General features: G+C 60.3%; 49 protein-coding genes (1 of these 49 running past the window's edge). 20 read left to right on the top strand and 29 right to left on the bottom strand.

The features are described 5' to 3' along the window. The 4 genes in view from BUA15_RS10470 to BUA15_RS10455 are tightly spaced (at most 4 nt apart) and all read left to right on the top strand, a layout consistent with a single transcriptional unit that may run on beyond the window. Positions 1–877 carry the final stretch of a TonB-dependent receptor gene (locus tag BUA15_RS10470; RefSeq protein WP_072715947.1) on the top strand. The gene continues 2,042 nt to the left of window position 1, outside the view, so the window shows 877 of its 2,919 coding nt (coding positions 2,043–2,919); its start codon lies beyond the left edge, outside the window; its stop codon occupies positions 875–877. A gap of 4 nt (positions 878–881) precedes the next feature. Beyond that, complete coding sequence (locus BUA15_RS10465) at positions 882–1,949, top strand: PorV/PorQ family protein (RefSeq protein ID WP_072715946.1); 1,068 nt, start codon at positions 882–884, stop codon at positions 1,947–1,949. Next, entirely contained in the window at positions 1,946–3,214 is a 1,269-nt protein-coding gene (locus BUA15_RS10460; protein ID WP_084660580.1) for an NHL repeat-containing protein, read from the top strand. The genes BUA15_RS10465 and BUA15_RS10460 overlap by 4 nt, the downstream gene beginning before the upstream one ends. Further along, complete coding sequence (locus BUA15_RS10455; RefSeq protein ID WP_072715944.1) at positions 3,211–4,392, top strand: endonuclease/exonuclease/phosphatase family protein; 1,182 nt, start codon at positions 3,211–3,213, stop codon at positions 4,390–4,392. Before BUA15_RS10460 ends, BUA15_RS10455 begins: the two co-directional genes overlap by 4 nt. On the opposite strand, the gene BUA15_RS10450 is transcribed toward BUA15_RS10455, so the two are convergent. The 5 genes from BUA15_RS10450 to BUA15_RS10430 all read right to left on the bottom strand — a co-directional run bounded on the left by BUA15_RS10450 (position 4,364) and on the right by BUA15_RS10430 (position 10,682). Beyond that, a complete protein-coding gene (locus tag BUA15_RS10450) occupies positions 4,364–5,650 on the bottom strand; it encodes a dipeptidase (protein ID WP_072715943.1) in 1,287 nt (428 codons plus the stop codon). The genes BUA15_RS10455 and BUA15_RS10450 overlap by 29 nt on opposite strands. A 182-nt stretch (positions 5,651–5,832) precedes the next feature. Further along, positions 5,833–6,264 carry a DoxX family protein gene (locus BUA15_RS10445; protein ID WP_072715942.1) on the bottom strand — a complete coding sequence of 144 codons (432 nt, stop codon included), beginning with the start codon at positions 6,262–6,264 and terminating at the stop codon, positions 5,833–5,835. 216 nt (positions 6,265–6,480) lie between these two features. Continuing rightward, a complete protein-coding gene (locus BUA15_RS10440) occupies positions 6,481–7,623 on the bottom strand; it encodes a PA0069 family radical SAM protein (protein ID WP_072715941.1) in 1,143 nt (380 codons plus the stop codon). Further along, positions 7,620–8,678 carry a 2-oxoacid:ferredoxin oxidoreductase subunit beta gene (locus BUA15_RS10435; protein WP_072716049.1) on the bottom strand — a complete coding sequence of 353 codons (1,059 nt, stop codon included), beginning with the start codon at positions 8,676–8,678 and terminating at the stop codon, positions 7,620–7,622. The genes BUA15_RS10440 and BUA15_RS10435 overlap by 4 nt, the downstream gene beginning before the upstream one ends. Positions 8,679–8,819: 141 nt before the next feature. Next, complete coding sequence (locus tag BUA15_RS10430) at positions 8,820–10,682, bottom strand: 2-oxoacid:acceptor oxidoreductase subunit alpha (protein WP_072715940.1); 1,863 nt, start codon at positions 10,680–10,682, stop codon at positions 8,820–8,822. A gap of 144 nt (positions 10,683–10,826) precedes the next feature. Between BUA15_RS10430 and apaG the strand changes: the two genes are divergently transcribed. Continuing rightward, positions 10,827–11,210 (top strand): Co2+/Mg2+ efflux protein ApaG, encoded by a 384-nt coding sequence (gene apaG, locus BUA15_RS10425; protein WP_072715939.1) that lies wholly within the window; start codon positions 10,827–10,829, stop codon positions 11,208–11,210. Positions 11,211–11,213: 3 nt separating this feature from the next. On the opposite strand, the gene BUA15_RS10420 is transcribed toward apaG, so the two are convergent. After that, entirely contained in the window at positions 11,214–11,474 is a 261-nt protein-coding gene (locus BUA15_RS10420; RefSeq protein WP_072715938.1) for a hypothetical protein, read from the bottom strand. An 81-nt stretch (positions 11,475–11,555) separates the two neighbouring features. Here BUA15_RS10420 and BUA15_RS10415 point away from each other — a divergent pair, with 81 nt between their 5' ends. The 3 genes from BUA15_RS10415 (at position 11,556) to BUA15_RS10405 (ending at position 15,118) form a co-directional block, all read left to right on the top strand. Then, on the top strand, positions 11,556–12,389 hold the full coding sequence (locus BUA15_RS10415; protein WP_072715937.1) for a thymidylate synthase: 834 nt from the start codon (positions 11,556–11,558) through the stop codon (positions 12,387–12,389). Positions 12,390–12,603: 214 nt separating this feature from the next. Then, complete coding sequence (locus BUA15_RS10410; RefSeq protein WP_072715936.1) at positions 12,604–13,149, top strand: dihydrofolate reductase; 546 nt, start codon at positions 12,604–12,606, stop codon at positions 13,147–13,149. A gap of 112 nt (positions 13,150–13,261) precedes the next feature. Beyond that, entirely contained in the window at positions 13,262–15,118 is a 1,857-nt protein-coding gene (locus tag BUA15_RS10405) for an adenosylcobalamin-dependent ribonucleoside-diphosphate reductase (RefSeq protein ID WP_072715935.1), read from the top strand. A gap of 65 nt (positions 15,119–15,183) precedes the next feature. On the opposite strand, the gene clpB is transcribed toward BUA15_RS10405, so the two are convergent. The 3 genes from clpB to BUA15_RS10390 all read right to left on the bottom strand — a co-directional run bounded on the left by clpB (position 15,184) and on the right by BUA15_RS10390 (position 20,342). Then, positions 15,184–17,826, bottom strand: coding sequence for an ATP-dependent chaperone ClpB (clpB, locus tag BUA15_RS10400; protein WP_072715934.1), 2,643 nt, complete (start codon positions 17,824–17,826; stop codon positions 15,184–15,186). A 120-nt stretch (positions 17,827–17,946) separates the two neighbouring features. Further along, on the bottom strand, positions 17,947–20,016 hold the full coding sequence (locus BUA15_RS10395; RefSeq protein WP_072715933.1) for a heavy metal translocating P-type ATPase: 2,070 nt from the start codon (positions 20,014–20,016) through the stop codon (positions 17,947–17,949). Then, the gene (locus BUA15_RS10390) at positions 20,013–20,342 is read right to left on the bottom strand and encodes an ArsR/SmtB family transcription factor (protein ID WP_072715932.1); all 330 of its coding nucleotides are present in this window, start codon (positions 20,340–20,342) and stop codon (positions 20,013–20,015) included. Before BUA15_RS10390 ends, BUA15_RS10395 begins: the two co-directional genes overlap by 4 nt. Positions 20,343–20,572: 230 nt before the next feature. On the opposite strand from BUA15_RS10390, the gene BUA15_RS10385 reads away from it, so the two are divergent. Next, positions 20,573–21,847: an MFS transporter gene (locus tag BUA15_RS10385; RefSeq protein ID WP_072715931.1), complete on the top strand. Its 1,275-nt coding sequence runs from the start codon at positions 20,573–20,575 to the stop codon at positions 21,845–21,847. Here BUA15_RS10385 and BUA15_RS10380 read toward each other — a convergent pair. From BUA15_RS10380 to BUA15_RS13930, 9 genes are all read right to left on the bottom strand, one after another. Further along, positions 21,774–22,550: a PepSY domain-containing protein gene (locus tag BUA15_RS10380; RefSeq protein ID WP_072715930.1), complete on the bottom strand. Its 777-nt coding sequence runs from the start codon at positions 22,548–22,550 to the stop codon at positions 21,774–21,776. The two genes, BUA15_RS10385 and BUA15_RS10380, sit on opposite strands and share 74 nt — an antisense overlap. A gap of 5 nt (positions 22,551–22,555) precedes the next feature. Then, entirely contained in the window at positions 22,556–24,055 is a 1,500-nt protein-coding gene (locus BUA15_RS10375) for a hypothetical protein (RefSeq protein WP_072715929.1), read from the bottom strand. A gap of 70 nt (positions 24,056–24,125) precedes the next feature. Further along, positions 24,126–27,356, bottom strand: a complete 3,231-nt coding sequence (locus BUA15_RS10370; RefSeq protein ID WP_072715928.1) for an efflux RND transporter permease subunit — start codon at positions 27,354–27,356, stop codon at positions 24,126–24,128. Between the two features lie 35 nt (positions 27,357–27,391). After that, on the bottom strand, positions 27,392–28,735 hold the full coding sequence (locus BUA15_RS10365; RefSeq protein WP_072715927.1) for an efflux RND transporter periplasmic adaptor subunit: 1,344 nt from the start codon (positions 28,733–28,735) through the stop codon (positions 27,392–27,394). A 26-nt stretch (positions 28,736–28,761) separates the two neighbouring features. Then, positions 28,762–30,015 carry a TolC family protein gene (locus tag BUA15_RS10360; RefSeq protein ID WP_084660579.1) on the bottom strand — a complete coding sequence of 418 codons (1,254 nt, stop codon included), beginning with the start codon at positions 30,013–30,015 and terminating at the stop codon, positions 28,762–28,764. A gap of 133 nt (positions 30,016–30,148) precedes the next feature. Further along, complete coding sequence (locus tag BUA15_RS13655) at positions 30,149–30,565, bottom strand: hypothetical protein (RefSeq protein WP_143149604.1); 417 nt, start codon at positions 30,563–30,565, stop codon at positions 30,149–30,151. 114 nt (positions 30,566–30,679) lie between these two features. Continuing rightward, positions 30,680–31,006, bottom strand: coding sequence for a cation transporter (locus BUA15_RS10355; protein WP_072715926.1), 327 nt, complete (start codon positions 31,004–31,006; stop codon positions 30,680–30,682). Positions 31,007–31,008: 2 nt separating this feature from the next. Further along, positions 31,009–33,480 carry a heavy metal translocating P-type ATPase gene (locus BUA15_RS10350; RefSeq protein WP_072715925.1) on the bottom strand — a complete coding sequence of 824 codons (2,472 nt, stop codon included), beginning with the start codon at positions 33,478–33,480 and terminating at the stop codon, positions 31,009–31,011. Continuing rightward, complete coding sequence (locus tag BUA15_RS13930) at positions 33,440–33,883, bottom strand: heavy metal-responsive transcriptional regulator (RefSeq protein ID WP_072715924.1); 444 nt, start codon at positions 33,881–33,883, stop codon at positions 33,440–33,442. Before BUA15_RS13930 ends, BUA15_RS10350 begins: the two co-directional genes overlap by 41 nt. A gap of 161 nt (positions 33,884–34,044) precedes the next feature. Here BUA15_RS13930 and BUA15_RS10340 point away from each other — a divergent pair, with 161 nt between their 5' ends. The 7 genes from BUA15_RS10340 (at position 34,045) to BUA15_RS10310 (ending at position 42,731) form a co-directional block, all read left to right on the top strand. Then, on the top strand, positions 34,045–34,551 hold the full coding sequence (locus BUA15_RS10340; RefSeq protein WP_072715923.1) for a GbsR/MarR family transcriptional regulator: 507 nt from the start codon (positions 34,045–34,047) through the stop codon (positions 34,549–34,551). A 95-nt stretch (positions 34,552–34,646) separates the two neighbouring features. After that, on the top strand, positions 34,647–37,082 hold the full coding sequence (locus tag BUA15_RS10335) for a TonB-dependent receptor (RefSeq protein WP_072715922.1): 2,436 nt from the start codon (positions 34,647–34,649) through the stop codon (positions 37,080–37,082). Between the two features lie 3 nt (positions 37,083–37,085). Continuing rightward, positions 37,086–37,829: a 3-oxoacyl-ACP reductase FabG gene (gene fabG / locus BUA15_RS10330; RefSeq protein ID WP_072715921.1), complete on the top strand. Its 744-nt coding sequence runs from the start codon at positions 37,086–37,088 to the stop codon at positions 37,827–37,829. Between the two features lie 4 nt (positions 37,830–37,833). Continuing rightward, positions 37,834–38,808, top strand: a complete 975-nt coding sequence (locus BUA15_RS10325; protein ID WP_072715920.1) for a 3-oxoacyl-ACP synthase III family protein — start codon at positions 37,834–37,836, stop codon at positions 38,806–38,808. A 10-nt stretch (positions 38,809–38,818) separates the two neighbouring features. Next, the gene (locus BUA15_RS10320) at positions 38,819–40,294 is read left to right on the top strand and encodes a sodium:solute symporter family transporter (protein ID WP_072715919.1); all 1,476 of its coding nucleotides are present in this window, start codon (positions 38,819–38,821) and stop codon (positions 40,292–40,294) included. Continuing rightward, positions 40,291–41,811, top strand: a complete 1,521-nt coding sequence (locus BUA15_RS10315) for a class I adenylate-forming enzyme family protein (RefSeq protein ID WP_245772013.1) — start codon at positions 40,291–40,293, stop codon at positions 41,809–41,811. Before BUA15_RS10320 ends, BUA15_RS10315 begins: the two co-directional genes overlap by 4 nt. Next, complete coding sequence (locus BUA15_RS10310) at positions 41,808–42,731, top strand: alpha/beta fold hydrolase (RefSeq protein WP_072715917.1); 924 nt, start codon at positions 41,808–41,810, stop codon at positions 42,729–42,731. Before BUA15_RS10315 ends, BUA15_RS10310 begins: the two co-directional genes overlap by 4 nt. On the opposite strand, the gene BUA15_RS10305 is transcribed toward BUA15_RS10310, so the two are convergent. Continuing rightward, positions 42,728–43,981, bottom strand: coding sequence for an ROK family transcriptional regulator (locus BUA15_RS10305; RefSeq protein ID WP_072715916.1), 1,254 nt, complete (start codon positions 43,979–43,981; stop codon positions 42,728–42,730). The two genes, BUA15_RS10310 and BUA15_RS10305, sit on opposite strands and share 4 nt — an antisense overlap. A gap of 250 nt (positions 43,982–44,231) precedes the next feature. Between BUA15_RS10305 and BUA15_RS10300 the strand changes: the two genes are divergently transcribed. Continuing rightward, positions 44,232–44,507 carry a DUF493 domain-containing protein gene (locus tag BUA15_RS10300; RefSeq protein ID WP_072715915.1) on the top strand — a complete coding sequence of 92 codons (276 nt, stop codon included), beginning with the start codon at positions 44,232–44,234 and terminating at the stop codon, positions 44,505–44,507. A 1-nt stretch (position 44,508) separates the two neighbouring features. Here BUA15_RS10300 and BUA15_RS10295 read toward each other — a convergent pair whose 3' ends face one another. Then, on the bottom strand, positions 44,509–44,946 hold the full coding sequence (locus tag BUA15_RS10295; protein ID WP_072715914.1) for a response regulator: 438 nt from the start codon (positions 44,944–44,946) through the stop codon (positions 44,509–44,511). A 221-nt stretch (positions 44,947–45,167) separates the two neighbouring features. Between BUA15_RS10295 and BUA15_RS10290 the strand changes: the two genes are divergently transcribed. Continuing rightward, the gene (locus BUA15_RS10290) at positions 45,168–45,545 is read left to right on the top strand and encodes a hypothetical protein (protein WP_072715913.1); all 378 of its coding nucleotides are present in this window, start codon (positions 45,168–45,170) and stop codon (positions 45,543–45,545) included. Here the strand turns inward: BUA15_RS10290 and BUA15_RS10285 are convergent. The 7 genes from BUA15_RS10285 to BUA15_RS10255 all read right to left on the bottom strand — a co-directional run bounded on the left by BUA15_RS10285 (position 45,525) and on the right by BUA15_RS10255 (position 52,366). Then, positions 45,525–46,244 (bottom strand): HAD-IA family hydrolase, encoded by a 720-nt coding sequence (locus BUA15_RS10285; protein WP_072715912.1) that lies wholly within the window; start codon positions 46,242–46,244, stop codon positions 45,525–45,527. The two genes, BUA15_RS10290 and BUA15_RS10285, sit on opposite strands and share 21 nt — an antisense overlap. Continuing rightward, positions 46,219–47,388 carry a hypothetical protein gene (locus BUA15_RS10280; protein WP_072715911.1) on the bottom strand — a complete coding sequence of 390 codons (1,170 nt, stop codon included), beginning with the start codon at positions 47,386–47,388 and terminating at the stop codon, positions 46,219–46,221. Before BUA15_RS10280 ends, BUA15_RS10285 begins: the two co-directional genes overlap by 26 nt. Continuing rightward, positions 47,375–48,661, bottom strand: a complete 1,287-nt coding sequence (locus BUA15_RS10275; protein WP_084660578.1) for an aminotransferase class I/II-fold pyridoxal phosphate-dependent enzyme — start codon at positions 48,659–48,661, stop codon at positions 47,375–47,377. Before BUA15_RS10275 ends, BUA15_RS10280 begins: the two co-directional genes overlap by 14 nt. Before the next feature lie 98 nt (positions 48,662–48,759). After that, positions 48,760–49,893 (bottom strand): glycosyltransferase family protein, encoded by a 1,134-nt coding sequence (locus BUA15_RS10270; protein WP_072715909.1) that lies wholly within the window; start codon positions 49,891–49,893, stop codon positions 48,760–48,762. An 86-nt stretch (positions 49,894–49,979) separates the two neighbouring features. Beyond that, positions 49,980–50,501: a DUF5683 domain-containing protein gene (locus BUA15_RS10265; RefSeq protein WP_072715908.1), complete on the bottom strand. Its 522-nt coding sequence runs from the start codon at positions 50,499–50,501 to the stop codon at positions 49,980–49,982. Continuing rightward, positions 50,498–51,454: a ParB/RepB/Spo0J family partition protein gene (locus BUA15_RS10260; protein ID WP_072715907.1), complete on the bottom strand. Its 957-nt coding sequence runs from the start codon at positions 51,452–51,454 to the stop codon at positions 50,498–50,500. Before BUA15_RS10260 ends, BUA15_RS10265 begins: the two co-directional genes overlap by 4 nt. A gap of 18 nt (positions 51,455–51,472) precedes the next feature. After that, positions 51,473–52,366, bottom strand: a complete 894-nt coding sequence (locus BUA15_RS10255; RefSeq protein WP_072715906.1) for a ParA family protein — start codon at positions 52,364–52,366, stop codon at positions 51,473–51,475. A 219-nt stretch (positions 52,367–52,585) separates the two neighbouring features. Between BUA15_RS10255 and BUA15_RS10250 the strand changes: the two genes are divergently transcribed. Both BUA15_RS10250 and BUA15_RS10245 read left to right on the top strand, forming a co-directional pair. After that, on the top strand, positions 52,586–54,631 hold the full coding sequence (locus BUA15_RS10250; protein ID WP_072715905.1) for an ATP-dependent helicase: 2,046 nt from the start codon (positions 52,586–52,588) through the stop codon (positions 54,629–54,631). Positions 54,632–54,633: 2 nt separating this feature from the next. After that, the gene (locus BUA15_RS10245; RefSeq protein WP_072715904.1) at positions 54,634–55,095 is read left to right on the top strand and encodes a GNAT family N-acetyltransferase; all 462 of its coding nucleotides are present in this window, start codon (positions 54,634–54,636) and stop codon (positions 55,093–55,095) included. A 313-nt stretch (positions 55,096–55,408) separates the two neighbouring features. Here the strand turns inward: BUA15_RS10245 and BUA15_RS10235 are convergent, their stop codons facing one another. Further along, a complete protein-coding gene (locus BUA15_RS10235; RefSeq protein ID WP_072715458.1) occupies positions 55,409–56,533 on the bottom strand; it encodes an NHL repeat-containing protein in 1,125 nt (374 codons plus the stop codon). Positions 56,534–56,704: 171 nt separating this feature from the next. After that, a partial coding sequence (locus BUA15_RS13750) for a hypothetical protein (RefSeq protein WP_178139411.1) occupies positions 56,705–57,248 on the bottom strand: 544 nt, incomplete at its 5' end.

Genomic DNA, 57,248 nt, shown 5'->3' with positions numbered 1-57,248 from the left:
GGTCACCAGCAACGATGTGCTGAGCGTAACGGCCTTCTGGCGAGACAAATTCGATTTTATCACCATTGAAAATGTAATCATTCGAGATCCGACCGGCCGCGAAACCGTGCGGGCCTTCCGCATCAACGGGGATTTTGCCCGCGTGCGCGGCCTGGAGCTCAGCTATCTAAAGCGCATCGGCAACTGGTTCCTGGGACAACTGGCCGGCTCGTTTTCCCGCGCTACCGGGCTGAGCTCGACCAACAACGATGCGCTGGTCCAATTCCTGGCCCGGGGCGACATCGAAAATACCTTTGAAACACCACTGGCCTGGGACCGACCGCTCGACCTGAAAGCAAGCGTTACGCTTACGTACGACCGCCCCAGACCGCTGCTGGGGCTCCCCGGACTGAACCGGCTGCAACTGTTTCTTTCTACCACCTTCCGCAGTGGCCAGCGCTACACCCCGGCCGAATTCAAAGGCTACCAGACGAATCCGTTTACGGGCGAGCCAAACTGGCGCCCGATCTATGAGATCGTCTCGGATCCGGCCGCTCGCTACAGCCGCATCGGAGCGCCCTGGTGGTGGTTCGATCTGGTGCTGCGACGCCGCATCCAACTGGGCGGCAATGACCTGGAGCTTTCGGTCGAAATTACTAATCTGTTTAACCAGAAAAATAGCGTGATTATCAATCCGGTAACCGGAAAGGCCTACCCTGACGTCGATCCCCGAAAAACCGACTTTACGAAGTTACGGGGCAACCGAGACTTCGATGTCCCCATCAATGTGCGGGACCCTCGGTACGAGGACCCGACCACGAGCGGGTTGCCTCCGTTCAATCCGGCGCGTTTCCTGCCGCCGCGTCATGTGATGTTTGGTATTTCGTATGTGTTCTGAGCCGATGACACGGATTTATCTGGTGCTGGCCCTGTTGTTTGGCGGGCTCGGAGAAGCCCGAGCCCAACTCATGCCCTCCTATGGACGGGATCGGGCCGGCACGTCAGGCTTCCAGTTTTTGAAGATTGCCGTGGACGCCCGCTCGGCTGCGCTGGGCGAGACCGTGGCGGCCGGGGCATTCGATGCGTCTGCACTGTTCTGGAACCCGGCGCTGGCGGCTCAGCTCGAAAACGTGCAGGTAGGTGTTGGGCACACAGCCTACTTTGTAGACATTCGGCTCGACTACCTGTCATTAATCTACCCGCTCGGTTGGGGAGGGGTAACCCTGGGACTGAGCCTGCAAACGCTCGACTCGGGCGAGATGCCGGTAACAACTGAATTTGAGCCGTATGGTACCGGCGAGACGTTTCGTTTCCGCGACCTGGCGCTGGGAGTGAGCGTGGCGCAGCCGCTCACCGATCTGTTCAGCTATGGCATAACGGCCCGCTACGTGCGCGAGAGTGTGGCCGAACTGGTAACCCAGACCCTGGTGTTTGACCTGGGCATTTTCTATCGGGTGGGCGATACAGGCGTGCAGATGGCGGTCGCGATCCGACACTTTGGGTTTGATGGACGTCCCCGAGGGCGGCTGGCGCGGCCGGTAATCGACCGAACCAGCGCTGTTGCCAAAGCCCCTGCGGATGCAAAGACCATTGCCACCACGCCTAAACGGGGAGTGTTGATCGAAACGGAGTTCGAAACGATTACGCCGCCCACCACCTTTTTACTGGGCGTCAGCTACACCTTGCTGCGGAATCATCCACAACATCGATTGGTGCTGCTGGGCCAGCTTACCAATCCGAACGACAACGCCGAAAGCTTCAACGTGGGCGCTGAGTATGCCTGGAATCACACTTTGATGGTACGAATAGGCTATCGATTTGGTGTTGAAGAATTTCGCACGCCATCGCTGGGGGTGGGGTTCTGGCTGCCCGAACTGGTGACGGGTCTGCGGGCGCGCTTCGATTATGGCTTTCAACATCTGGAACGGCTCGGTACAGTGCACCGCGTGGGGCTTAACCTGGAGTTATGAGCATGCCGGGATACCGCACGTTGTTCGCTAACGTAGCGCCACTCCTTCTCGGGGTGGGATTGCTGCTTGTCGGGTGCGATGCGTTGCTAGGGAGCAAACAGGATCCAACCACGGAGGAAATTTTTCGCGTGGGCCGCACCGAGCCCGGCCTGCTGCGCGAAGTGGAGTACGTGCCGCTCTTCCCGTTTTACACGCTGGGCGGGGACGGCGCGCCACTGGAAGCCCCGCGCGACGTGTACGTGGGCTTCGACACGTTTATTTACGTGGTGGACGCCCGGGGCCTCCACGTGCTGGACCAGGCCGGCCGACCCGCTGCGTTCATTCCGATTCCGGGAGGCGCAACCTCGGTCATTCAGGACCGGCGCCTGCACGTGTACGTGACCGCCCGGCGCGACACCACCATCGGCGGCCGCACCTGGAACCTGCCGGTCGTGCTGCACTACGCAGGCATCCCAACCGGGAACCCCCGGCTGGTAGACATCATCTGGCATCCGTTTGATGACCGCTCCCGGAAGCTGAACCGACCGGATCCCATTCCTACGGATGAACAGGTCGAATTTACTGGGGTAGCCGTGCTGGCCGACAATTCGATCTACGTGGCCCGGCGCGGACCGGTCAACGATCCGGCGTCGGTGATTCTGCCGCACAACACGATCCTGGAATTCACGCCAGACGGCATCAACACGCAGGCCCTCGTGACGCTCAATCCGCGTCAGCCCAGTCTGCGGAGCGCCATCAATCCTTCCGACGTGCTGACGTTCGTCCATCCTCCCCAGCGCACCACGTTCCCGTTCACCCGGGACTTTTACATCGCGCAGACGCCCCCTGAGGGAGAACGGCTGCGCTACGCCGTGCTCTCAATCCGCGCCGTCGAAACACCGGATGGCATCGAATACCGGCCCGATGCCGACAAAATCCAGGTGGTGGGCGACACCACCCGGGGCGACGGCTTTCTGTATGAGGACTTCAAGTTTGCCTGCCCATCGGACCTGGCCTTTGCGGCCGATGGCACCAACTACCTGTTTGTGCTGGATGCCTGTAAGGACAGCCTGTTTGTGTTCACCGCCGCAGGCGTCGAAGGGGTCGCCCCGCCGGCCGGGGCAGCCAGCACGAAGCCGGTAGTCGTATCGTTCGGAGGACGGGGCGATGGCTCCCGTCAGTTCAACAATCCCCAGGGCGTGGCCTACGATCGACGCATCGTATACGTGGCCGATACCGGCAACAACCGCATCGCTCGCTTTCGGCTCAACACCGACTTCGAATGAAACGCTGCGCATGCGTCCTGCTGCTCGGCTGGGCTGTTTCGGCATGGGCGCAAATTCCATCGGTCGGGACGGCCACGACGCTGGAGGTGGCCACCTGGAACGTCGAATGGTTCGGGGATCCTGATCATGGCCCAGCAGATGAGGCGCGCCAGCAGGCGAACGTTTGCGCCGTCATTGCGCAGAGCGGTATTGACCTGTGGGCCCTGCAGGAGGTAAGTGATCCGGCCGCCTTTCAGGCGCTACTCGACAGCCTGGGCAGCGACTACGAGGGCGTGCTGGCTGAAACCGCGGCGCCAGGTGTAACGCAACGGATCGCATTTGTTTACCACCGCAACGTAGTGCAGCTCCGCCGCGTCCGGCAGATCCTGACGGATTTTGCCAAGGCGTTTGCCTACCGGCCGCCGCTGCTCCTGGAAGCCACGGTGCAGTTGCCCGACACGGCCGTCATCATCACCTTCATCACGCTGCACATGAAGGCAGGACGCGATCTGTCGGACTACAACCGACGCCGGGATGCCGCACAACGGCTTAAAAGCCAGCTCGACCTGCTCTATGGAAACCGTCCCATTGTGGTGCTGGGCGACTGGAACGATGAATTGCACGGCTCTATTATCACCGGCCTTCCCTCACCCTACGAAGCGTTCCGCGCCGACGCCGACCATTATCGCTTCCTCACCGAAACGCTCGATGCAGCCGACGTGCCCACCTGGTGTGGCAACAACCTGACCTGTTGGACGGGCTCCACCATCGACCACATCCTGATCACCGACGAGCTGTTCGATGCCTATGAGGAAGGTTCGGCGGCGCGCTTTTCGGCCTTGCTGGAGGCCATTCCCGGATTTGTGTTTTCCACCTCCGATCATCTGCCGGTCTACGCACGCTTTCGCTTTGGTGGAACGACAGCGGTGGAAGTCCGAAGCGCACAGCCGGCTGCGCTCCAGCTCTATCCCCATCCGGTGCGAGACCGGGCTACGCTGATCTGGAACGGACGCGGCGCACCGGCCACGATCCGGATATGGGACGTGCTTGGACGGCTGGTGCGCCGGTGGAAGCGACCCGCGGGCACCGGGCCGCAGCGATTCGAGATGGAGCTGAGCGGACTGGCGGCCGGGATGTACTGGGTTGAAGTGGAGACGGCGGGGCAGCGCGTCAGTCGGCGCCTGATCCGGCTTCCATAGCTTGCAGGCGCGCGGCAACGCGTTCGACTTCGGCCAGCACGCGCAGCAGGTTGCCGCCCAGGATTTTCTGGATCTCCGCTTCCGTATAGCCGCGGCGGTAAAGGCCGTACGTGATCCAGGGCAGGCGCGTTACGTCTTCCAGTCCGTCAGGCAGGTCGAATACCCCATCGAAGTCTGAGCCCAGGCCCACGTGGTCGATGCCGGCCACCTGCACCGCGTGGTCGATGTGGTCGAGTACGTCTTCGAGTGTGGCGCCCGGCAGGCCTCGCTCGCGTCGGATCGCATAGACGGCATTCCAGAGCTGGCGCAGATTGCCTCCGGTGCGGCGCTCGGCTTCGGCATAGACGTCGGCCGTCAGGTGGGGGTTGACCAGGGCGTCGAAGAAATTGATGAGCACGACGCCGCCGTTGCGGGCCAGCGCCCGAAGCATTTCATCGCTGACGTTCCGCACGGCAGGTACCAGGGCCCGCATGGAAGAATGGGAAAGGATGACCGGCGCTTCCGTAAGGTCCAGCACGTCGAAAAACGTGGCGTCGGAAGTGTGGGACAGGTCAATGAGCAGGCCCAGGCGGTTCATTTCGCGGACGATCTGGCGTCCCTTTTCGCTCAGGCCGTTCCACTTTGGGCGATCCTGCGAGGCGTCGGCCAGGCTGTTCGTGTTGACATGGGTGAGCGTGACGTAGCGGATGCCGGCTTCATAGAGGGCGCGGAGCGTATCTACAGAGCCTGCCAGGGCGTGGCCACCTTCAAGGCCCAGCAGGATGGCTTTGCGACCGCTTCGCGTAAGACGCAGCACGTCGGCGGCAGTATAGGCGAGGGCGACGCGGTCGGCATGCGCGGCCACCTGGCGGCGCACTTCGGCAATCAGGCGACGGGCATAGCGGACGGCGGCGGCACCTTCCCCATAGGCAGCGGGCACGTAAATCGAAAAGAAGGCCGCATCCAGGCCACCCTCAAACATGCGAGGCAGGTCCACGTGCCCATCGGCGCGGCGGTGGCGGCGGCCAAAGTCGAAGCCCTGCCGCATGCGCGTCGGCGTGTCGACGTGGCCATCGAAAATCAACGTGCGGTAATGAAGAGGAAGCACCCGGGCCCACAGGGAGTCCAGACGTACCAGGGCGTGGTAGCGAGCAGGGGGCAGAGCCACCGCACCGCCGTCTTCAGCTCGCAGCGTGTCGGCGGGGAGCCGGGGCAAGGCAGGCGTTTGCGCCCGGCAGGCCAGCACGAGGAGCATCAGCAGGGATGCGCAGCGCATCATCAGCGGCAGGTTCCTACGCTGCAGCCTGTACGTCGGGTGCCTGCCCGTCGATCCGGCCGTCGAGGAAGCATAAGCAGGCTACGGCCCGCCACCGGGCTGTGTCCGCTGGTCCCTTTCGAGAGAAGCAGCAAGGAAGAAACACGTTTCAGAGAGCGTTCAGCATCATCCGGTAAGCTGCAGCGCTATGGTGCCGTTTCCGTTGATCGTCGAAGGCGTGCGTCGAGGCTGTAGCGGCCTGGGCCGGTCAGCATCAGTCCAACGAACACGACCAACATTTCCAGGGCATACCAGGGAGTGCCAGAGATCAGTCCGGTCATGTGCCCCAGAGCGGCAACCAGTAGCGTGAGCGCCGGAGGCACCAGCGCCCAGGGGAAGAACAGCCCCAGCATGAGCAACAGTCCGCCTCCCACGAACTCCGAGAGGGCAGCGATCAGGCCCCAGAACGTCGGGGCAAAGTCGATCCCGAATACTTCCATGGCGCGGCCCACGCGGGCCCATCGCTCTGGTCCTCCTATCAGCTTAGGCCCTCCGTGGATGAACACGAACGTCAGGCCCAGTCCGATTCGCAGGATTAGCAGGCCTAGGTCACGACGCTGTGCCGGATCTTGCAGCATAGATCTCTTCCTTAGATACAACAGCGGCGGAAAAAATAGAAGAAGGTTTGCTAAAAGACAAGCAAATCCAGGTCAGAAGGCATGAACAGCACGGGCTATAAAACAGATGGCATCGCTACGTTCTGGTGTGCTGGTAAGGATCAGATGAGGCAGACGGGCAGGGCGCTCGGGAAGGGGCAGGAGCGAAAATCCAGAGGGGGTTGCAGCGCGGCTACGTCAAAGCGAATCAGGATGGTACGGAGCAGAAGGTCGTCCGTCTGTTTGTTCAAAAAGCGAGCGTTGGTTTCCCGGGCGGCAGAAGTGGTCGGTGCGTAAGACAGGAGGCGTGTGATTAAGGCCCAGGCGCCGACAGCTCAGCATAAAGAGCTGCGCCAGCAGTTCCGCTTCTTTGCCGGCTCCATGCAGGCGACGACCTGGCGCTGTGTCGTTAAGCGAGGGGCCTCGTATGGCCTTAAGGCGCCGGATAACCCGGTTGTACCGATTCGGGAAGTGGCGCTGAAGCGCATCCAGAAAGATGGTGCGTACGGCACCGGGAAGACGGAGCACGGTGTAGCCTGCCCATCGGGCACCTGCGTGCGTAGCTGCTTTCAAGATCGCAGGCAGTTCCTCATCGGTCAAGCCCGGAATTACAGGGGCTGCCAGCACGCCGACAGGTATGCCTGCCTGGCTCAGCGTTTCGATGGTGCGCAGGCGAAGCGCAGGACGGGCTGTCCGAGGCTCTAAGCAGGCAGTGATCTCTTCTTGCAGGCTGGTGACCGAGATCCATACGAACACCAGTTCCCGGCGGGCCATCTCGGTAAGCAGGTCCAGGTCGCGCCGGATGAGCGCGTTTTTGGTCACGATGACCACCGGATTGCGGTAGCGCAGCAGAACTTCCAGGCAGGCACGGGTTAGCTGCAACTGACGCTCCAGAGGCTGATAGGGATCGGTCGCGCCAGAAAGCGCAATAGGCTGCGGTTTCCAGGAAGGGCGCCGGAGCGTTTGTTCCAGCAGGTGGGCGATGTTGCGTTTGACCACAATTTTTGTTTCAAAGTCCAGTCCGGCCGAGAATCCCAGGTATTCATGGTAGGGGCGGGCGTAGCAGTAGGCGCAGCCATGTTCGCAGCCCCGATAGGGATTCAGGCTAAACGTGAAGGGAATGTCCGGGCTGTTGTTGCGGGCCAGTGCCGAGCGCGCGTGTTCTTCTACGATGGTAGTGGGCAGTCGGTAAGGAGCCGGTTCCCGGGCAAGCGCCTCCGGATCGGGGATCAGATGGCGCGGCTCAAAGCGACCGGACGGATTAAAGGCGGCGCCCCGTCCCCGGGGAGCTAGACGCGGCGCTTCCGGCTCATTTTGCTGAGAGACCTGTGGCTGTTTCACGCAGATTCTTCAGCCGGTTCAGGCTCAATGACCCAGGTGTCGCCGCTTTGAAGCAGGGCCTGAAGGTCGCCTTTCCCTTTGCGCGCAGTAACCTCCTTGATCTGCTGGTGAAGCAGGTCTTCGTAGGTAGGACGCTCCTCTCGGTAAAAGACGCCGAAAGGTTGGGGCAGATCGGGCCGGAAGAAGATTCGGGCCATGATGTGGGCCAGTTCGCGGTTGGTTTCGTCATAGACGAGACAATCATTCACCGACCAGCGATCGTCGGTCAGGTCGATCACCTCTGGCTGAAAGCCATCGAGCCGGATGCCCTTGCGACCTTCGTCGAAGATGAGTGGCTGGCCATGCTCCAGAAACAGAGCGCGATGGGGTTTGGTGTCGCGCTCGGTAAACTGGAAGAAGGCCCCGTCATTGAAGATATTGCAGTTCTGGTAGATTTCGACAAAGGCGGCCCCGCGATGATCATGGGCGCGGCGCAGGATGGCCTGAAGGTGTTTGGTGTCGCGGTCCATGGAGCGGGCCACAAACGTGGCATCCGCGCCTAGCGCCAGGGCTACGGGATTGAAGGGATGATCGATAGAACCATAAGGCGAGCTTTTGGTAACTTTGCCCTCCTCTGAAGTAGGGCTGTATTGACCTTTCGTCAGGCCATAAATCTGATTGTTGAACAGCAGAATTTGCACGTTCAGGTTGCGTCGGAGGATGTGAATCAGATGGTTTCCTCCGATGGAGAGGGCATCGCCGTCGCCTGTGATGATCCATACGTCCAGCTCAGGCCGGCTGGCTTTCAGGCCAGTGGCGATGGCCGGTGCTCGGCCGTGAATGGAATGCATACCGTAGGTGTTCATGTAGTAGGGGAAGCGGCTGGAACAGCCGATGCCACTAATGAACACGATGTTTTCGCGTGGCACGTTTAGATCAGGTAGCAGGCGTTGGACAGTAGCCAGAATAGCGTAGTCGCCGCATCCCGGGCACCAGCGCACGTCCTGGTCTGAAGCGAAGTCCTTGCGCGTCAGGCGTGGCTTGCCGTCGCCTGTCGGGCGGGCAGTCGGCGGCATGGCTGGTCGAGCTGAGGCCGGACGTGCCCGAGGCGGCATGGCCGGCTTTGCACTTGGCGGCATCGCTGGACGCGTTCCCCGCGGGGTATTTTCTTCCGGACGCTTGTGGTCGGACATAGCAGCAATATCAGGGCTTATTGTTTAGGCCTGCACCAGGTCGGTGACGAACGCTTCAATTTCCCGGGCCTGGAAAGGAAGACCCTGGATTTTGTTAAGCGGCACGAAGGGGCGCAGATGCACGTCGCGTAGCACGCGCACCAGTTGCCCATTATTTAGCTCCGGCACCACCAGATGGTGGTAGCGGTCGAAAATTTCGGGCAGGTCAGGGGGAAGCGGGTTCAGGTAGCGCAAGTGCACGCTTCCGACGCGCAGTCCGCGACGGCGCAGGTGTTCGACAGCCGCTTCAATGGCGCCGCGCGTCGAACCCCACCCGATAAGCAGCACATCCCCTTCTGGATCGCCAAAGATTTCTGTGGGGGGGATTTCGCGAGCAACGCGAGCTACCTTGGCGGCCCGCAGCTTTACCATGCGTTGATGATTGAGGGGATCGTAAGAGACATTGCCTGTTTCATCCTCTTTTTCAAGACCGCCGATGCGGTGTTCCAGCCCGGGCGTGCCCGGACGCGCCCATGACCGCGCCAGCGTCTCAGGGTCTCGCAGATAGGGCAGAAAGCGTGCGTCGCCGTTCTGGTGGAAGTTAGGCTCCGTAGCAAAGCGCACTTCAAAGGAGGGCAGCGAGGCCACGTCAGGCACGCGCCAGGGTTCCGCTCCGTTGGCCAGGTAGCCGTCGGCCAGCAGAATTACCGGGGTCATGTAGCGAACGGCGATGCGGCAGGCTTCGTAGGCGGCGTAGAAGCAATCGCCCGGTGAGCTGGCCGCCAGCACAGGTAGTGGAGCTTCGCCATGGCGACCGTAGAGGGCAAAAAGCAGATCGCTCTGCTCGGTCTTGGTTGGCAGGCCTGTGGAAGGACCCCCGCGTTGCAGGTCGATTACGACCAGCGGCAGCTCTGTCATTACTGCCAGGCCAAGCGTTTCTGCCTTGAGCGCCAGTCCCGGGCCACTGGTGGCCGTTACCCCTAAGGCTCCTCCGAAGCTAGCTCCCAGAGCGGCGCCCACAGCAGCAATCTCATCTTCGGCCTGGAAGGTCATTACCCCGAAGTTCTTGTGACGGCTCAGCTCATGCAGCAGGTCCGACGCAGGCGTGATCGGATAGGAGCCGTAAAACAATGGCAGGCCACTCTGGTGGCTGGCAGCGATCAGGCCCAGCGCCAACGCTTCGACGCCACGGATGGCCCGGTACAGACCGGGGGGCAGGCGCGCTGGCCGCACTTCGTAGCGGACGGCAAACAGCTCGTGCGTTTCGCCGTAGTGGTAGCCTTTGTGCAGCACTTTCAGGTTGGCATCCCGAATAGCCGGTCGGTTGGCAAACTTCTGGGCCAGCCATTGCTCGACCGGCCCCAGCGGGCGGGAGTAAAGCCAGAGCACCAGCCCCAGCGCAAACATGTTCTTGCAGCGGTCGATCTCCTTTTTATCCAACCCGCTGTCGGCCAGCGCTTCACGCGTCAGGCGCGTCAGTTCGATGGGAATCACCTGGTACCCTTCCAGCGAGCCATCTTCCAGCGGATTGGTCTCATACCGGGCCAGCTCCAGCCCACGTCGATCAAAGGCGTTTACGTTGATGAGCAGGGTCCCGCCCCGGCGCACGCGCGGCAGATGAACTTTCAGTGCCGCCGGGTTCATGGCCACCAGCATGTCAACAGCGTCTCCCGGCGTGCGTATGGGAACCGAACCAAAGTGGAGCTGATAGCCACTGACTCCGTACGTGGTACCGGCCGGTGCACGGATTTCGGCAGGGAAGTCGGGAAGCGTAGCCAGATCGTTACGGGCCAGGGCCGTAGCCCGGGCAAACTGCATCCCGGTTAGCTGCATGCCGTCTCCTGAGTCGCCGGCAAAGAGCACGGTCGCCTCAGGGAGGACCTCCACGGGTTTTTCAAAGACGGCCATAATCAGAGAAACGAGCGCGAATCAATGAGGTCTATCTTCTGAAGAACGTCCGATATTTCGCAAAAAGATGCAACGCAAAAAGATGCGGGGAGTTCAACGGCTAACCTTGCTTTACATGATTCAAATAGGGTGCGGGGGGAAGACATGGTTCCTTACGCAGCAACGACGCGGGGGGTAACGGTCACCGTACGGCCGGTCTATCTGGACGAACCATCCGATTTCTTTGAGAAGCGGTTCGTTTTTGCCTATTTCATCAGCATTGAGAACCATACAGACGAGCCCGTACAGCTTTTGCGGCGCTACTGGCGCATTGAAGAAGCGGGCGGCCTGGTGCGCGAAGTGGAAGGGGCAGGGGTAATCGGCCAGCAGCCTGTCATCAAGCCTGGCCACGCGCACATCTACAGCAGCTACTGCATTCTCTCGTCACTCAGTGGCACTATGGAGGGGCATTACCTGATGCGGTGGCCCGACGGACGCCGCTTCCGGGTTACGATCCCGCGCTTTGATCTGCGTGTGGCGGCCAACTGAGCCTCAGAACATTTCCACTTCGATTACCAGATCCGGCGTAACCAGCTCAATCGTGCGGTTTTCGTTCGTAAGCCGGTATTCCTGAATCTCCGGCGGCAACATTTCCTTTGGGGTATGCATCCGGAAGAGCGTATCGGCCACCACAAACCAGTCTTCCTGCGTCAGATGCACCTGCGCGCGACCGTTTTCGGCCACCATAGGCGCGTAGGCCAGCACACGCTTCAGGTGGTTGATCCCCTGTTTTTGATGAAGCGTCGGATCCATATTTCCAGAATGTCAAACCTTTCGTAGATTGCAACAGTCTGTCTGAAAAACGAGCGCCCGTTTGCTACGTTCCAACGCGCCATGCGACCGTATCACGAATTTCTGCGCCATATCCTGCAGCACGGTATTCGACGGGAAGACCGCACCGGCGTCGGCACGATCAGCGTGTTTGGCTACCAGATGCGGTTCGACCTGCAGGCGGGTTTTCCGCTGGTCACGACGAAAAAGATCCATCTCAAGAGCGTGGTGCACGAACTGCTGTGGTTTCTCCGAGGGGAGACAAACCTGGCGTATTTGCACGCGCACGGCGTGACAATCTGGGACGAGTGGGCAACGGAAGAGGGCGAACTGGGACCCATCTACGGCAAGCAGTGGCGTCGGTGGCGCGCACCGGATGGACGTGAGATTGATCAGATCGCCGAAGTCGTGCGCGCAATCCGAGAACGACCCTGGTCGCGGCGGCACGTGGTGAGCGCCTGGAACGTGGCAGATTTGCCTGACGAGCGATGCTCCCCCCAGGAAAACGTACGCCAGGGACGAATGGCCCTGGCACCCTGCCACGTACTCTTTCAATTTTACGTGGCAGAAGGGAAGCTTTCCTGCCTGGTTTTTCAGCGCTCAGCCGATGCGTTCCTGGGCGTACCCTTTAACATTGCTTCCTACAGCCTGCTCACCCACATGATAGCGCAGCAGACCGACCTGGAGGTAGGGGAGCTGATCTGGACAGGAGGCGACTGTCATATTTATCTGAATCATCTGGAGCAGGTAAATGAGCTGCTTTCTCGCGAGCCCTATCCGTTGCCTCAGTTAGTAATCCGGCGAAAGCCTCCGTCGATCTTCGACTATCGCATGGAAGACTTCGAATTTGTGAACTACCGGTATCATCCGCCGATCAAGGCGCCGATTGCTGTGTGATGCGGCCAGAAACGGTCCGGTTAAAACAATGCCGGCAGCGTCTTTCGCAGCGGTCCTCTGGGAAGGAAACGTCAGGTGGCACGAGGCGGGTCGGGCCTGGAGGACGAACATGAAAGTACCTCGGCATGCGTAACCATTCCCCACACCAGGCCTTTGAAGAGGCAGGGTCTCTGGCTCCCCTATTTCAGCAGAAGAACGCATAAGAACAGGACCAATGCATCGGTCGGATAAAGCGACAGCACTCAGACGACCAGAAATTGTGCTCATTGCCGCCCTGGCCGAAAAGAATCGGGTCATTGGACGAGAGGGGCGGCTGCCCTGGCATCTGCCGGAAGACCTGCGGCGCTTCAAGCAACTGACCATGGGGCATCCACTGCTCATGGGACGGAAGACCTTTGAGTCGCTGCTGGAACAGTTCGGGGGACCGCTGCCTGGCCGGCGCCATCTGGTGCTTTCCCGAACCCGTACCTATCCGGATCTGGCAGGTGTAGAGGTCTATCCCAGCGTGGAGGCAGCGCTGGCTGCGGCCGGTGCAGTGCCCCGTCTGTTCATCGCTGGTGGGGCCAACGTATATGCCCAGTTTCTGCCGCGTGCAGACCGACTGGAGCTGACGCTGGTGGAAGGAGACTACGAGGGCGACACTTTCTTTCCTCCCTATGAATCGCTCATCGGTCCTATCTTCGAAGAAGTGGCCGTTGAGCAGCATCCAGGCTTTCGGTTTGTGACCTATCGGCGTCGGCCCGACGTGCCGGTACCGTAACGAATTGGCCATTTTTCGCCGGGATCCCTCAGGTCGCGGCACCGCAGCAAATCTCAAACGCAGCCGCTGCGTTATCATTAGAACAGGTATCAGTGTATCGAACGTAGCGGCTATGGCGGTGGAAGGGCTACCAGACCTGGGAACGCATTTTCATGAACCGGTCTCCTGGCACGTCTGGAATGCAAAGTACCGCTACCGCGAAGGAGCCGTCGTGCGGGATCAAACCATTGAAGATACCTGGCGCCGGGTAGCCCGGGCCCTGGCTGCGGCTGAACCCGAACGAGAACGCTGGGCGCAGCGCTTCTATCAGGTGCTCTATGGCTTCAAGTTGTTGCCGGGCGGACGTATTCTGGCGGGCGCCGGCACCCGCCACCGCGTGACGCTTTTCAACTGCTTTGTTATGGGGCTTATTGAAGACTCGCTCGACGGCATCTTCGATAGCCTGAAAGAAGGCGCCCTGACCATGCAACAGGGCGGAGGAGTTGGCTACGACTTCTCAACGTTGCGGCCAGCCGGAACGCGCGCGCGCACCACGGGCACTATTGCCTCGGGTCCCGTTTCGTTCATGCATATCTGGGACGCTATGTGCGCCACGCTACTATCGACAGGGGCCCGCCGGGGCGCTATGATGGCGACGCTGCGATGCGATCATCCCGACATCGAGACGTTTATCACTGCAAAACACCAGCCGGGCGCGCTCACGCACTTTAATCTGTCGGTGCAGGTCTTCGATGCCTTCATGGAAGCCGTGCAGCGCGACGCCGACTGGCCGCTGGTTTTTCCGGCTGCTACGCTGGAAGACGAAGGCATGGGAGACCGACCGATCCTTTACCGACGCTGGACCGGCGCCGCCCGGCCCGTTCCCTGCCGCGTGCTCCGCCTTGTGAAGGCACGGGCGCTCTGGGAGCAGATGCTGCGCGCCACGTACGACTACGCTGAGCCTGGCGTGCTTTTTATCGATACGATCAATCGGATGAACAATCTTGCCTATCGCGAACATATTACCGCCACGAATCCCTGCGGCGAGCAGCCGTTGCCCCCCTATGGCGCTTGCGATCTGGGTTCGATCAACCTGACGCGCTTTGTGCGGGCGCCGTTTACACCGGAAGCCGATCTTGACTGGGAAGGGATCCGGGAGACTGTCGCTGTGGCCGTGCGCCTGCTCGACAACGTGATTGATGTGTCGGGTTTTCCGCTGCCGGCGCAGGCCGAGCAGGCCCGGGGCACGCGACGTATCGGCCTGGGCATCACAGGACTGGCCGACACGCTGATCATGCTGGGCCTGCACTACGCCTCGGACGAAGCCCGGCGGCTGGCTGCCCGCATTATGCGGACGATCTGCTACACGGCCTATCGCACTTCCATTGCCCTGGCTCGCGAAAAGGGGCCGTTTCCCTTTTTTGAGCGGGCGCGCTATCTGGAAAGTCCCTTCATCCAGTCGCTGCCGGAAGACATTCGCAAAGGCATTGCTACCTACGGCATTCGAAACAGCCATCTACTTTCCATTGCGCCCACGGGCACGATCAGTTTGCTGGCCAATAATGTGTCCAGTGGCATTGAACCCGTTTTCGCCTATCGCTACACGCGCTACATTCTGGATATGAATGGCCGCCGACAGGCGTACACCCTGACCGACTACGCACTGCGGCTATGGCAACGACTGCACGGCAACAGCGAGATGCTGCCTGAAGCGTTTGTCGACGCGCAGCATCTGGACCCGTACGATCATCTAAAAATGCAGGCTGCCCTGCAGCCGTATGTGGACGGAGCCATTTCAAAAACCGTGAATGTGCCGGCCGACACGCCGTTTCAGGCGTTTCGTCAGCTCTACGACTGGGCCTATGCGCATGGCCTGAAAGGGTGCACGACCTACCGGCCCAGTCCGGTGCGCGGTGCTGTACTGGAGGCCATCAATGCCGGCGTGGCTGAAAGCACACACTGCTGCAGCATTGAGCGAGAAGCTGACTGACCCAACAAAAAACCCGGGTCCGTTATGGACCCGGGCCTGGAGGACAGAGCCACCGGCGCCGGCGCTTAGGCCGTACCGGCCGGCTCGGCCTCGACCTGGGCGATCTTCTCGAAGATCAACCCCGATCTGTCCGGCGCCACGTCAATCCGAATCGTGTCACCGTCGGAGAAGAACCCGGACAGGATTTCTTCCGCCAGCTTGTTTGTAATTTCGCGCTGGATGACCCGCTTGAGCGGCCGCGCACCGAAGACAGGATCAAAGCCGCGCTCGGCCAACCAGTCTTTCGCCGCGTCGGTCAGTTCCAGCTTGAGCTTATGACTGCGAGCTGCCAGTTGCTGGATACGGGCAAACTGGATCTCGACAATCTTCCGGATCTCTTCGTGGCCCAGCGGCCGGAAGACGATAATTTCATCGATCCGGTTGAGGAATTCGGGCCGCAGCCGCTGCCGCAACAACTGGAGAATCTCTTCGCGCATCCGCTCATAGACCTCCGGAGGCACCTCGCCGCCGTGCGCGTCGATGCGTTCACGGATAAGCTCAGAGCCCAGGTTACTGGTCATGATGATGATAGTATTGCGGAAGTCGGCCGTCCGGCCCTTGTTATCGGTGAGCCGGCCGTCGTCCAGCACCTGGAGCAGGATGTTGAAGACTTCCGGATGCGCCTTTTCAATCTCGTCGAGCAGAACCACCGAGTAAGGACGCCGCCGCACGGCTTCGGTGAGCTGGCCCCCTTCTTCATAGCCAACGTAACCGGGCGGCGCGCCAATGAGGCGGCTGACCGAGTGGCGCTCCTGATACTCACTCATGTCAATCCGAATCATGGCGTTCTCGTCATTAAAGAGGGCCTCGGCCAGTGCCTTGGCCAGCTCGGTCTTCCCGACGCCCGTTGATCCGAGGAAAATGAAGGAGCCAATGGGCCGATTGGGCTCCTGAAGTCCAGCGCGGCCGCGCCGCACAGCGTTGGCCACAGCCGAGATGGCTTCAGGCTGCCCGACGACGCGTTTGGACAACTCCTCCTCCAGCCGCAACAGCTTTTCGCGCTCGCTTTCCAGCAGCTTGGCAACGGGAATGCCCGTCCAGCGCGCAACAATTTCGGCAATGTCTTCGGCCGTAACTTCTTCCTTCAGCAGGGCTCCATCCTTCTGGACCTCATCCAGCTTTTGCTGAGCTTCTTTGAGCTGTTTTTCCAGCTCTGGAATGCGGCCGTAGCGGATTTCTGCCACGCGGCCGTATTCTCCCTGCCGTTCCAGTTGTTCGGATTCGATCCGAAGCTGCTCAATTTCCTCCTTGATTTGCCGGATGCGCTGGATCAACTCTTTTTCTTGCTGCCAGCGCGCCCGGAGCGCCCGCCGCTGCTCCTCAAGGTTCGCAAGCTGCTCGTTGATGGCTTTCAGCTTTTCCTGGTCGTTGTCGCGTTTGACCGCCTCCCGTTCGATCTCGAGCTGGCGGATCTGGCGCTCCAACTGGTCCAGCTCTTCCGGCATTGAATCAATTTCAATCCGCAGGCGCGCGGCCGCCTCGTCGATCAGGTCGATGGCCTTGTCCGGCAGATGCCGATCGGTGATGTAGCGGTGGGAGAGTTCGGCTGCTGCAATCAACGCGCTGTCGGTGATGCGCACGCCATGATGCACCTCGTAGCGGTCTTTGATGCCCCGCAAGATGGAGATGGTATCCTCTACCGAGGGCTCTTCGACGAGCACAGGCTGGAAGCGCCGTTCCAGGGCCTTATCCTTTTCAATGTACTTCCGGTATTCGTCGAGCGTCGTGGCCCCGATTACGCGAATTTCACCGCGCGCCAGGGCTGGTTTCAGAATGTTGGCTGCGTCCACAGCTCCTTCTGCTGCTCCGGCGCCTACCACGGTGTGCAGCTCGTCGATGAAGAGAATGACCTGCCCTTCCGAGGCAGCCGCTTCGCGAACGACCGCTTTCAGCCGCTCCTCAAATTCTCCTCGGTACTTGGCACCCGCCAGCAGGGCGCCCATGTCGAGCGCTACAATGCGCCGATCTTTCAAGCTTTCGGGCACGTCACCCTGCACAATGCGCAAGGCCAGTCCTTCGACAATCGCCGTTTTACCCACACCGGCCTCTCCTACCAGGACCGGGTTGTTCTTCATCCGACGCGAAAGGATCTGCAGCACCCGCCGGATTTCCTCGTCGCGGCCGATAACAGGGTCCAGCTTACCCTTGCGGGCCAGCTCTGTCAAATCACGGCCATAGCGCTGCAGGGCTTCGTACCGCTCTTCGGCATGCGGATCGGTAACGCGCTGCGCTCCCCGCACATCCTTGAGCACGTTCAGGATCTTTTCCTTGGTGACGCCCTGTTCTCGGAGTGCTTGCCCCACATCTGTCTGGCTTTCGGCCAGCGCAATCAGCAGATGCTCACTGGAGACGTATTCGTCCTTGAGCAGCTCGGCCTCGGCCAGCGCCCGGTCGAAGACTTTCTTCAATTCATTGCCTACGTACTGCCCGGATACCGAGGCGCCGTGCACGACCGGCAGTTTTGCCAGCGCCTGGTCGGTCTTCGTGTGCAGCAACTCGAGACTGGCGCCAAGCCGTTTCAAAATGGAAACCGCTGTACCCTGGGGCTCGCTTAGCAGAGCCTTGAGCAGGTGCGGCGGTTCAATTGCCTGGTGGTTTTTCTGCGCGGCAATTTCCAGCGCGCGTTGCACCGCCTCCTGCGCCTTAACGGTAAATTTCTGCAGATTCATTGTTTTTCTCGGGTTAATTGGTTTGCGCTCCCTGACACGTTGCCAGTAAACAGGTGCACGCTGACCGGGCACGAAAAGCGTACCGGTTGAAGGACAGGTGACAGGATGGCAGCCTGCCGGTCAGGAAGTCGACAGACGGACACGAAGCAGGCGGGCCGAATTGCCCAGGATACCCAGATCGGGCAACGATTGCGCCGCAGCGGCCAGAACAGGCGGTAGATAGCCCAGCGCGGCCAGTGCGAGGCCGATCAGGTTATAGAGGGCTGTAAAACCGAGATTAAGGGCAATGACGCGGCGCGTGCGGCGGGCCAGACGAAACAGAGCGGGAAGTTGCCGCCAGTCGTCTCGCAGAAGGACGATGGCGGCCGTGTCGAGCGCCACATCGGTTCCTGAACCCATCGCAATGCCAACGTCGGCCTGCATCAGCGCTGGGGCATCGTTGATGCCATCACCGATCATCACAACCGTATGGCCCCGGGCCTGGTATGCCTGCACGATCTGGATTTTGTCGGCAGGCAACAGACCGGCCCGATAGGTCAGGCCCAGCCGGCGAGCCAGTGGTTCGGCAGTACGGGGATGATCTCCGGTGAGGAGTTCCAGATGGCGAATGCCCAGCCGACGCAGCGCCTCCAGCGCCTCGCGGAGGCCCGGGCGTTCGGTATCGGCCGCAGCCAGCAAAGCGGCCGGCTGCCCGTCAATCTCCAGCAGCATGAGCGTCTTACCCGCTGCAGCCAGCGCGTCTGCTTTCGGAAAGGTCTGGCCTGCGGGTAGGCGGCCTAACCGCACGAAGTGTCCGTTGACCCGGGCTTCAATTCCTATGCCGGGCAACGGTCGGGTGTTTTCCGGGCGACGTATCGGGAGACCACGCTGCCGGGCTGCTTCGCGAATGGCTTCGGCTAACGGATGCTCTGAGGCATATTCCGCTGAGGCAGCCAGGGCCAGCAGGGCGTCGGGCGAGCGATCCTGCAATGGAATCACATCGGTCAGTTGCGGGCGTCCCAGCGTGAGCGTACCGGTTTTATCGAGCAGCACGACGTCGGTCCGAGCCAGTGCTTCCAGGTAGCGACCGCCTTTGATAACAATGCCCTGACGAGCGGCAGCTCCAATAGCGGCAAGCACCGCAACAGGAGTCGCCAGCGCAAACGCGCAGCTACAGGCCACTACGAGCACGGCTACGGTAGCCATCAGGTCGCCTCGCACCAGATAGGTGAGCAGAGCCACGCCCCCTACTACCGGCAGGTAGTAGGCGGAAAAGCGGTCGGCCAGCCGCTCGGTAGCGCTCCGGTTCGCCTCGGCCGTTTCAACCAGATGCAGGATGCGGCCAAATGTAGTGGCAGTGCCAGTGCGCGTTGCTTTCAGACGCAAGTAGCCCTGACGGACGAGCGAGGTGGCCAGCACGACACTTCCCGGACCTACCTCGGCGGGCATGGATTCGCCAGTGAGGGCCGACGTGTCGAGCGTAGCAGTGCCTTCCAGCACTTCCCCGTCTACCGGCACGCGCTCCCCTGGCCGAACCAGCACTACCTCACCAGGCTGCACCGACTCAGCAGCTACCTCGATCAGCGCTCCATCACGCTCTACGCGAGCCTGCCGGGGCATCAGCCGACTCAACCCTCGCAGCGCGCTCCGCGCCTGCTCCGTCGTGAAGCGTTCGACATACTCCCCGATACGCATGAAAAAAACCACCACTACCGCAGTTGGCCAGGCCCCAGCCAGCAGCGCAGCCAACGCCCCAATGCTCATAAGCGTGTGGGCCAGAATGCGTCCCTGAAGCAGCGCCTGCGCTACCTGGCGAAAGATGGGATAGCCCAGCAGCCCGACCAGTCCGATGCCCACCGGCAGGGGCACGTGTGCCGTAAGCTGCTCGAAAAGCCCCAACCACTCGCCCAGCACCACAACCGTCAACACCGCCCCGAACACAAAGGCCAGCAGCGTAACGATACGCCGCGTGGGAGATGCGCTCGGCAGGGGCGTAGCGGGAGGCGAGACGCGATAGCCGGCTGACTCGACAGCCCGGCACAACGCCTCCAGTGCAGGCGGCCGAACGGGATCTACTTCCACGACCGCTTTCTGGGCAGCCAGCAACACCTCAACGCGGCAGACGCCGGGCACCCGCTCCAGGGCCTGTGCCACATGGCGGGCGCAATCGGCGCAATCCATGCCCTCGACAGGCAACTCGATGGTCTTCATGGGGCGTCGTAGCGCGTGCAATGGTAAATGCCCGCCGCAATGTCGGCCAGCACCTGCTCGGCCAACTGGAGCAATTCGGCAATGCGAGGATCGCTGAGCTGGTAAATGGTAAAACGACCCTGCCGGCTGCGATGCACCAGGCCACAGTCCAGCAGGCAGCGCAGGTGGTTAGAAACGTTGGGCTGGCTCAGGCCAGTTGCCTGCACCAGCGCCGTAACTGTCTGGGGACCCGCGCGCAGCGCCTCTAAAAGGCTTAGCCGGGCCGGATCGGCCAACCCGCGAAAAAGCTTTGCCTTGAGGGCTAGACGATCTGGTATTGCAGACATTGAATATAATTATTAATTTTAATATCATAATATTCTGATGTTAGAATATAAGAATTCTCCCTCTGCAGGATCAAGAGCCAGAAACCGACAAGAGGGACGTGCCTCAATAGTTCGGAGAGGTGTGTAATCCGAAGGGATTGCCTTCGCGTGTTGCTTCGAGGAGAGAAGGAGCACGCTGTCTGAAGCGCACGCGTCTTGGCTGCGTAGCAATCTGAACGGAAGCATGCGCTATGGATTCGCCGGTTCGTCTGGGATTGCGGGCCAACTGGGTGCAGTTTAGCCTGCTGGTCGTCGTCAACGCTTTTGTAGGGGCTATGGTAGGGATGGAGCGGGCGATTCTTCCCCTGTTGGCCGAGCAGGAGTTCGGGTTGGCGTCGCGGGTGGCGACGCTTTCCTTTGTGGCAAGTTTTGGGTTGACCAAGGCGCTGGCCAACCTTCTGGCAGGTCGACTGGGCGATCAGATCGGACGGCGGCGGGTGCTGCTGGCCGGTTGGCTGGTAGGTCTGCCAGTGCCCTGGCTGCTCATGTGGGCCCCCTCATGGGACTGGGTGGTCGTGGCCAATGTGTTGCTCGGGCTGAATCAGGGGTTGGCCTGGTCGATGACAGTCATTATGAAGATTGACCTGGTGGGGCCCCGGCAGCGCGGCCTGGCGATGGGGCTAAACGAGGCGGCCGGCTACCTGGCCGTATCATTGGCCGCGCTGGCGACCGGTTATGTAGCGGCCGCTTATGCGCTGCGACCGCAGCCGTTTTATCTGGGGGTAGGGTTTTCGCTGGCCGGTCTCGGACTTTCGTTGCTGTTTGTGCGGGAGACGCGGCACCACGCTGCGCTCGAAGCGCAGCAGCACGCTGATTCTCAGGAGCCGACTCCGTCGTTTCGCGAGGTATTTCTGCGCACTTCCTGGCGCGACCGGCGGCTGTTTGCTGTGTGCCAGGCCGGTCTGGTGAATAACTTGAACGATGGCATGGCCTGGGGGCTGTTTCCGCTTTTTTTCGCGGCGCTGGGCTATAGCCTGACGCAGATTGGCTGGCTGGCCGCGCTCTATCCGGCCGTCTGGGGGCTGGGGCAACTAATCACAGGAGCTCTCTCCGACCGCCTAGGTCGGCGACCGTTGATCGTCGGGGGAATGGTGCTGCAGGGCGTAAGCATTGGGGGCATGCTGCTTTCTCCTGCGTTTGCCGGGCAGGCTGCGGCCATGGTAGGCCTGGGCGTAGGCACAGCCATGGTGTACCCGACGCTTTTAGCCGTCATCGGCGATGTAGCGCATCCCGCCTGGCGCTCTACTTCCGTAGGGGTTTATCGGCTCTGGCGTGATGGGGGGTATGTGATCGGTGCGTTGCTGGCTGGCGTGCTGGCTGACGTGCTGAGCATTTCCTGGGCGATTGGTACCATCGCGGGGCTAACGCTGCTTTCCGGGGGGATTGCTGCCGCTACGCTTGAGGAGACCCGACCACCTGACGAATGCGCTTCCGCTTCCGGCGTCCCCGAAGCGTCGGCGAGGTAACAGCCCAGAGCACAAAGCCGCTGAGCACCGTAAGCAATCCAAACAGGGAAAAGCCCTGAAGAAGCAGGTGATTGAAATTGTCCCGATCCCGGTAGTCCATGATGTGGAACATCCAGAAAAAGTCGAACCAGCGCCAGGTATCATTGCGACGAGCCGTAATCTGGCCATTTTCGGCGGCCACGTAGATGCGCGTTCCCGTAGGATGGTCAAAAACCACCCGATAGACAGGCAGCGGGCTGTTTCGAAATTCAGAACCACGCGGAGCTTCGGTCAGGTATTCGACGGCGGCAACAGGGGCTTCCGGCGTGAAGTCGGCCTGAGCGATAGCTATAGCTTCAGCTTCTGTGATAGGGGGGCGCAGTTGGCCAGTGCGGGCGTCGGCCAGCGCGAAACGCAGGGTTTCGTTTGTGCGCAGCGTAATCTCATAGACCGGCCGGTCCAGGAGCGGACGCAGGGTAATCTGAAGCACCTCAGCGCCTGGAAATCGCTGCTCAACAGCCTGGAGCACCCGGGCTGGTGAGGCCAGCAGGGTGTCGTCGAGGGAAAGCGTGGGTGGCGGAGCCATCAGATGCTCTCCACGCACCTTTTCAATGGGGTTCAGACTGAAAAACAGGCCGCTGACGGTCCAGAGCAAAAGCTGGATGCCGATAATGAGCCCCAGGTAGCGGTGGATTTTGCGGATGGTGCGAACGGGTACGCGCATCGTAATTACGGCCAGGTTAGTTGTAGGCGAAAGAAGCCTCCGTCAAAACGGGCAGGTCTGTCGCGCCACTGACTGGGAATGCCCCAGCCGCTGTACAGGTCACCGTCCTGATCAAAGGAGACGCCGACGGTCAGTTCCAGCGTGGGGCGCTGATAGCCCAGCAGTAGGGTAACCCGCCGGTTGAACGGGACTACTTGGTCGGGAAAGTTACGACGAAACGAAAGATTAATGGTACCGGCCTGTCGAGGACCTCGTACGTTACGGTCTTCGAGGTTGAGCTCCAGCGCCGCCCAGAAGCCTCCTGGCGACAGGTAGGTCAGACGCGTTTTGCCGGTCAGGCGGCGCTCGCGAAAGTCATAGGGAACCACAAAGGCTTCCGGTAAGGCGGGACCCTGCATTCGATCGCCATTGATGGCGCGAATCCACTCGGTTTGCACGGCCAGGCGGCGCCAGCGCAGCGCACCGTGCAGGCCTAAAGCGCTGGAGAATTCCCGGCTTTGAAAGTGGGCGGGATAGGGTACCCAGCAGCGGCTCAGTCCGCGGGCGGCTTCCCAGCAGCCGGTGCTGTCGGCGGACGGGGTGCGGTTGACCGAAGCGTAGCGGCCGCGATAGGTAACGCCCAGGGTAAAGAAGGGATGAGCGTATTCAAGCAGCAATCCCAGATATCCAACTGACTCTTGGTTTTCAAAGGCGCGCAACTGTTCGGTTACATAGCCAGCGCGACCTGGAGTGCGGGCGACCGTCTGGTCAACGCGAGCCCGGGCGCGGGTTTGCAGGCCGGCGGCCAGTTCGGCTCGGAGCGGCGAAGCGACCGGGGTGGTCGCTGTGATCGAAAGTAAATAAGGACGGTGCTGGTAGCGCTGGCGGGTTTCAAAGCTGCGATTGCTCCGGGCTATCAATCGGTAAACAAAATTGCTGGCCCAGTCCAGCAGGCCCAGTTCCAGGCGCACGCCACCGCGGGCAAGCGAACGCCACTGATAATGCAGGGAAAAATCCAGGTCGGCTTTGTCCATCCCCAGGGTATGACGCAGGCCAATCTGGTGCTGGGCGGCCAGTTGATAGGTATAGCCTATTTCGACAAAGAAGCGCCGAGCCCGAAGGTTTTCTTCCTGAAGGCCCCATAGCTGAAAGCGACTGCGGCGATTCAGGGCAACGGTGTGCTTGAACTGACTCTCAGTTACAAAGACCCCGTAGTCGATGCTGCCGGTATAGACCCGGTACCCTCCGGGACGCTGCACCCAGCGGGCGTCATCAAATAGCGAGAAGCGATAGGTAAGCAGGTCCAGCTCGTACTCGTAGTCCATTTTGCGGGTGAACGTGCGGAAAAGGCCGCCCTCGTAGTAGCGGCCGCCGTAGCCATGCGTGCGATCCAGCACCAGGCGGCGCATATGGGCTGCCCATTCTAAGAGGGTGCCCCGTGGAGGCGACGGCTGGGCCGCCGCCCCCACGGCTGCGCTCCAGAAAACAAGGCACCACACAACGCTCGGCCACCGGTAGCGACGCATGATGGGCCCTTTTGGATGGTGTGCGGCAAATTAGCACTTTTACCGCACACAAGAAACGGGCCGAGGAAGCTTACGAAGCCGGGGAGGAAGCCGGCGCAGGTTCCGGCTGATGGTCGGTGGTGCGGGTTGACAGTTCTTTCCGAAGCCGAATGCGGTGGATAATCATGTTCAGGGCAGGGATAACCACCAGCGTCAGGGCGGCCGCGCTGAACAGGCCGCCTACCATGGGAGCGGCCAGGCGCTTCATGACCTCGGCTCCGGTTTCAGAGCCGAACATAACAGGCAGGAGGCCGATCAACGAGGTCGACACCGTCATTAGCAGCGGGCGCACGCGACGCGAGGCTCCCTCTTCCAGAGCAGCCTGTAGGGCTGCTAGCGAGGTCAGGCGACCTTCTCGGCGGTAACGGGCGATGGTGTCGGACAGAAAGGCCTGCATGACCACGCCGGTTTCGGCTGCCAGTCCGGCCACGGCAATGTAGCCCACCGCAGCGGCAACGCTCATGTTGAAGCCCAGTATGCTCATAAGCCAGACGGCTCCAATAGCCGCCATAGGTAGCGTGGCCATGAGCAGCAAGGTCTCGCGCAGGCTGCGAAAGTGAATGAGCAGCAGCAAGAACACGATCCCGATGGTCAGCGGCACCAGAAACCGCAGCCGCCGCGATGCTCGCTCCATGTATTCATACTGCCCGCTCCAGACCAGGGAGTAACCAGGCGGCAGGGATACCTCTTGCGCCACAATTTCCTGGGCTTGCTGGACGTATGAGCCGATATCGATACCCTGCTCCAGGTCGATGTAGACCCAGGCGTTGGGGCGAGCATTTTCACTTTTGATCATGGGCGGGCCCTCGACCAGCTCGAAGCGGGCCAGTTGCCCCAGCGGAACCTGGGCACCTGAAGGAGTGGGCACCAGCACCTGGCGTAAAGCCGGAAGGTTGTCGCGCAGGTCGCGGGGGTAGCGGACCAGCACCGGGTACCGTTCAAGCCCCTCAATGGTGGTGGTAACGTTCATGCCGCCAATAGCCGTCTGCACAATTTCCAGCACGTCGCCTACGGTCAGGCCATAGCGGGCTGCTTCGGCGCGGTCAACCACCACGTCCAGGTAGCTGCCTCCCATGGCCCGTTCGGCGTACACCGAGCGGGTGCCCGGTACCTGGCGCAGCACCTGTTCCAGATGGGCCCCGATCTGCTCCAGCGTCGGGAGATCCGGTCCAATAATCTTGATGCCAACCGGTGTCTTGATGCCCGTGGCCAGCATATCGACCCGGGTTTTGATGGGCATCGTCCAGGCATTTGTCAATCCAGGAATGCGCAGGGCCCGGTCCATTTCTTCAATGAGCCGGTCCAACGTCATCCCGGGCCGCCACTCGCTCCGATCTTTCAGGATGATGATCGTTTCAAACATGGACAGGGGAGCTGGGTCGGTAGCCGTTTCGGCGCGGCCCGCTTTGCCAAAGACCGACTTAACCTCGGGAAAGCTCTTGATAATCCGGTCCGTTTGTTGAAGCAGTTCTTTGGCCTTCTGAGGAGAGATGCCGGGCAGGGTGGTCGGCATGTAGAGCAGATCGCCCTCGTTCAGCGGCGGCATAAACTCGGAGCCGATCTGGGGAAAGTCGATGTAAACGCGGCCCAGCATCAACCGCTGAATGGGCAGCAGCGTCAACCCCAGCAGCAACACGCTGCCCAGCACGATGCGCCACGGATGGCGGAGCGTGTAGCGGATCACTGGCCGGTAAGCCCAGGCAAAGAAGCGCGTCAGGGGATTCTGATGTTCGGTGCGGATGCGGCCCCGTACGAAGAGGACCATCAGGGCAGGAATCAAGGTAACGGCCAGCACCGATGCCGCGGCCATGGAAAACGTGGTCGTCATGGCCAGGGGGCGGAACAGGCGGCCTTCTACCTGCTGCAGTGCAAATACCGGCAGGTAGCTGATCGTCACGATCAGGAGCGAGAAGAACATGCTGGGGCCGACCTCGCGGGCAGATGCCAGCAGCACGCGCAGGCGTTCGCTGGCGGTAAGCTGCGTGGTGCCCGCTTTCAGGCGGGCCTGCTCCAGATGCTTAAAAGCGTTTTCCACCATCACGAGGGAAGCGTCCACCATCACCCCAATTGCCACCGCAATGCCCCCCAGGCTCATAATGTTGGCGTTGACGCCCAGCAGGTACATGATGAGCAGCGCGGTCAGCGCGCCCAGCGGCACCGAGACCAGCGCCACAAAGGCACTGCGCACGTGCAGCAGAAACACAAAGACAATTAGCGCGACAACGGCCAACTGCTGCCAGAGCTTCAGCGTGACCGTCCGAACTGCATCCCGGATTAGCCGGGAACGATCGTATTCGATGTTAATGGTAACGCCTTCGGGCAAACTGGCCTCCAGCTCGGCCAGGCGTGCCTTGACCCGTTCGATCACGCGCAGGGCATTTTCGCCATAGCGCATGATTACAATCCCTCCGACCACTTCGCCTTCGCCGTTGCGCTCGGCAATGCCGCGCCGAATTTCCGGGCCATGCCGAATGATGGCGACGTCGTCCAGCGTGATGACCGTCCCATCTTTCGCTTTCAGGGGAATCTGGCGCAGGTCGTCCAGACTCTGGATATAGCCGCGCCCCCGCACGATAAACTCCCGTTCACCCAGTTCCAGCAGACGAGCGCCTACTTCCCGGTTAGACCGCTGGATAGCCATGCGGACATGGCTCAGCGGGATGCCATAGGCCAGCAGCTTTTGCGGATCAACGACAATCTGATACTGCTTGACGAACCCACCGACCGTGGCGACTTCCGAGACCCCGGGAATGGACTGTAGCTCGTATTTCAGGAAAAAGTCCTGCAGGGTGCGCAGGTCGGCCAGGTCGTGGCGTCCGGTCGTATCGACCAGGCTGTATTCGAAGATCCAGCCGACGCTGGTGGCGTCCGGTCCGATGGCCGGCTTGGCGCCTTCAGGCAGGGTGCCGGCCACCTGGTTCAGATATTCCAGGACCCGACTTCGGGCCCAGTACATGTCGGTTCCATCTTCGAAGATGATGTAGACGAAGGAGGTCCCGAACATGGAGTAGCCCCGGACCGTCCGGGCGCCCGGCACGGCCAGCATGGCCGTAGCCAGCGGATACGTAACCTGGTCTTCGACAATTTGCGGAGCCTGCCCGGGGTATTCGGTGCGGATGACCACCTGCACATCGGAGATGTCCGGTATCGCATCAATCGGAATGTTCAGGGTGGCCCACACGCCCAGGGCGGCCAGCAGAATCGCCAGCATGAGCACGAGCTGGCGGTTCCGCATGCTTCCTTCTATGATCCGCTCTAACATGGCTGTTTTTCAGGTTTAGGTGGAAGAAATCTGATTCAGGAGTGGGCGTCAGGCTCGTCCGCCTCCATCGCGCTGCCATGTTGATGACCGCTCATCAGCGCGCCCAGGGCACTTTTCAGGCGGGCTTCTGAGTCGATAAGAAACTGGGCGCGGGCAACGATTTGCTCGCCTCCCTGCAGGCCGTCCAGAATCTGGGCATATCCGTTAGCCTCATGACCGACCTGAACCCTGGTAGGAAGGAAGCGGCCTTCCCCAAGGGCTACGATGACAAAGGCTTCGTTGCCGTAGCGTACAATGGCTTCGTCTGGTACCAGCGGTCGAGGTGGCGTAGGCCGCCCGTGCAGTGTGGCCACCGCATACATACCGGGCTTGAGTCGCAGGCCGGGGTTGGGCACCACAATGCGAGCCTGGGCGGTCCGGGTGGTCGGGTCCAGCGTGTCGTAGACGTAGTCCACATAGCCTTCCAGGCGAACGGTCGGATCATAGGGCAGGGTGATTTCTGCCCGAATGCCAGGGACAACCCAGCTCAGGTCGTGCTCATAAACGTCCACCTGTAGCCAGAGCGTCGAGAGGTCGGCCAGCACGAACAGCGTCTGACCGGCCTGGATCTTCTGGCCTTCCACCACTTTCTTTTCCAGCACCGTCCCGGAGGCAGGGGCATACAGGGTCAGCGTTTTGCGCGGCTGGCCCGTTTCTTCGAGCTGCTGAATCTGCTGGTCGGTAATATCCCAGAAAAGCAGCCGACGACGGGCGGCCTCCAGCAGCCGACGCGCGTCAGCTTCAGCCGGTGTGCCAGCGAGCTGGCGGACGTTTCGCAGGGCCAGCAGGTATTCTTCCTGGGTAGAGACTAACTCCGGGCTATAGATTTCCAGAAGCGGCTCCCCTTTGCGAACGCGGGCGCCCTCGTAGTCCACATAGAGTACTTCGACCCAGCCGCTGATCTTGGGCGATACGGCAACGAGTTGCTGCTCGTTGACCTCCAGGCGGGCCGTTGCGCGCACCGTGGGCGCCAGTGGCGCTACCTCGACAGTGGTCAGGCGGACTCCCGTGTTCTGGAGCACCACGGGGTCGATCCGGACCGATCCATCCGTTTCCATGTCCATGCCTTCATGGATGGAAACCGGGACGAGGTCCATGCCGCAGTCTGGCGCTTTCCCGGGAGCGTCCAGGACGATCCAGGGATGCATGGGGTCCTGGTAGACGATTCCGTCGCCGTTTTTGTCAAAGGCGGCCAGTCCACCCGAGGGTGGGGCCATGGCGGTCGTGGTGTCGACCGAAGCGACGGGTACCTCCGCGTTGCTCCGCCACAGACTGTGGGCCACGTAGGCGATGAGCAACAGGCCCAGCAGGCTTGAAAACAGGACAATGCGCGTACGCATGGCTATCCTCCAACAGTTTGGTTTTTTCACGGGGATGGCAACAGACCCAGCAATTGCTCGGCTTCGGCCTGCGTGAGGAGCAGGCGCGTGAGGGTGTTGACCCACTGGCGTTCAAGCTCAAAGAGCGCGCGCTCTGCATCCAGCAGATCCAGGTACGATGCCTGGCCGGTTGTATAGGCGCTCAGCAGAGCTTCCCGCGTGGTTCGGGCTTCTGGAATCAGCGTCTGTTCGAGGAGGGCCAGATTGGCCCGGTCGGCAGCAAAGCGTTCTTCGAGTGCCTGCCAGCGGCTGAGAAAGCGGTTGTAGAGATCGATGTAGCGGGCTTCCAGGCGCCGCGCTTCCAGGCGGGTCTCTTCGACCCGAGCCGATCGGCGCGCCCGCTGCAATGGTAAAATGACGCCAAAACGCACGGCCAGCCGATCATCCAGCGAGGAAAGGGGAGCGACCGGCTGGTTCATGCGCATCATATCGGTCAGTCCGACCCCGATTACGAAGTCCGGCCAGTATTCTCGACGAGCACGCCGGATAAGCGTGCGGGCGCGGTGTTCGCGCAGGCGAAGCGCCAGCGCTTCGGGATGGCGCTCGAACGCCTCCGCTATGGACTGCTGAGGAAGAGCGGCCGGTGGCGTGAGCGGCTCCAGACGCACCGTGTCGGGCAGATCGGTGCGTCCAGTAAGCTGAATCAGTCGGGCATACAGGGCCTGCCAGGCACCCTGGAGGTCCAGCAATTGTCGTGAGAGCCGATGCTGCTCCAGTTGCACGCGCAGCACGGCTGCCTGGGAGCCCTGCCCGACTTCGTAACGGACGGCGGCTGCTTCGGCAAAGGCGCGCAGTCGCTCCTGGAAGTCCTCAATCAGCCGACGCGTCTCCTGCAGGCGGTATAGTTCAAAGTAGGTAGCGCGCAGGGCAAACACCAGCCGTAGGGCCAGGGCATCGGCATCCTGAGCCGCGGCTTCGGCTTCAAGCTGAGCGGCCTCGGCATCCAGGCGGAGCTTTCCAGGAAAAGGCAGCCGCTGCATGAGCATGAAAGTAGCCGGCGCGGCACCTTCGAAGCTCCCGATAGCCAGGGGCCGGTAACCCGCTTCGAAGGAAGGGTCTGGCAGCGACCCGACCTGAACCGGACGGGTGCCGCGCGCTGCAGCAGCCAGCCGGGCAGCCTGCAACGCCGGATTGGCCTGCAAGGCCTCCTGAACCAGCGCACTCAGCGATAGCTGGGGGATAGACGCGTTCGGCTGTGCATAGAGCGTCAGAGGAAAGATCAAAAAAGTAAGAATACGCATTAATCCTAAATAGCTTACATGGCTACGCATAAGCCCTTTCTTTGCTAAGGTTAGAGGAAACCAGATGCTGTGCGCAGGTAGGGATCGGTTGACCTTCTGCCTGAAAGGCATTCAGGCAGGATGCGGGTTGGGCTCAGAGGCGTAGCACGGCGAATTGCAGGTAGCGTGCTACCGTTGAAGCACGTCGTTGTTGCGTGGTGGGTAGGGCAGCCGGCTGCAGGGGCGTTTGCTTTGCCGTATGGGTGGGGGACAGTGCCTTGAACGTGGGCGAGGCGTGGCAACAGGTGCCTGTTGCCGGACGAGACGTCCACGAGACCCGGTGGGCTTCCAGGCAGCAGGAGGCGGGATCAGAAAGGATGCAGAAGGTGCTTGATGAAGCCTCTGGTGTGCCGCCGGAGAGACAACCTACCGGTAGGGAAGCATCGGTTGTTGCGCGGGTCGGGGTCGGGATCAGGCAGGCAGGCTCCAGCAGATGCAGCAGTCCGGTCAACATCAGGGCTGCCAGCCCGATCCCCAGACCCTGAACTCCTCTGTACACGACGCCGCGCATAGGTGTTGGGCACGTATCTTCAATCCTTTTAAAGGATACAGATCCAATGCTTAAAGCGGTCTCAGCGTTACCTTAAAAAGCGCTCAGCCAGGACAGGCGCCGCCAGAAAGCGCTTCAGGTAGCTACCGTGTAGCCTTCCGCTTCAATGGCGGCCTTGATCTGATCCCGGCTGACCTGTTCCGGATCGTAGGCAACCGTAGCGCGACCAATTTCGACCGACTGCACTTCGACACCGGGTAGCTGTTTCAGGGCGTTGGTTACGGCATGCACGCAGTGCTGGCAGCTCATGCCTTCGATCTGAAGCGTTTCCTGCGTTTTCATGGCAGATATTCTGGGTTGGTTGGGTGTTGTCGCGCGGGGCTCAGAGAGCCAGAAATACCAGACGACCCAGGCCATAGCGGCCAGGCCAATCAGCGTCACGATCCAGGCGGTCGTATCCATGATCAGGACAGCAGTTCAGGTTGAAAACGTCGCAGCCGAAGACTGTTCGTGACGACCGAGACGCTTGAAAGCGCCATGGCGGCTGCTGCAATCATGGGACTGAGCAACAGGCCCGTAAATGGATACAACACTCCCGCCGCGATGGGAATGCCCAGCACGTTATATATAAAGGCAAAGAATAGATTCTGCTTGATGGTGCGGAGCGTGCGAGTAGACAGCCGGAACGCGTCTACCACAGCGCGCAGATCGGGCCGCATGAGCGTGACGTCGCCGGCCTCAATAGCCACATCCGTGCCTGTGCCCATTGCAATGCCTACGTCGGCCTGTGCCAGGGCAGGGGCATCATTGATGCCATCGCCTACCATAGCCACCACATAGCCTTCCGCTTGAAAAGCAGCCACAGCCGCTGTTTTATCCTGAGGAAGCACGTTGGCGCGTACTTCGTCGATTCCCAGTCGCCGGGCAACCGTCCGGGCTGCGGTTTCGCTGTCGCCCGTAATCATCGCGACGCGACGACCCATGCGATGCAGGGCCCGGATAGCCGATTCGGCTGAAGGGCGAATCGTGTCGGCAATGGCCAGCAGGCCGGCTGGCCGATGATCCACGGCCACGGCCACAACCGTATGCCCCTCGCCAGCCAGCCTGGCTACCATCTCTTCCGGCACCGGAATGCCCTGTTCCGCCAGAAAAGCCGGACGTGCGATCTGCACCAGGCGCCCATCCACCCGGGCGGCAACGCCCAGACCGGTCAGCACCTCGAAGTCCTGGACGGACGGAAGCTTCAGGCCGCGCGTTTCGGCCGCCTCCACAATAGCGCGGGCTAGCGGGTGCTCTGAACGCTGCTCAACAGCCGCCGCCAGGGTCAGCAATTGGTCGGCGTCATACCCGTTCAGCGATACGACACGCTCCAGACGCGGACGCCCTTCGGTGAGCGTGCCGGTTTTGTCGAACACAATCAGATCGACCTGGCGCAAACGTTCCAGCGCATCGCCTCCTTTAATCAGCACGCCAATCTGAGCAGCCCGGCCTGTAGCGACCAGAATGGCGGTGGGGGTAGCCAGCCCCAGCGCACAGGGGCAGGCAATAATGAGCACGGACACAAAGGTGAGCAAGGCGTGCGTCAGTCGCGGCTCTGGCCCAAAGTCGAACCAGAGCACAAACGTGGCAATAGCTACTAGGAGCACTGCAGGGACAAAGATGCCCGCCACGCGGTCGGCCAGCCGTTGAATGGGCGCTTTACGGGCCTGAGCTTCTTCAACAAGACGGACAATCTGCTGAAGCACCGTGTCACGCCCGATACGGGTAACGCGGATGACCAGCGCTCCGCTTCGATTTACGGTGCCCCCTATTACCGAGTCGCCGGGCTTTTTATCGACCGGAATCGACTCGCCCGTGATCATGCTTTCATCAATAGCCGCCACCCCTTCTTCGATGACGCCGTCCACGGGAATTTTTTCTCCAGGGCGAACGATCACCCGGTCTCCTACCCGGACCGCTTCGACAGAGATTTCTTCCAGATGCCCGTTGCGTTCAACGCGAGCGCGAGGCGGTTGCAGATCAAGCAGCTTTTCGATGGCTGCACTGGTTCGAGCGCGCGCCCGTGCTTCGAGCATGCGACCCAGCAGGATCAGCGTGACGATCACCGCGGCTGCCTCAAAATAGACATCTGGCGCGCGTCCGGCCGCTTCAAAAAAGCGCGGGAAGACAGTGGCAACCGTGCTGTAAACATAGGCAGCGCCCACGCCAATGGCTACAAGAGTGTTCATGTCGGCCGCGTGATGACGGAAAGCCCGCCAGGCTCCCGTGAAGAATGGGCGGCCCGACCAGAAGACAACGGGCGTGGTCAGCAACCACTGGATCCAGACAGCGCCGGCCAGTTCATGGGCGCCCGGCCACATGGCCAGCACAACGACCGGAATGCTCAGCGCGGCGGCAATCCAGAAACGCCGTCGAGCGTCTCGGTAGTGGGCTTCGCGTTCGCGGCGCAGCGCCTCACGGCCGGTCGGTACAGCCTGGCGTTCATGTTCGGCCAGCAAGCCGGCCGCGGCGAGCTGCTGCTGCAACGCGGCCGGATCGGCCACCACCGGTACGTAGCGCACCTGAAGCACCGGCGTTTCGCCTTCAGAAACAACTTCCCAGGCTAGCACGCCATTCGTGCGCGCAAAAAGCTGCGCCAGCTCGCCATCGGAAGGCGCGCGCGTCAGCGGGCACCGCAGGGTTTCGGTGCGGACGCCATAGCCTGCGGCTTCAATGGTCGCTACGAGCTGATCCAGACCAACCGCGTTGGGATCGATGGCCACCGCCGCTTCGCCGGTGGCGTAGTTGACCGCCGCTTCCCGCACGCCCGGCACATTGCGCAGGCGTCGTTCGATGCGAACGGCGCAAGCTGCGCATTCCATGCCCTCAACGGGCAGGCGCAGCGCCGCGCTGGTCTCAGGCGTGGGATTTTCCGTCAGCGGCTCCGTCATCGACATACGCTCCGTGCTTGTCGTGCAAGGCGTGCAAGATGGGGCAGTGCTCAATTGGAGCCTGACCGTCGCAGGCCGCTACCAGACGGCGCAGCGTATCGCGAATGCGGGTCAGGTCCCGAATTCGCGCTTCGATTTCGGCGATTTTGGCCAGTGCTCGCTGGCGAACCAGTCCACTGCTGGCGCCCGGCGTGGCTTCCAGCGTTAGCAGTTCTTCGATTTCTCGCAGCGAAAAGCCCAGTTCCTGGGCCCGCTTGATAAAGCGCAGCCGCTCGACGTCTGTCTCGGTATAGGTGCGGTATCCAGCGGCTGTCCGCTGCGGCGGAGGCAACAGGCCGCGCTGTTCATAGTAGCGGATCGTTTCAGCATGCACGCCGGTCCGCCGGGCCAGTTCGCCACGGGTCATCATGGATCCCTTTCTTCTAAAGATGGCGAGGCTCTGTACGCCCTGTAGTTAACTACAGGGTTTCACGGAAGGTCGAGGCGGTCCTGTTTTATTCATGAGCCCTTGACAATCGAGGTTGTCCATTTTATTTTTATTTGAAAAGTTTCAAATGAATCAAAAGAGATATGGGACGAGGGCTGACGCCACTGCAGCGTGATCTGGTGGAGGAGTTCGGCAACATTTACGAAGGGTATGGCCTGTCGCGGCTGAAGGGATTGATCGTCGGGTTGTTGTTGACGCAAGCGGAGCCGCTTTCATTGGATGACATTGCTACCCTGCTCAATCGTTCGAAAGGGCCGATTTCGAGCACGATTCGGGAGCTGGCCAGCATTGGGCTGGTGCGGAAGGTGAACGGGCCGGAAAACCGGCGGGACTATTACGTGGCGCATCCTGATCTTTTCCTGAACAACTTCAAGTTTAATCTGGCCACGGTTCGAAAGAACCGGCGTACGGCCGAGCAATTTCTACGGGAGATGGAGGCGTCGGGAGATCCTGCCCACCAGGCAGCAATCGAACGGTTGCGGCACATGCAGGCCTTCTATCGGCTCATGGAACAGTTCTACGAGAACTTTACCCAGGAGTGGGAGCGGGTCCGGGCGCAACTGGAAGCTGCCGGCGTGTCTTCAAGCTGAATGATTCTTTTTTTAGATTGATCGTTTGAAAAATTTCAAACGTTGCCTATAAATAAATTTCTTCACCATACACTCACAAACACAGGGAGGCGGTCATGAAACGGCTGCTCTGGTTATGCTGGCTGGGCTGGCTCGTAAGCCCTTTCGCCCTGGCACAGTCCGTCTGGATTGAAGGTCAGGTGCGGGAGGCGCACCGTGGCGCGGCGCTGCCTGGCGCCAACGTTGTGCTCCTGGAGACCGGCCAGGGCACGACCACCGATGTGGACGGTGCGTTTCGTCTGGGGCCCGTCGCCCCGGGACGCTACACCTTGCAGGTTTCGTTTGTGGGGTATCAAACGCTGCAGCAGCCGGTAGCGGTGGGCGCGGCGTCGGTGCAGCTAACGCTGGCGTTGGAGCCCGTCCTGTTTGAAGCCGAGGCGGTAGTGGTAACCGGCACGCGGCAGACGGAAAAACTGCTGGAAGCGCCAGTTACCATTGAAACCATCACAGCGGCCGACCTGGCGCGCACCGGTGGCGGCACGTTTCTGTCGGCGCTTGCTGGCCTGAAAGGAATTGACTTCGTGGATGCAGGCATCAATGCCCAGGGCATTTCGGCACGCGGCTTCAACAGCCAGTTCAACACGCGCATGCTGGCCATGGTGGATGGCCGTGTAGCGCAGCTTCCCGGGACCGGACTCCCTCAGGGGAATTTTCTGCCCACTGCCCCGCTGGACATCAAAGCGATTGAGGTGGTCGTGGGGCCTGCTTCGGCGCTGTATGGTCCGAACGCCCACACCGGGGTGGTGAACGTCATCACCAAAGATCCCTGGGATGAGTCCGGGCTTTCCCTGATGGCCCGGACGGGTGAGCGATCGCTGATCGATGTAACGGGGCGAGCCGCCGGAACCATCGGCGCCTGGGGCTGGAAGATTACGGGCCAGTACCTGAAGGCCGAGGACTTTGCGCCGAGCCGAGAAGAGGGATTGCACAACTACGGCACGTCGATCTACGAAGGGGAGGTGTTGCGAGACCTGGGGGGCTATCGCATTCGCTCGGCCAAGTTGGAAGGGTTCCTGTACTACCGCCTGGGAGCGTGGAAGGCCAAAGCCGGCCTGGGCTATTCAACCAACGACAACTTCGGGTTGACTAACAACGGCCGCAATCACGTCCGGGGCTGGGTGGTGCAGTACCAGACGGTGGAACTGAGCCATCCGAACTGGTACGTTCAGTTCACGCGCACGAAGAACGATGCAGGCCGAACCTATCAGCTCAATGCCGTGGTGCAGGCGGCGGCTGCTCAGGTAGCGGCAGGACGGCCGCTGGCGCAGGTGGACCTGGAGGTGCTGCGGGACGCCACCACGTTCGTGGATCGCGGGGCGCTGCTGGATGGGGAGATTCAGTACCGGCAGGCCCTGCCGTTTCTGCAGGGGCGCGTAGTGGCCGGGCTGCAGGTGCGGCGTTATCTGCCGGACTCGGACGGGACGTTTCTGGCTGATGCGGGCGGGGAAGATCTCAGCGCAACCGAAGTGGGGGGCTATGCCCAGGTGGATCTCCGGTTGGTACCGGATCGGCTGCGTCTGGTAACGGCAGCCCGGATCGACCGCCATACGAACTACAGCACCCAGTTCAGTCCCAAGGTGGCGTTGGTCTACACCGTTTATCCCGGCCACAACGTCCGCGTCGGGTACAATCGGGCCTTCAAAAGTCCGACCATTCTGGAGAACTACTTGTTCATTCCTATCCCGCGTTTCGACATTGTGCCCGGCTATTATGTCAATGCCTTTGGCAATCGAGAAGGCTACGTGATTAAGGATGCCAGTGGGCAGGTTGTGAATCGGATAGCCGGGCTGGAGCCGGAGCAGGTTGACGCGCTGGAGCTGGGGTACAAGGGGGCCTTTGGCACGCGGGCGTTCGTGGACGTCGTGGGCTACTACTCCTGGTACCGCAACTTCATCAGTCCGTTGACGCTGGTGGCCGATGGCTTTACCACGGTGGCCTATGAGGCCGACGGAAGCACGCCGGTGCAGGCTCCGGCTTCGGATGCGCGGTTCAATGGTTTGCTGACCTATCTGAACTTTGGCCGGGCGCAGGTGGCAGGACTGGACGTCGGGCTTACGCTGTACCCGTCCTCGTATGTCACCCTTTCTGGCAGCGTTTCGCTGATCTCGCTTCGCCGCTTTACAGAGACGGCCGGGCAGCGCGAGCTGCCGCTGAACGTGCCCGAAACAAAGCTAAAGGGCCAGGTGACCGTGCACGATGCCGCCCTGGAAGGCGCTTTTGTCAGCCTGAGCGCTCGCTACCAGAGTGCCTATCGTTTCGTATCGGGTTACTGGAACAGCGAGACCATGCTGCCGCAGCATGGAGGCAAAGTCCCGGCGCGTACGGTGGTAGATCTGACGCTGGGGTACCGGGTGCCGCGCATCGGACTTGACCTGACGGTAAGCATCTCGAATCTGTTGAACAACAAAGGCTACGATGTGCTGGGCGCTCCGGTGCGCGGTCGTTTGGCCTGGTTGGGGCTTACCTACCACTTTTCCGGATGGAGGTACTGAGTCATGGGAAGACTGGAAGGGAAAGTCGCTATCATAACCGGCGGCGCGCGCGGTATCGGTCGGGCCACGGCCATCCTGTTTGCCCGTGAGGGGGCAGCGGTGGTGGTGGCCGACCGGGACCGCGCAGCCGCTGCGGCGCTGGTGCAGGAAATGCAGACAGAAGGAGCGCGCATGGTGGCCCTTTCGGTGGACGTCACGCGCCCCGAGGAGGTTGAGCGCATGGCGCAGGACACAGCAGCCCGTTTCGGACGCATCGACATCCTGGTCAATAACGCGGGCGTTACGCAGGATGCCACCCTGCGCAAGATGACCCTGGCGCAGTTTCAGGCGGTGGTCGAAGTGAACCTGACCGGCGTCTTTCTGTGCACGAAGGCCGTGCTGCCGTACATGGAAGCGCAGGGAAGCGGGTGCATCCTGAACGCCTCGTCTGTCGTGGCGCATGCCGGCAATTTCGGACAGACAAACTACGTGGCGACCAAAGCCGGTGTCATTGGCATGACAAAAACCTGGGCGCGCGAGCTGGGACGCTACGGTATCCGGGTCAATGCGGTAGCGCCCGGGTTTATCGAAACCGACATGACGCGGCAGGTGCCGGCGAAGGTGCTGGACATGGTGCGCACGCGCACGCCGTTGCAGCGCCTGGGACGTCCCGAAGAGGTGGCCCGTGCCTACCTGTTTCTGGCCTCCGACGAGGCTTCGTTTATCACAGGCGCGGTGCTCAACGTGGATGGAGGATTAACCCTGTAGGCCAATGGCACGGGCACAGATTATCGGAACCGGACTCTACGCCCCGCCCCGCGTGGTGACCAATGCCTATTTCAACGAATACTACGGCGAAGATGTGGACAGCTTCCTGCGCACGCAGCGCAACATTCGGGAGCGGCGGTACGCTGAAGACGGACAGACTACGTCGGATCTGGTAGTCGCTGCAGCCCGGGCTGCGCTGAAGGAAGCGGGGCTGTCTCCGGCCGATCTAACGCTGATCATTGTGGCAACCGACACGCCCGACTATCTCTCGCCGGCTACGGCTACTGTCGTGCAGCACAAGTTGGGGGCCTCGCGGGCAGGAACGTTCGATGTCAATGCGGCCTGCGCCGGCTTTGTAACCGCCCTGGAAATCGGACGGCAGTTTGTAGAACGAGGAAATGGTCCGGTACTGGTGGCCGGTGGGTATCTGATGAGCCGATTCCTGGACTTTTCCCAGCGTAACATCGCTACGTTGTTTGCGGATGGAGCCGGCGCCGTAGTGCTGGCTCCGGCCGATGAGGACGAACCAGGCATTTTGCTGACCCGTCTGGAGGCGGAAGGCCAGTACTACGACTACATGGGCATTTACACCGGAGGCGCCTGCTGCCCGGCAGGCCCTCAGGTTCTGGAATTTCGAAAAAAGTTTCCGAAGACCTACAACGTCGATCACTGGACGCGCCTGGTACGCTGGCTTTCCGCAGCGCTGGGGGTGGCGCCTGAGGACGTGGATCACCTGTTTTTTACCCAGATCAATGTGCTCAGCATTCGGGAGACGCTGGAAGTGCTGGGACTGCCGGAAACGCGCACGCACTATGTGATGGATCGGTATGGATACACGGGAAGCGCCTGTATTCCGATGGTGCTGGCCGATGCCGCCTGCCAGCATCGGCTGCGACGAGGGGATCTGGTGTACCTGATCGCCTCGGGGGGAGGAGCAGCGCTGGCTGCCATGGCGCTTCGCTGGGCCTACGACACCTGACCGCACGCTTATGGGAGCAGAACATGCCATTGGCTGGGGATTCTTTCTGGCTTACCTGCTGCTGGTCGGCGGGGCAGCCCTGCTCGGGATGCGTGGAACGCGTGGACTGGCAGGGTTTTCGGTCGGAAGCCGTGCGGTCAGTCCTGTGCTGGTAGGGCTCTCTCTGGCGGCGAATCTGACCAGTGCCGCGACGTTCGTTATCAATCCGGGATTGGTTTATCTCTACGGATGGGCAGGTTACCTGGGCTACGGTGTGGCCACGCCGCTGGGCATCCTGGTAGGGGTGGTGGTGTTGAGCCGGCGTTTTCGTCGGTTGGGCGATCGCTACGCAGCGTTAACCCTGCCGCAATGGATTGCAGCGCGTTACGACGACCGACGGCTCGGGGTGCTCTATGCGTTGCTGAGTCTGCTGCTCATCACGTTCATGGTGCTGATTGTGGTCGGGCTGGCCCGGGTACTTTCCAGCGTGCTGGGCATCGGGCTGGTGGTGGCGCTGGTGCTGACGATAGCGATTCCGCTGGGATATCTACTGCTGGGGGGAGCCGGTGCGCATACGCTGACGAACACGGCCCAGGCGTTGATCATGCTCATTGTGGCCGTGTTGCTGATCGGGTCGGGCCTGGCCTACTGGGAAGGGGGGCTGTCGGGCCTGCTTGCCCGGCTGGCGGCTATCGATCCGAACCTGGCGCGTCCCGTCAATCCCGAAAGTTTGTTGTTTCGCAGTCCGTTCGAAGTCTTTGTGGCCAATTTTGTTGTAGGAGTGGCGGTCATTACCCAGCCCCATCTGCTGTCCAAAGCCCTTTATCTTCGCTCTGAAGCCGATGTAGGACGCTACCTGCTGGTTGGGTTCGGCGTAGCATTTGTGTTTTTCTCCGTGCTGTTGACTGGTCTGTATGCCCGCCTGCTGATGCCCGAAGCGGACCTGGTCGCCGATGCGGTCATTCCCACCTACTTGGTAGAACGGTTTGGTCCGGTGGTGCGTGGGCTGATCACCATTGGATTGCTGGCGGCCGGTTATTCGACGCTGGAAGGACTGATGGTAGCGCTGGCGGCTATTGTGGCGAACGATCTGTATCGATCCTGGGCATTGATGCGCGGGGTGCCGGCCAGCGTGGTAGAGCGGCGCGCGCTGAAAGTGGGCAAGTTGACGCTGGTCGCGCTGGCCCCTCTGCTGCTGGGGTTAGGGTATGACCAGCTTACGCCGGCGCTTTCTGTAGCTATTTTAGCGCAGAACGGGGTCTATGCCCTGTTTGCGGCCACGTTCGCTCCGGTGCTTCTGGGCGTCCTGGGCGTCTCGCTCCCGCCGCGCGTCATTATGATAGCGGCGCTGACGGCGTTGACGGTCCATTTTGGCATGTATTACGGACAGCTTGGCCCCTACTGGAATAATCCGGCGGTTCCGGCAACCTGGGCTGTGTTGAGCAGCACAGCGGTGGCGCTGCTGGGTCGCAAGATGCAGCAACCGACCATTCAACCGAGATCATGAAATCCGATCGGCAACCCTTCATTCGCACCGACTGGCTGGAACGAAACGCGCAGTACTGGCCGGAGCGTCCCGCGCTTACCTGGGTGCCGACCGGTGAGCGCTGGACGTTTGCGCGGCTGCATGACGAAGGTGAGGCACTGGCGGCCGTCCTGACAGCGCAATTTGACGTGCAGAAGGGAGACCGCATCGCCGTGCTGGCCGAAAACCGGCCCGAGCATGTGCTGCTGTTTGTGGCCTGTCAGAAGGCAGGATGGATCCTGGTGCCCCTCAATTACCGACTGGCTGCCCCGGAGCTGGCCTACCAGGTGGCCGACAGTACGCCCGCGTTGCTCGTCTATGATGCGCCTTATACGGACGTGGCGCGGACGCTGGGCGTCGACGCCTTGCTTCCGCTGGAGACGGTGCGTACGTTTGCTCGGTCCGGTGCGCAGCGAAAGGTGCGTCCTGCGGTGCACCTGGAGGATCCGCTCATGATCCTTTACACCTCGGGTACGACTGGCCGTCCTAAAGGGGCGATCATTACGCATGGCATGATCGCCTGGAATGCCTTTAATACCATCCATCGTCTGGATCTGACCAGCCAGGACGTTTCCTTTAATGCGGCGCCGTTTTACCATACAGGAGGCTGGAATGTGCTGCTGACGCCTTTTCTGTTCAAAGGAGGGCATACCTATCTACTGGACCGCTTTGATCCGGGCCAGATTCTTCAGCTCTGTGAGGAGGCCGGCATCACCATTCTCTGGGGCGTGCCCACTATGCTCCGGATGCTGGCCGAGCATCCCCGCTTTGAGCGCACGTCGCTTTCGACCGTCCGCTATGCGGTGGTAGGAGGCGAGGCAATGCCGGAGCCGCTGATTCGGCGGTGGCATGCGAAGGGGGTCCCGATTCGTCAGGGATTTGGCATGACGGAAGTGGGCGTCAATTGCTTTTCGCTTTCGGAGGCCGATGCCCTCCGAAAGATCGGGTCGATAGGGCTCCCCAATTTCTATGTTGAGGTGCGCGTGGTCGATGAGCAGGGACGTGAGGTGGGGGTGGATACCGTGGGCGAACTGCTGATGCGGGGACCGGTGGTAACGCCGGGTTACTGGCAACGGCCGGAAGCGACGGCCGAAGCGATCGACGCAGCGGGCTGGTTCCACACGGGCGATCTGGTGCGGCAGGATGCAGACGGCTATTTCTATGTCGTGGGACGCAAGAAGGACATGTATATCAGCGGCGGAGAAAATGTCTATCCTGCCGAGGTTGAGGCCGTGCTTCGGCGGCATCCGGACGTAGCTGAGGCGGCTGTGGTGGGCGTGCCGGATCCAAAGTGGGGCGAGACAGGCGCTGCTTTTCTGGTGTTGAAGCCCGGGCGGACGCTGACGGCCGAGGCGGTGCAGGCTTATTGCCGGACGCAGCTGGCCGGTTACAAGGTGCCGCGCCATGTGTTTTTTCTGGAGACGCTTCCGCTTGGGCCGACAGGTAAATGTGACAAGCGCGCCCTCCGCGCGCAGGCGCTCAACCGGCTGAACCAATGAAACGAATAGGACTGCTCATGATGCTGGTGGCCGTTCCGCATGCAGCGGCTCAGCCGCTGGCAGGCTATCCGGCGGCGCTTGACACCATTCAGGTGCAGGGGTACCGCCTGGTGTACCACGACAGCCGCACCGCTGGCCCACCGGTGGTACTGGTGCACGGTCTGGGTACCAACCTGTCGATCTGGCGGGCTGTGGTTCCGTTGCTTCGCCGCAAGGCACGCGTTCTGGCGTTGGATCTGCCCGGATTTGGACTTTCGGACAAGCACAACGTACCGGCCACCCCGTCCTTTTATGCCGAGGTGCTGGTCTCCTGGTTGGATGCGCTGGGGCTGAGGCAGGTTGATCTGATCGGCCTGTCCATGGGAGGGCAGATTGCGCTTACTCTGGCGCTCCGGCATCCGGCGCGCGTTCGTCGGTTGGTGCTGGCGGCGCCAGCCGGGATTGAGACGTTCACGCCGGAAGCGGCGGCCCAGTTGAAACTGCTGTTTACGGCCGAAGCCATTGAAGCCATGCCACCGGCGCTTTACGCGCAGAACGTGCAGCGCAACTTTGCCCATTGGGATCCGGATCGGTTCGGTTGGCTGTTGCAGCAACGCGAGCAAATGCAGCGGCGCGCTGATTTTCGAGCCTATGCCGAAGCCAATGCGCGGGCGATAGCCGGTATGCTGGACGAGCCGGTGTTTGCGCGGTTGCCTGAAGTGTCGCACCCCACCCTGGTGGTATTTGGGGAAGATGATCAGCTCATTCCCAATCGATTGTTCAGGCCCACCGAGACACCAGCCGATATCCTTCAAGTGGCCCTGCAGCGGCTTCCTGAAGCGCAGGGTATACTTATCCCCCATGCCGGCCACCTGTTGGTTTTAGAGCAGCCGGAAGTGTTTGCGCAGCAGGTACTTCGTTTTCTTTTTGGAACCTTTTAACGGGCGGGGGCAGACGAACGGGTTGGGGTCAGGGCTTCACCATTACCCGTCTTCAGCAACACGTGGAGTCCCGGAGCCAGTTGGACATAAAGGGGCAGGGTAGCTACGCCGAGAGCGGCAGCATCGACCCCGGCCGTCCCGGGCAACAGGCGCACTGGAGGTTTTTCTTCAATGCGCAGTTCAGCCAGGCGCTGTTGCAACCATTCGATGATATAGGCAATGATGGTTTCTGGTAAGCGCCCCCCGAAAAAGATGGCTTCTGGATCAATTATGTACTCGATGGCTAGGATGATCGGGGCAAGATGTTCCAGTCCCTCGTGCAGCCAGTCGATCAACACCGGGTTTTTGTCCTGGAAGAGCTGTTCCAGGTCTTCCAGGCTGCGAGCCGTGTAGCCGGCTTCCTGGAGCTGACGATACAGGCGGGGGACGCTGAACAGAATGCCCAGATGGGGTTTTTTGAAAACGTGCAGATCTTCGGCCGAGAAGATTTCGGGAGGAAGGTAGCAGTAGCCCAGCTCGCCGGCGTTACCGGTATAGCCGTCATAAGGCAGGCCGTTGAAAATGAGTCCACCCCCCAGTCCTTCACTGAAGAATACGTAGAAGAAGGTAGGGATATGTTGACCGGCGCCGTACCAGCGTTCGCCGACGGCTGCTGCCGTGGCGTTGTTTTCCAGGAAGATGGGCAGCCTGAGGCGTTGTTCCAGAATATCGACGACCGGGACGCGGCGCCATCCAGGAAAAGCTCGGGGGTTGGCAATGTTGGTAACGTGGCCATCCTTTGAGACGTCCAGGGGTCCTGGAATGCCCACGCCAATGCCCCAGACCTTTTCGCGAGGCACGCCGGTGTCCTGAAGGAGCCGTTCTGCCGTTCGGGCCAGCAAATCCATGGCCTGCTCGGGAGGCAGGACTCCTTCCAGCGTCTGATAGACGCGTCGGCGGATCTGGCCGGCGAAGTCTACCAGCAACGCAGTCAGATGGTCGCGATCCAGATCGAGCCCGATGGAGTAAGCGCCATCAGGGTTGATGGCCAGCAGAATCGAAGGGGCTCCTCGCCCGTCGCGTCGTCGTTCGGCCTCATAGATCAGCCCCATCCCCAGCAATTCCCGGGTGATATTGGAGACGGTCTGAGCGGTGAGTTCCGTGCGACGAGCTACATCGGCGCGTGAAATTGGACCAAAGCGCCGGATTGTCTCCAAGATGATCCGGAAATTATAGGCCTTGGCGTGTTTGAGATTGGTCCCCAGCAGCATATTTTTTGAAAAGCGCTTTTTAGATGTTGAAAGATAAAAATTAAATCTTGATTTTGCTTTGAAAGATTCAGGCAGATTGTAAGATGTTGTCTTCTATTAAGTTAAAATAAAAAAGTTGCGATCGGGTGAAACAGGGGGCTTATCGGTATTGGCTTTCGTCGTAGGAGGATGAACGAACAGATTGAACGGGCGTACTTTTTGCCTGTGAGTAACCGAAGCTCTGGGAAAAAACAGGCAGGAAATTACGTCGATGGACAGTTTACCGCAGCAGAACTGGTGGGATCGGTTTCAGGAGCTGCTGGATGACCAGAACGAGTGGCCGGCTGAGTATCTGTTCAAGTTTATTGCCCCTTCCAGCGAGCGTGAGGCGCTTCGGGCTGTTTTTGGACACTATCCGGTCACGATCCGCGAGTCCCGCAAAGGCAATTACATTAGCCTGACGGCGCGGATGGAAGTGCGCTCCAGTGATGAAATCATTGCCATCTACAAGGCAGCCGCTCGCGTGCGCGGCGTGATTGCGCTGTGATTCAGGTGCTGAGCGCCAGGGCTGTACTCAGTTCCTGAAACAGGGTGGCAAGCGTGAACGGTTTGCACAGGTAGCCGGCAAATCCTAGGCGAAGTATGGCTTCGCGGTGGGCTGAGGTGCCGACCGAAGTCATGGCGACCGCCGGAGGTTGGTGGTCCACGGGGGCTTCCTGAATTAACTGGATGGTGCGGTGCGCATTTTCCAGAAGGGGTCGGGTGGGATGCCCTATGGACTCCAACGAGAGCAACGCTACATGATAACGGCGTTCGTGCAGATGATTTCGGAGCTGCTCTGCATTGACCACCGGATGGCATTCCAGGTAGCGCAACGGCGCATAGGGCGCCCTACGCAGGGCTGCCTGGATGAAGGGATGGAGGGCCGTATCCGCGTCCAGTAGGAGCAGCAACCGACGCTGCCCATTAATTGCACGGTGGGACATAAAACAACAAAAACAACACAGCAGAATACAACGAGCTTTGACTATAAGCTCGAAGCTCTACGCTGAACTTGAAAGTACTATTGGCGCATAGCCCCTCGGTTTTCTGGCAAAAAAAGTGTTGCGCCAACTAAAGGGCCTGCGTTTTTTCGGGGCAGTGCGGGATCCGAATGCGAAAAAAGTGGTCATTACGGAAACAGCACTTTCTAACATCCGGAAGCGCTATGGCCGATGCAAATCAGCGCCAGGCAATGCACGTCCACTGGCCCCTGGTCATGCCGGACGGAGCGGCAGAGCAAGAAGCCCTGCAGGTGCTCGCGCAGCTTGCCCGTGAGCTGCAGATGCTAGCGCAGGAGATCGACCAGGCATATGCAGACGGCGGTCGCCTGCTCCAGCATGTGCAGACAAGTCTGCGACCCGACCTGTGGCGTAATGCAGCCCACCTTCAGGTCCGGCTGGAAGGCCTGAAGGATCAGGTGTGGGCTGCCTGGGAGCTGGTTGAGCGACTCTGGGCTGCTACGCAGGAAGATCGACCGCCTGTGGAAGGGCGCAGCGCGCGTCCGGTCACAACCGGTACCTCATCAAAGACCGAGCTGGCGTAGCAGCGCAGGCCAGCACCTGAAGGTAAAGACCCCTTCCGGGACAGATGCGGGTGGCGTAGGAGTATACCATGCCACCTGCCATCCGGCGTTTTGTGCTCCGACGACGTCGCTGCCAAACGAATCGCCTACGTACAGAATTGCAGCGGGCTCGGTTGCTGCAGCGCGCGCGGCCTGTGCAAAGAGGGCAGGGTGAGGCTTAGCGACGCCGACTTCTTCGCTGATAACCAGGGCACGCGTGTGCTGGCGCAGCTCCGGAAAGCGCGCCAGCTTAGCGTGTTGCACCGCCGCAAAGCCATTTGTCAGGATGCCTACTGGAAAGTGCTTTGCGATGGTCAGAAAGGCGTCGCGGGCACCGGGTGTCCAGCGCCAGTGTTGGCGGTAGCGGTCCATATAGCAGGCGTTGAGCTGATCAGGAGTAACGTTGCGCAGCGCTAGCGCGTCGATGAGCCGGGCAAAACGGGCATGCATCAGCGCTGGGCGGTCAATGGTGCCCTGCTGGTACTGCTTCCAGAGTTCGGTGTTGATGGTGTGATAGGTATGCAGCAGTTTTTCCAGGGGTACGTGGGCAAAAACGTCCGGGAAGGCCGCTTTCACATCGGCCAGGGCTGCCTGTTCGGCCGCGCGGTGGTCGAGCAACGTGTCGTCCAGGTCAAAGTAGATAAAGCGAATATTTTCAAAGGGATTTTTCGAAGAGAGCATACTCCTTATCCACCACGGCCCCTAAATGGTTGAGGGCGTTCAGCAAAACTTTGTTGGTGTCGAGCACCCAGCTCATCTCGCACGCTTCATACCCGCGGCGTTTGCCACGTTGGATGGTCTCCAGTACGAGCAGGGCATCGAGGCCGCGTCCGTGGTACTTCTTGCGGATGCCCATGAGCGGCATACGGGTCTCATAGATGGCGCCCAGGTTAGCAGCCAGCAGCACCTTGATGAGACCGAAAGGAAACAGGCGTCCGTTACGTGCATGCCGGAGGGCCTGGTTGAGATTGGGCAGCAACAGCGAGAAGGCGATGGGATAGCCCTCATCCTCAAGAATCAGGACTAATTCCGGGTCCACGACCTGCTTTAAAGCGCGGGCCAGGTGCTGAAATTCGTTTTCGGTCATGGGCACATGGCCCCAGTTTTCCGACCAGGCTTCATTATAGATGTCCAGCACGGTTCGGGCCTCTTCGTCGAAGCGGCGCATGTCGAGCGTGCGCAACGTGATGGTGGGGTTGCGCCGCCGAACCAGGGCAACGCCGCGTTCTAATTTTTCTGTTTTCAGGTATTTTTTATGAACATAGTAGGCCCACATGGTCATGACCCGCTCAAAGCCCGCCTGCTCCAGAAAGTCGGCGTAGTAAGGCGGGTTATAGGGCATCAGGATAGAAGGAGCGCGATCGAAGCCGTTGACCAGAAGACCGGCTACATCATTCAGGGAGGGGTTGGTGGGGCCCCGCATGCGTTGCAGGCCCTGCGCGCGGAGCCATTCGGCGGCGGCATCGAAGAGGGCGCGGGCGACGGCAAAATCCGACACGCACTCAAAGAAGCCGAAAAAACCAACTCCATCGTTGTACTTCTTCAGGTGCATGCCGTTGATGATCGCCGCAATGCGTCCGACCACGCGCCCGGATGCATCCAGGGCCACAAACGGCTGAATCTGGCCGTGTTCGAAGAACGGGTTTTTCCGCGGGGAGAGCGTCTCTGCCACGTCTCGGCGCAGCGGAGGGACCCAGTAAGGATGCCCGCGGTAGAGCCGGTACGGTAAATCGATAAATTTGCGCAGGAGGCGTCTGCTGCGTACCGGCACTACCTGCACCGGCGTGTCAACGACGGCCGTCTCCGGGGATTTAACAGCTTCCATTGGCCTGGATGACGCCCAGTCGCTTACCGACGCGGTAGAATGCTTCTAGGATGTAGTCCAGCTCTTCGTCGGTGTGCGTGGCCATGAACGACGTTCGCATGAGCGCCTGGCCCTGGGGTACGGCTGGCGGGACCACCGCGTTGACGAATACCCCTTCTTCCAGTAGCTCGCGCCAGAACCGGAAGCAGGTCATCATGTCTCCGATAACGACGGGAATAATGGGCGTCTGGCTGTTCCAGACGTTAAAGCCAGCGTTTCGGAAGCCTTCGCGCATGTAGTCCGAAATTTTCCAGAGCCGCTCGAGCCGTTCCGGTTCCTGTTCAATGATGTCGAGGCATTTCAGAACGGTGGCCACGTTGGCGGGCGGCATGGAGGCCGAAAAAATATGGGCAGAGCTGGTGTGGCGGATGTATTCGATCACATCGCGGTCGCCCACGCAGAACCCGCCCAGGGAGGCAAAGCTTTTCGAGAAGGTGCCGACGGTCAGGTGCACCTTGTGCTCCAGGCCGAAATAGGCAGCCGAGCCCCGTCCGCCCGGACCGATGACGCCGACGGCATGGGCATCGTCCAGCATGAGTGCGGCGCCGAACTCTTCGGCCAGCTCCACCAGCTCTGGCACGCGGGCAATCACGCCGCTCATAGAGAATACGCCATCGGTAACGATCAGCTTCCCCGCTTCCGGACGTTCGGCCTGTGCGCGTTCGAGCAGGCGGCGCAGATGATCCAGGTCGTTGTGCCGGTAGCGCACCGTATCGGCCAGGCTGACCTGCGTCCCGGCCACGATGCTTGCGTGATTGTCCTTATCCGAAAAGATGATGTCATTTTTGGAAGTGAGCGCCTGGATGACGCCCATGTTGGTCATGTATCCGGTCGAGAAGACGATGCAGGCTTCCCGTCCCATGAAGCGGGCCAGACGCTCTTCCAGCTCCAGGTGCAGGTCCAGCGTACCATTGAGAAAGCGGCTTCCCGTACACCCCGTTCCGTACTTACGGACCGCTTCGATAGCGGCTTCTTTAACCCGGGGGTCCGAAGTAAGCCCCAGGTAGTTGTTTGAGCCCGCCATGATGACTTCCCGGCCGTTAATAATGGCGCGGGTTCCTTCATTGCGCTCAATGGGACGAAAGTATGGGTACAGGCCCGCCGCCTGCACCCGGGCGTAATCGCCGTCTGGCGCAAAGAATTTGTGGCACTTGGCAAACAGGCTGGGCTCCGAAGACGACACCTGTGTATCCAGCCGTTCCTGTGGCGTACGGGCCGCGTCCGACATGGGCATATCCTGCAATGGTTTCTACATTTGGGGCAGCATCCTTAAACTTGCGCTAAAACGCAGTATGGAGCACAAGGATCTATGGCGCATCGTTCCTATTCGGTTTAGATGAACGAAAGCGCGGTATTTTCACGGATGGTTTGCAGAGGACGTCCCCGATAGCGGCGCATCTCCAGGCGATGCAGCAGGCGTTCAATGAAATCCAGTGCCATTTCATTGCCGCAGCGCAACGGATGGGCCTGCAAACGCTGCCGGTAATAGGGGCAGGCTTCCAGAAAGCGCTGGACATCGTCTGCGCGCAGCTCTCGGTCGCAAATTGCCATGCCCAGTCCCTTTCGCTCTAAGAACAGGGCGTTGAGCGTTTGCTCAAAAATGCCCCGGTTGGGGACGACCAGTAGCGGTTTGCCCAGGTAAAGGGCCTCGCTCATCAGCGTAAAACCTGCAGTGCAAAGAACGGCCCGGCAGCGAGCCAGATCTTCTAAAAAGCCGTCGATGGTAGGGGGCTTAAACGTCAGGTTGGGATAGTCGTCTGCATGAGGGGAGCGAGGGACGTTATAGAGCACAAACGGTACAGGAAGAGAGGCCAGCACTTCTGGTAAATGATCCACGCCTTCTGGCTGGTTAAAGTAAACCAGTACATGCGCCTCTTCGGTGGGCGTCAGGTGTTGCACTTCGGGGCGAATAATGGGGGGGATCAGCGTGGTGCGTTCGGGATGGCGCAGCGGCAAAAAGTAAAACGAAGTCAGCAGCACGTGCAGGGGACGGGGCGGAGCAATCAGGTGAATGGCCAGGTGGGCAAGCAGCGCATCTTTCCAGTAACGGAAAGGGAGCGTGTAGCGCGTTTCCGTAATGACTTGCTGATGGTTGAATGACAGCACGGGCAGGCCCAGCCGGGCGGCCGCACGGGGCGTGAGCGCTTCAAAGTCGGTAATCACCAGATGCGGACGGAAGTCAGCCAGCAACTCGGTGAGTTCGTCAAGCAGGCAGCGCAACTTGCGGAGCACCGGTAGATTAGCGCGCAGGGTGGCTGCCAGGCGCATGCGATTGCCATGCAGCACCTGCCGAAGGGCAGGAACAGGCCAGACGGGCTCGCCGCAGGCTTCCAGCACAGCCCGGGCCGTGCCGCCACAGCAGAAACGAAGCTCATGGCCTCGCTCGCGCAGGCCCCGGGCGATCGCCAGCACGCGCGAAGCATGGCCCCGCCCCTGCCCACTCAATGCATAGACAATGCGTGCCATGAGACTGATGCTTCCCCTGCAGGCCGGATGGTCGCGACATTTGGCTGGAAGATCGTAAAATTCATGCAGAAAAGAAAATCAAAATTTCAAAATCGCCAGAACAGGTGCATAGTGGTTCCGTTTGGTCCAGGAAATACAGAGACTTGCAGGTTTTCACTCACGTCGAAATCATACAGGTGCGCGTGAACATACGCGTCCAGTACGGTCAGTCCGTACCATAAGCCCAGCGCAATGTAGGTAAGGTCTCGGTTACGGCGATAGCGGTCGCGCTGCAGGCGCAGCAGATCGGCACGACCGGCTTCGATCACGGTGCGGAAGCGTTCCCCTGCTTCCCGGTACTGGGGATACTGTTCGGGCGCGATGGCATACAGGTAGGCGTGGCGGTAGAGCAGATAGCGTTCGTTCAAAAAATGAGCCAGCGCTGCCAGACCGCCCAGTCCCGCATAGACAAAGGGGACTTTCCAGTACTGACGGTTGTAGATCTGTCCCCATCCGGGAAGCACCAGCGCCCGCCAGAGGGCTCCGTTCGGGGAATGGGTCGAGTCGGGAGGCCGGGGCGCAGGAGCTTCCCCTGCAAAGAGCAGGAAAGCCAGCAGCAGCCCCGTCATGTGCCCAGTAGCAGGTTCAGGAGGCGTTCCAGCTCCTCATCCGAGAAATAAGCGATTTCAATGCGTCCCCCTCGGCCACCTGTGCGATGCCGGATGCGCACCTGGGTGCCCAGCCGTCGACGCAACTGGTCTTCGTAGGTGCGAAGCTGGAGCGTTTCAGGGTCGGGTTCAGCGGAAGCGGGTGTTGTTTCAGAGGCATGCTGGCGTTCCTGGCGGCGATGCCAGGCGCGCACGCGTTCTTCGACTTCGCGGACGGAGAGCTGCTTCGTTTCTATTTCCTGCAATAGGCGAAGCTGGACAGGCTCAGGCAAGCCAATCAGGGCGCGCGCGTGCCCTGCTGTAATGGTCCCGTCGCGCAGGCTGGCCTGGATGCGGGGCGGAAGCTTGAGCAGGCGCAAAAAGTTGGCTATTGTTGCGCGATTCTTGCCTACCTTCTCCGCAACCTGCTCCTGGGTCAGTCCGCATTCTTCAATCAGCCGCTGGTAACCCAGAGCTACTTCAATAGGATTCAGCTCTTCACGCTGGACGTTCTCGACCAGCGCCATCTCCAGCATTTCTTCGGTGTCGGCCTCACGCACATAGGCCGGGATGCGTTTCAGACCAGCGCGCCGCGCTGCCCGCAGGCGGCGTTCGCCGGAGATCACCTCAAACTCATTGTTTCCCAACGCCCGCACCGTAATGGGCTGAATGATGCCCAGTTGCGCAATAGAGCGGGCCAGCTCATCCAGAGACTCTTCGTCGAAGTCTTTCCGCGGCTGGTATGGGTTGGGACGAATCCGGTCGATTTCAATCTCGGCTACCCGTCCCAGTAGGCGAAGCCGCTCTTCAAAATGGTAGAGCCGACTTTTCGGCGTTTCAACGCCCGTTACTTCTTCAGGCGGGGTTGTCTCTTGGTTTGCGCTTGGGAGCAGGGCGCTCAACCCGCGCCCCAGGGCTACTTTTTTCGTGGCCATAAACCTGTGTTGGCTTGCTTAGGCGTCACGTCCGGGGTGCTGGCGAAGCGAAGTGGCGTCGGAAGACGCCGAGGGCGAACGTCCGCTGGCAGGGATGGACAAACCGTTGGTAGAAGCTGCTTCGGTTGTTGGCTCCGGCAGCAAAAAACGCTGGTTGTTCTGGATGATTTCACGGGCCAGCGCCATGTAATTACGGGCTCCTATGCTGGTAATGTCGTAGAGCAAAACCGGCCGGCCAAAGCTGGGCGCCTCCGAAAGACGCACGTTGCGCTGCACGATGGTGCGAAAGACGCGGTCGCCGAAGTAGCGGCGCACTTCTTCGGCTACCTGGTTGGAAAGGCGCAGCCGGGTATCAAACATGGTAAGGAGCACTCCTTCAATTTCTAGCTCTGGATTGAGATGCTGGCGTACGATTTTGATCGTGTTCAGAAGCTGGCCCAGTCCTTCCAGGGCAAAATATTCGGCCTGGACAGGAATGAGCACGGAGTTGGCGGCCGTCAGGGCGTTGAGCGTCAACAGGCCCAGTGAGGGAGGACAATCAATAATGATAAAGTCGTACTTGCGGCGGGCGCGACGCAACGCATTGGCCAGAATCCGTTCCCGCTCCATGACATCGATCATCTCAATCTCGGCGCCGACCAGGTTGATGTGGCTGGGGACGACTTCCAGAAATGGCAGCTCGGTTGGCTGAATGGCTTCTTCCAGGGAAATGTCGCCGATGAGCACCTCGTAGGTGGATTTCTGGACCGTTCGGGGATTGATTCCCACGCCTGAAGAACAGTTGGCCTGTGGATCGATGTCGATCAGCAGGGTGGGATGCTCGATGGCTGCCAGGGAAGCAGCCAGGTTGATCGCGGTGGTGGTTTTTCCGACGCCGCCTTTCTGGTTGGCTATCGCAATAACTTTACCCATGGGATTATAAAAGCTTATAGCCACCGGATCTACAAACGGAGCAGAAACGGATGGTGGCCGGCCTTTGTTGCACAGGTGCCAACGCACACAACCTGCGGGTTCTCTAATCTATAAAGAAACGAAAGCGTAAACCAGTCCCCTCGCAAAAAAGCAGCCCACTGGATCACGCTCTGTAGAGCTGCGTTGAGAAAAAAACAGAATTTGCCCCGATCGGTCAAAATGGCGCGCCGTTTTGTTCTAAAGCCAGAGGCCGAGCTTCCTCCTGCCCGTCTGACGGTAGACTATGCCGGAGCGCTCAACCCGCAACAGTATGCGGTAGTGACAGCTGGCGGCGGTCCCATTCTCGTGGTAGCCGGAGCGGGCACCGGGAAGACGCGGACGCTGGTCTATCGCGTGGCCTATCTCGTCGAGACCGGGACGCCGCCGGAGGAAATCGTCCTCTTAACATTTACCCGGCGGGCCGCGCGAGAAATGCTGGCGCGGGCAGCGGCCTTGCTCGACGGTCGCTGCGAACGGGTGCAGGGCGGTACCTTTCACGCCTTCTGTCTAGGGCTGCTTCGGCGTTACGCCGGTCGGCTGGGGTATCCCACCAACTTTACGGTCCTGGATGCCTCCGATGCAGCGGACGTGATCGATCTGCTCCGAACGGCCCATGGACTGCACCGGAGCGGCCGCCGCTTTCCCCGAAAACAGACGATTCAGGCCATCTTTTCGGCCGCTGCCAGTCATCCCGACGCCGATCTGGAAGCAATCTTGCAGATGCGCTACCCGCAATTTTTAGAGCACCTGGAGGCGCTTCGCATGCTTCGCGAAGACTACGCCCGTTACAAGCGCCAGCACGGGCTCATGGACTATGACGACCTATTGGCCTGCACCATCGAACTCTTTGCCCGACATCCTGACGTGCATCGTCAGGTGGCGGCGCGATGCCGCCACGTGCTCGTCGATGAATACCAGGACACCAACCGGCTCCAGGCGCAGATCGTGCAGCATCTGGCTGCTGTGCACGGTAACGTCATGGCTGTAGGCGACGATGCTCAGTCAATCTACCGCTTTCGCGGGGCCGACTTCCGCAACATTTTTGAGTTTCCTCGGCTGTTTCCTGACGCACGCATCCTGAAGCTGGAGCAGAACTATCGCTCCACGCAGCCCATTCTGGACCTGGCCAATCGGATCATTCAGCGGGCGCACCGCCGCTACGATAAAGTGCTTTTCAGCGAGCGCAAACAAGGCGAACGCCCCGCCATTATCCCGGCGCCTGATGAGCGCACCGAAAGCCGCTTCGTCTGCCAGATGATCCTGACGCTCCGCGAGCAGGGCGTGCCACTGCATCAGATGGCCGTGCTGTTCCGGAGCAGCCACAATGCCTTTGACCTGGAGCTGGAGCTTAACCGACGCGGCATTCCCTATGTAAAGTACGGAGGACTCAAGCTCAGCGAAGCCGCGCACGTGAAGGACCTGCTGGCCTATCTCCGGTTGCTCGAAAACCCGAAGGATGCAGCGGCATGGAACCGCGTGCTGCAGTTGATTGAAGGCATTGGCCCGCGCACGGCTCAGCGCTTGATCGAATGGATCACCTCGGCAGATGGCGCGCCGTTTACGCTGGAAGAGCGACCCTTCTCGCCGCGCTATGCTGAGGCGCTGATCCGGCTGTTTACGCTGCTGCGTAAGCTGAAAGAAACCGATCTGCCCGTAGAGGCGCAATTGACCGAACTGCTGCATTACTACCGTCCGCTGTGCGAACGCCGCTACTACGAAGACTACCCGCGGCGGTTGCAGGACCTGGAGCACCTGGTCAGCCTGAGCGCGCGCTTTCAGAGCCGGGCTGCCTTTCTGGAGGCCCTGGTGCTGGACCCGCTGGAGCTAACCGCACTGGAAGTGGATCCGCTTGTCGAAGACGAACCGCCGCTGGTGCTCTCAACCATCCATTCAGCCAAGGGGCTGGAATTCCATACAGTGTTTCTCATCCACGCCCTGGAGGGAATTCTCCCTTCGGCCTATGCCCTGAGCGATCCAGAGGCGCTGGATGAAGAGTTGCGGCTGCTGTACGTAGCCGTTACCCGCGCTCGCGAAAACCTGTTCATTTCCTATCCTATGGTGCGTTACCAGGCAGGAACCGGTTCATACCTGACCAGCCCCAGTCGCTTCCTCGACAATCTGCCGGAGGAGGTTCTGGAACCCTGGGTGCTGGTCGAGGAACCGACTACGCCTTCTATCCATGAACTTCCAGGTTCAAGCGCTTCCGCATTACCGGCTGCCGACTAGCAATGGAACGCTATCGCGCACCTGTTCCAAGCGGTGCCGTCCTGACCATCGAAGAGGTCGGACTGGAACAACTGGAGGTAATTCGCGAACTGAACCGGGCCATCTTTGAGGAAGAGCGCATCATTAATACGTTCGATCGGGACGATCTCATGATTTTGCTGGCCCGGGTGGACGGGGTGCCCGTTGGGTTCAAAATTGGCTATCGGGAAAACAGCCGCACGTTTTACAGCGCCAAGGGGGGCGTGCTGCCGGCCTACCGGCGTCAGGGCATTGCCCGCCAACTGCTGTACGTGATGATGGAACGGGCGCGCCAGAAGGGCTACCGACGCTTCGCCTACGATACGTTTCCGAACCGGCATCCCGGCATGGCTGTGCTGGGACTGACCGAGGGATTCCGGGTCACCCGCGCCGACTACAATACATTTTATCGCGACTATCGACTGCGGCTGGAAAAAGACCTGTAACGCTGATGGGCGGAGAAAGCAGATAATCCGTCCTACGCTATCATTCTTTTGAGCTGCGGGCACCTCTTTCACTGCCGCACTGCCACCCGGTAGCGCCCGATCAACCGACGAGCCGGCTCGTCCGACAAGCGAATGTAAAGATGATAGACCCCGTCTCGCCCCAGCACCGGGCCCGGAAGCTCCAGCGGCTGCTGTCACCTGCCCGAAATCGAAACAAGCACCCCATAGGGCTCAATCGCCGCACTCGCACAAGAGGGCTCCGCTGACCACCACCCACAGCCACCGGCAGCCATGCCCCTCCCGAGAGATGCACTTACGGCCGGAGTCCAGCAGCTCGAAGTACATGCGGCTTCAAGCGGCCTACGAGCCAGTGATTCTCTGTTTCGTAATTCGGATGCGTGAAAAACAAGGTCCCTGTCTGTGGATTAACCGCCAGCAGTCGAGGTACGTCCGTCACTTCAAACAATACGCTTCCTCTCGGCGTGACTCCTGCCAGACTCCAGCGGGCCTTTCGGCGTTGAACATCCAACAAATCCTTATAAAGAATTAGAATGATTTTTCGGTTTAACCAGAAAACGCGCGTCAAAAGCGAGTGACTTTCTAAAAACTGAGTAAATGCTTCCAACGAGGCTATTGGCTTTTCAGGAATCGTTCGTCGAAAATGGCGTAAGGGCACTTCAATCGCTTCAATAAACCGGCCATTTAGATCAAAAAAATAAAGCCGGTTCAACAAAAGAAAAGTGGCTACAATACGATCACCCAGTACATCCGCATCAACTAAATGTGCCAATGAATGTATTACGCCACCATACTGGCCCGGAGAAATAGGATGAGGAAAAAAGCTTTTGGTAATCTTTCCCTTTTCTGGATCGAAAAAATGAAGCAACGGCTGAGCACCTCGCTGGGCTTTTCGCATGCCAATTAATAAAACTTCAGGCCCCGGTACATCCCGCACCGCATAGGTTCCTGATACGACAACCCGGGTATACCGCCGGATAAACTTTCCACGGGAATCAAATAACGAGAGATGCCCTCCAAAATCAGGGACCAGAATCCTACCGGATAAAAGGCGGACCGGCGCCCGAGGATGACGCAATCTACCCGGCGCCTCCCCGGGACCGCCAAAATATAAACGTAGATGACCTTCTTGCGTGTAAAGGCGCACCTGATGCTCCTGAACATCCGCTACCAGAAAGCCTCCTTCCGGATCTAAACTCACCTCAATAATTCCTGTAAATGTTTCTTCTGTCTCCTCAAGTTTGAGCGAGTCAACCCATAGGATTACATCCTCGATAGATTGTCCCAGGGAGGTAAGTGAATAAATCCAGATTATTATTAAAATTAAAAATATTCTACATGTATCTTTGAACATAATGATTATTGACTTTTTATTGAACAATGGCAATTCCACAATCAAAGCAGCATAACGGTCTTCCATAACAGGGAATAAGCCAGTTGCAGTAGATCTCTTTCCTTATCCAATCATAGTCCAAACTGGGACACTCTGCGGAGGTCCTTTCTTCAGAAACTGCCGGCACAATCCACGGCAGCAGGCTCAGGCCTACCGCCACCACCAGAAACAACGTCGCCAGCCGATCCTTCCAGCGTCTCATAGCTCACCTCCTTCTGGTTGGTTTTTGAGAACAGAAAGATCTTCGCGGAAATAAGCAGCCAACAACAGCCGCACCGACTCAACCCCCCGCACCGTGCGCAACGCCTCCGGCCCCAGCTCCCCCACCACCCGACCCTCCCGCCGCACCAGCGCCCGCGGCAACGCCAACGCCCCATAATGCCGCCCGTACCAACCCACCGAATCCCACCACACCGCGAACGGAAATCCCATCACCGCCGCATAGCGGCGTGCCAGCTCCCGGCTCCGGTCTTCCAGAATCCCCACCACCCGATAGCCCAGCGCCTGCGCCCCTTCGACCCAGAAGGCCGCCGTGCGCGCCACCGTCTGCCCGCAGTCGTCCGGGCTGAAAAACAGCAGCACCTCGCCCGGGCGGTCAGTTGGTACTGGAGCTTTGGTCGGGGTCCAGACGGGCACGAACGCCTTGGACGGGAAGGGCACCTGCGGCAGGCGTCGCTGCGTTTGCCAGCCGTAGAGGCTCCAGCTTAGCGCGACAAGCAGCAAGCCCAGGCTGATTTTCCAG

Origin of the sequence: Rhodothermus profundi (genome assembly GCF_900142415.1) — a bacterium.
Classification (GTDB): domain Bacteria; phylum Bacteroidota; class Rhodothermia; order Rhodothermales; family Rhodothermaceae; genus Rhodothermus; species Rhodothermus profundi.
The sequence above is the reverse complement of the archived record's forward strand: the minus strand, read 5'-3'. Positions and strand labels throughout refer to the sequence as shown.

Excerpts from the sequence above, each read along its gene's own strand:
- BUA15_RS10325 (WP_072715920.1), top strand. The coding sequence starts at position 37,834 with ATGGCACGGGCACAGATTATCGGAACCGGACTCTACGCCCCGCCCCGC.
- BUA15_RS10310 (WP_072715917.1), top strand. The coding sequence starts at position 41,808 with ATGAAACGAATAGGACTGCTCATGATGCTGGTGGCCGTTCCGCATGCA.
- BUA15_RS10280 (WP_072715911.1), bottom strand. The coding sequence starts at position 47,388 with ATGGAAGCTGTTAAATCCCCGGAGACGGCCGTCGTTGACACGCCGGTG.
- BUA15_RS13930 (WP_072715924.1), bottom strand. The coding sequence starts at position 33,883 with ATGATGACCCGTGGCGAACTGGCCCGGCGGACCGGCGTGCATGCTGAA.
- BUA15_RS10295 (WP_072715914.1), bottom strand. The coding sequence starts at position 44,946 with ATGTCCCACCGTGCAATTAATGGGCAGCGTCGGTTGCTGCTCCTACTG.
- BUA15_RS10320 (WP_072715919.1), top strand. The coding sequence starts at position 38,819 with ATGGGAGCAGAACATGCCATTGGCTGGGGATTCTTTCTGGCTTACCTG.
- BUA15_RS10365 (WP_072715927.1), bottom strand. The coding sequence starts at position 28,735 with ATGCGTACGCGCATTGTCCTGTTTTCAAGCCTGCTGGGCCTGTTGCTC.
- BUA15_RS10335 (WP_072715922.1), top strand. The coding sequence starts at position 34,647 with ATGAAACGGCTGCTCTGGTTATGCTGGCTGGGCTGGCTCGTAAGCCCT.
- BUA15_RS10390 (WP_072715932.1), bottom strand. The coding sequence starts at position 20,342 with ATGTCTGCAATACCAGATCGTCTAGCCCTCAAGGCAAAGCTTTTTCGC.
- BUA15_RS10395 (WP_072715933.1), bottom strand. The coding sequence starts at position 20,016 with ATGAAGACCATCGAGTTGCCTGTCGAGGGCATGGATTGCGCCGATTGC.
- BUA15_RS10410 (WP_072715936.1), top strand. The coding sequence starts at position 12,604 with ATGCATCGGTCGGATAAAGCGACAGCACTCAGACGACCAGAAATTGTG.
- BUA15_RS10250 (WP_072715905.1), top strand. The coding sequence starts at position 52,586 with ATGGCGCGCCGTTTTGTTCTAAAGCCAGAGGCCGAGCTTCCTCCTGCC.
- BUA15_RS10370 (WP_072715928.1), bottom strand. The coding sequence starts at position 27,356 with ATGTTAGAGCGGATCATAGAAGGAAGCATGCGGAACCGCCAGCTCGTG.
- BUA15_RS10420 (WP_072715938.1), bottom strand. The coding sequence starts at position 11,474 with ATGGATCCGACGCTTCATCAAAAACAGGGGATCAACCACCTGAAGCGT.
- BUA15_RS10405 (WP_072715935.1), top strand. The coding sequence starts at position 13,262 with ATGGCGGTGGAAGGGCTACCAGACCTGGGAACGCATTTTCATGAACCG.
- fabG (WP_072715921.1), top strand. The coding sequence starts at position 37,086 with ATGGGAAGACTGGAAGGGAAAGTCGCTATCATAACCGGCGGCGCGCGC.
- BUA15_RS10380 (WP_072715930.1), bottom strand. The coding sequence starts at position 22,550 with ATGCGCGTACCCGTTCGCACCATCCGCAAAATCCACCGCTACCTGGGG.
- BUA15_RS10360 (WP_084660579.1), bottom strand. The coding sequence starts at position 30,015 with ATGCGTATTCTTACTTTTTTGATCTTTCCTCTGACGCTCTATGCACAG.
- BUA15_RS10460 (WP_084660580.1), top strand. The coding sequence starts at position 1,946 with ATGAGCATGCCGGGATACCGCACGTTGTTCGCTAACGTAGCGCCACTC.
- BUA15_RS10465 (WP_072715946.1), top strand. The coding sequence starts at position 882 with ATGACACGGATTTATCTGGTGCTGGCCCTGTTGTTTGGCGGGCTCGGA.
- BUA15_RS10270 (WP_072715909.1), bottom strand. The coding sequence starts at position 49,893 with ATGGCACGCATTGTCTATGCATTGAGTGGGCAGGGGCGGGGCCATGCT.
- BUA15_RS10355 (WP_072715926.1), bottom strand. The coding sequence starts at position 31,006 with ATGGATACGACCGCCTGGATCGTGACGCTGATTGGCCTGGCCGCTATG.
- BUA15_RS10455 (WP_072715944.1), top strand. The coding sequence starts at position 3,211 with ATGAAACGCTGCGCATGCGTCCTGCTGCTCGGCTGGGCTGTTTCGGCA.
- clpB (WP_072715934.1), bottom strand. The coding sequence starts at position 17,826 with ATGAATCTGCAGAAATTTACCGTTAAGGCGCAGGAGGCGGTGCAACGC.
- BUA15_RS10430 (WP_072715940.1), bottom strand. The coding sequence starts at position 10,682 with ATGGCCGTCTTTGAAAAACCCGTGGAGGTCCTCCCTGAGGCGACCGTG.
- BUA15_RS10285 (WP_072715912.1), bottom strand. The coding sequence starts at position 46,244 with ATGCTCTCTTCGAAAAATCCCTTTGAAAATATTCGCTTTATCTACTTT.
- BUA15_RS10275 (WP_084660578.1), bottom strand. The coding sequence starts at position 48,661 with ATGCCCATGTCGGACGCGGCCCGTACGCCACAGGAACGGCTGGATACA.
- BUA15_RS10445 (WP_072715942.1), bottom strand. The coding sequence starts at position 6,264 with ATGCTGCAAGATCCGGCACAGCGTCGTGACCTAGGCCTGCTAATCCTG.
- apaG (WP_072715939.1), top strand. The coding sequence starts at position 10,827 with ATGGTTCCTTACGCAGCAACGACGCGGGGGGTAACGGTCACCGTACGG.
- BUA15_RS10235 (WP_072715458.1), bottom strand. The coding sequence starts at position 56,533 with ATGGAAGACCGTTATGCTGCTTTGATTGTGGAATTGCCATTGTTCAAT.
- BUA15_RS10260 (WP_072715907.1), bottom strand. The coding sequence starts at position 51,454 with ATGGCCACGAAAAAAGTAGCCCTGGGGCGCGGGTTGAGCGCCCTGCTC.
- BUA15_RS10300 (WP_072715915.1), top strand. The coding sequence starts at position 44,232 with ATGGACAGTTTACCGCAGCAGAACTGGTGGGATCGGTTTCAGGAGCTG.
- BUA15_RS10315 (WP_245772013.1), top strand. The coding sequence starts at position 40,291 with ATGAAATCCGATCGGCAACCCTTCATTCGCACCGACTGGCTGGAACGA.
- BUA15_RS10305 (WP_072715916.1), bottom strand. The coding sequence starts at position 43,981 with ATGCTGCTGGGGACCAATCTCAAACACGCCAAGGCCTATAATTTCCGG.
- BUA15_RS10255 (WP_072715906.1), bottom strand. The coding sequence starts at position 52,366 with ATGGGTAAAGTTATTGCGATAGCCAACCAGAAAGGCGGCGTCGGAAAA.
- BUA15_RS10340 (WP_072715923.1), top strand. The coding sequence starts at position 34,045 with ATGGGACGAGGGCTGACGCCACTGCAGCGTGATCTGGTGGAGGAGTTC.
- BUA15_RS10245 (WP_072715904.1), top strand. The coding sequence starts at position 54,634 with ATGGAACGCTATCGCGCACCTGTTCCAAGCGGTGCCGTCCTGACCATC.
- BUA15_RS10350 (WP_072715925.1), bottom strand. The coding sequence starts at position 33,480 with ATGTCGATGACGGAGCCGCTGACGGAAAATCCCACGCCTGAGACCAGC.
- BUA15_RS10265 (WP_072715908.1), bottom strand. The coding sequence starts at position 50,501 with ATGACGGGGCTGCTGCTGGCTTTCCTGCTCTTTGCAGGGGAAGCTCCT.
- BUA15_RS10415 (WP_072715937.1), top strand. The coding sequence starts at position 11,556 with ATGCGACCGTATCACGAATTTCTGCGCCATATCCTGCAGCACGGTATT.
- BUA15_RS10385 (WP_072715931.1), top strand. The coding sequence starts at position 20,573 with ATGGATTCGCCGGTTCGTCTGGGATTGCGGGCCAACTGGGTGCAGTTT.
- BUA15_RS10375 (WP_072715929.1), bottom strand. The coding sequence starts at position 24,055 with ATGCGTCGCTACCGGTGGCCGAGCGTTGTGTGGTGCCTTGTTTTCTGG.
- BUA15_RS10435 (WP_072716049.1), bottom strand. The coding sequence starts at position 8,678 with ATGCCGCCGACTGCCCGCCCGACAGGCGACGGCAAGCCACGCCTGACG.
- BUA15_RS10290 (WP_072715913.1), top strand. The coding sequence starts at position 45,168 with ATGGCCGATGCAAATCAGCGCCAGGCAATGCACGTCCACTGGCCCCTG.
- BUA15_RS10450 (WP_072715943.1), bottom strand. The coding sequence starts at position 5,650 with ATGATGCGCTGCGCATCCCTGCTGATGCTCCTCGTGCTGGCCTGCCGG.
- BUA15_RS13655 (WP_143149604.1), bottom strand. The coding sequence starts at position 30,565 with ATGCGCGGCGTCGTGTACAGAGGAGTTCAGGGTCTGGGGATCGGGCTG.